A 51,328-nucleotide genomic window follows, 5' to 3' on the forward strand; every position below is an offset into this window, starting at 1 on the left:
AAAATAAGCGTCATTTTATCAATTTAACATATGAAGAGGGTGTGCTTCGTTGCACACAGCTTCGTCATTCTATAAATACCACTAATAACTCCGCCAATCCTCTTCACCGGGATGGACGAGAGAGGCACGAATAACATACACAAAAGCACATACGAACAGACCGGCAACGATACTCATCCTGATCACTCCATCCTTAAGGTTATGGATCGTTGTTTTCCTATTTTAACATACTATTTACAAAAATACAGCAATAAATGTAACCGTTTTCTTTGATTTTTTTGTACTCTTTGTCCATCCCCGACATAGGTATATTAGTACAACACCAAAGGAGGGGCCTCTATGTCGCTATACCGTCGTTACTCGCTTCCTCTGCTCATCCTTACACTGCTATTCCTGTTTATGCTTATGGCTGTATACCCGCAATCTTCTCTGAATGCCGGGCTTCGGGGGCTTGCCATCTGGTGGGACGTGCTGTTTCCGTCTTTATTCCCGTTTTTCGTTATTTCCGAGCTTCTCCTCGGTTTCGGAATTGTTCATTTCATAGGTGCGCTGTTGGATCCGCTGATGCAGCCTCTATTCCGTGTACCTGGCTGTGGGGGTTTTGTCGCTGCGGTCAGCTGTGCATCCGGTTACCCGATTGGAGCTAAACTAACAGCCAAGCTGTGGGAGCAAAAATGGATCACACGCATTGAAGGAGAGCGTTTGGTCGCGTTTACTACTTCCTCTGATCCGATATTTTTGATCGGTGCGGTTTCCGTTGGCTTCTTCCATCAACCAGAAATTGCACTCGTACTAGGCGCGGCCCATTATGGTGGCGTGCTCATCATCGGGCTGCTTATGCGCTTCCACGGTTCCCGTTCAGGGGAAACAGGTACTCGCAGCGACCGCCAACCTACTCAAAAAGCCTGGTCGAAGTCCAAGAATACAAAAGCAGCAGATCGCAATAGGCAGCCTGGACCCCTACGCCAAGCATTATATGCCATGCATACAGCTCGTTTGGAAGATGGTCGCCCATTGGGTGAGTTACTTCGTCAGGCGATTACTTCCTCCCTACGCCTTATTATTGTCGTAGGAGGGCTAGTTGTATTCTTCTGCGTCATTTTAGAAGCTTTGACGAACTCCGGTTTAATGAGCGGGCTTCATCTGCTTACAGCAAGCCTATTGACTGCATGTGGTCTTCCTCCTACGTTAACGGAGTCCATTGTGGGTGGTATTTTCGAAGTCACTTTAGGAGCGCAAGCCGCAGGTAAAGCCACGGCAGCGGCGTTACCATTCAAGGTAGCCGCAGCCGCTTTTGTTCTCTCCTGGGGCGGGCTGTCGGTTCATGCGCAGGTTGCAAGTATTTTAAATATGACGGATCTTCGTTATTTGCCATTTTTGTTGGCCCGGGCTGCGCACGGCATCATCTCAGCACTGCTAGCTCTCGTGTTATGGCGGCCTCTTATGGGACAGGGAAGTTCTCCAGTCTTTTCTCCGATATACGACATCGCGTGGTCTCCTGGCTTCTCGTCCGTCATGTTGTTGCAAAGTCTGCTGTTTCTTGCCTTTATACTGGCTGGAATGCTTAGTCTCTCATGGTTGAGTGTGGGTACAAGTCGCTTATATGTACGTTTGAGAAGAACACACAGGCAATGAACGATTGTGTTCTTGCTCATAATTGATTATGATCGATATATACCCATGACAAAGGAGCTTTTCATCTTGAGATATTATGTTCTGGATCGCGGGGATCAGCACTCCATGGACTTGAGTCAGCAATTTCACCGTCTTGCCCAAGAAAAGAATTTCAAGCTGGATGCCGAATCGCCGGAAATCGTCGTGTCTATTGGAGGCGATGGTACGATGCTTCATGCGTTTCATACCTTCATCGACCGCATTCCGGATATTGCCTTTGTTGGTGTACATACCGGTCATCTAGGCTTTTACGCTGATTGGCGTGCGGACGAGCTGGAGGAGCTAATCCACCTGATGAGCCAAAGCGGATCTGAAGGACCGCTTAACCCGAGAATCGTTAAGTATCCACTGATTGAGTTGGAAATTCACAAGAAGTCAGGCAATGCTTCTTTTATTGCCTTGAATGAATTTACATTAAAAGGGGTGGATGGCACTGTCGTTGCCCAAGTAGATATTAACGATATCACCTTTGAAATGTTTCGCGGTGATGGTATATGTGTTTCTACCCCCTCAGGAACGACCGCCTATAATAAAGCACTTGGCGGAGCTATGGTTCATCCCACCATTGAAGCATTGCAATTGACTGAGATCGCTTCCATTAATAACCGCGTGTATCGGACACTGGGATCGCCATTGCTACTGCCAAAACACCATCATTGTGATATTTTTTCACGGAAAGATCAGCGTCTCTTATTGACAGTAGATCACCTCAACTTTCCTGTAGATGACTTAATTTCTGTTCGATGTCAGGTCGCAAGTCAGAAGATCAGCTTCGCTCGTTACCGTCCTTTCCCATTTTGGGATCGAGTACGCAACGCTTTTCTTAATTAGAATCTATAAAAGAGCCGACTTTGGCTCTTTTTTTACAAACAAAACGGTTCCTGAAAATTCAGGAACCGTTTTGTTGTGGAGCTGTAAATGTTTTATTCTTTTTACTACCCTCAGCTCTTTCGGCTTTAGCAGCTGGCTGGGTCTGACGCTGGCCCTCAGGTTCACGAGAGACACGAACTTGCCGTCCCTCCCGATTTTCCTTTGATTGACGCTCATAGCGTGGTCCACGCGATTCCTTTTTATCGAAACTCCCTTGCTGATTGCGCTGTCTACGTGGTTCCCGGGCTTGCTGCCCTTCACCCGGATTGCGTCCATCCTTTGCTTCACGTGGTTCTCTTGGCTGGCGCGAATCGCGTGCTTCACGTGGCTCACGCTGCCGATTTCCTTCACGTCCTTCTCTGGATGGACGACTTTCGCGAGCTTCACGCGGCTGTCGCTCACGTACTTCCTGGGCATCCTTCGATTCCCGACGTTGCAACTCGCGTGGTTCCCGGGATTCTCGAGGCTGCTCCACTCGCGATTCCTCCGTAGCTGTGGAATCCTGCTGTGATTGCGGCCACTCCTGTTCTCCAGCTGTATGTTGCAATACTTCTTGCTGCTCTTCGGGTTCTAGCGTTCCTGCTTGTTCCCTTTGAGCATCTACCAACTGCTGAATATCTGGAGCAATGATTTCATCATTGACCCCGTTTTTATTAACCACTTCACGACTTTTTTGCAACACAAAATAGGCACAGCCAAAATTGCAGTATTCATTAATGTAATCGTCCAGTATCACTATAGATGTATCCTTATTTGCTTTGGGATGACCGTCTCGATAAAAGCCCTTCAGACGTAGCTGATTGTAACCCCAATCACCAATAATGTAATCATAGCGATCCAGCACTTCACTATACCGATCACGAAACGCTTCGGGATTCCACCCGTTCTTGTGATCCTGCAACAATTCATAGTTTTTACCACCGATTTGAAACAAGCTATTCTGACCGCCTTTCCCGGATCAAGCCTGCGAAAGGGCGCCTTCTTCCTTATGCTGAGCGGCTGACTTCACCTGCTCATGCGCTTGGTAGGAGCTGCGGACCAACGGTCCGGATTCGACGTGGCTGAATCCCCGCTGTAATCCCTCTTCCTTTAACTTCGCAAAATCTTCCGGTGGATAATATTTTTGCACATATAAATGTTTCTCGGACGGCTGCAAATATTGACCAATTGTCATAATGTCACAATCGACTTTACGCAGATCATCCATGGTTTGTAAGATCTCGTCCCACTCTTCCCCGACACCTAGCATGATGCTTGATTTCGTTGGAATAGCCGGATTTAATTGCTTCGCACGTTGAAGCAGCTCCAGAGAGCGACGGTATTTCGCTTTAGCCCGAACTTTGTCGGACATTCGCTCCACCGTTTCAATATTATGATTCAGAATATCTGGCTTGGCATCCATGACGATTCGTAGCGATTCAATATCGCCCATAAAATCGGGAATCAATACTTCTACACTGCAAAAAGGTAACCGGCGGCGAATCGCACGAACCGTTTCTGCAAATATAGTAGCACCTCCATCTTTCAAATCGTCGCGAGCCACACTGGTTACGACACAGTGCTTCAAATTCATGTTTTCAGCCGCTTCAGCGACGCGTTCAGGCTCCTGCAAGTCCAGTTCCGTAGGCATTCCCGTATTTACTGCGCAAAAACGACACGCACGCGTACAAGTATCACCCAAAATCATAAATGTAGCTGTCCTATTGGCCCAGCATTCATATATATTAGGGCATCGTGCCTCCTCACATACGGTATGTAATGTCTTGGAACGCATCATGCTCTTGATTTCCTGATAGTTATCGCCTGTCGTAAGTTTAATACGAATCCAGTCGGGCTTAGCTTCCTTCACTTTTCTAGACAATGGCATAGACCTTCTTTCTGATAAGCTTAAGCTGTCATTGCCATACATTATAACATGAAAGCCATGGAAAAACCTCCATTCATTGTTCCCTTTTTGATATGACATTGATGCCGGAAAAAGTAAACTCTTTACATGGATAAAAGCGGCGGATATGGCTCAATCTAAACAAAAGCACCCTATTCACGCTATTGAATACGGGGCCTAGAATTTACCGGGCGATTAAGCCCTTCTATAGGAGGTCGGTTCACGTGCCTTACCCTACGCGGACAGCCCGAGCTGTTCGTTTGTTATCGCTGCTGTTATGCGCTACTACACTGACAACGGCCTGTCCGCTTCCTGCCCATGCCTTTGCCAATCACTTACAGTCCTCGTCCGCCAGAAGCAGCCTGACCGCAAATGTAGATGCTTCACATGCTCAGTCTTCGTCGTATACGTCCAGGCTGGCTCTATATCATTCCATCGAAGCCCTGACTGGAGTTCCTTGGTACAGGCTGGCCGCCATCGACCAGTATGAACGCACACTTACAGTGGCCCATCCCAGGGATCGCAAGCATGCGGAACGGATCATAGGTATTTTCATCACGGGACCAGTCTGGTCCGGCCTGATGAACCCTGATTCGGAGGATCAAAATCCGCGTTCCATTGAACTATTTTCCGGGCTGGGACAAGACGGTTCGGGTGATGGAATCGCTGACCGTAATAATGACAAGGATCTGCTATTCAGCATCGCATCTTATCTCGGAAAGTATGGAAACAACGAGGATGAATTTGGTATTGCCGTTTGGGAATATTACCATAACAGCCGCGCAGTTCAAAGAGTTCAGCAGTTTGCCAAGCTGTATCGGACGTATGGCAAGCTGGATCTGGTCAGTCAAGCCTTCCCTCTTCCTTTAGGCAGCATTTATAGCTACCGCAGCACATGGGGAAGCCGTCGCAGCTGGGGCGGTTACCGTATACATGAAGGAACTGATCTGTTTGCTGGCTATGGAGTTCCAGTTCGCAGTACCTGCTACGGTGTAGTTGAAATGAAGGGCTGGAATCCCTTCGGCGGATGGCGAATCGGAATCCGAGATCTCAACAACCGCTATCACTACTATGCGCATCTTTCCGGCTTTGACAAAACCGTCCACAACGGAGACATCGTTACACCCGGTCAGACGGTTGGCTGGGTCGGAAGCTCGGGCTATGGAAAACCCGGTACTCAAGGTAAGTTTCCACCGCATCTGCACTATGGTATATATCGGGACAATGGTTGGGCAGATTGGTCCTTTGACCCGTATCCGTTATTAAGACAGTGGGAGCAGACCGAACGCAAAGCGCTCAAAACAGGAAAAACAAAAGGGACCTCCTCATAGGGTCCCTTTTGTTTTTCCTGAGCAACTCACGTCACTCCCCTCCGCTCTATGGCGTTGGGGACTGGCTAGAGGTGTTTTGGTCTTCCTGTACCTCTGGAACACTTACTGTGCTGGGATCTACAGCGCCGCTACTCTCTATGGAATGGGGAGGCAACGCCAACTGCGGAGCGGCTGCACCATTTTTACCCACTGGTTTCCCCTGATTGTCATAGTAGTACATCGGAACGTTGCCTACCACTAATAAATAAGAAACCGGAATTTCCGTCTCCACAATCTGAGGTTGCATCTCAAACGGTATAACCACGGACACTTCCGTCGTAATCCGAATGTACACTTCCACCAAGATCATGTTTATGCCCGCATCCTGTTGACGGGTATTTAAATCCACCTTGATTGCTCCATGCGGCTCCACCTTTAGGGGGACCGTTGGTCCATAAGCTGCCAACAGTGGACTGCCCAATGCCTGACCAATCGGAACACTCTCATCAAAATGGCTCATGCTGTCCATCGTTGCCTTGACTGCTTTGAGCGTGTCTGACGTAATTCTCATATGCTCTGCATAATTCAGAACAAAGCCGGAGGTTCTTCCTTGTGCATCCGTTCTCCATTCGATCAAATTATCAGCCGTCTTCCCCTGCTCTACCTGTGCTGTAATTGCTGAATTAATAGCCTCCGTCGCCATTTGTTTGACCCGTACTTTTGCCAGGTGCATCATAGGCGGCTTCAAATGCTGCTCCACATAAGCAGCCACCTGTATGATTCCCACCAGCAGCGCCAGTACCACAATCAAAAATACTCTACGTCTACCGCGTCGCCTTCTGTTGGGCGCGCTGTGCCATTGCGGTCTTCTCATCATCCGATCCCCCCGCAGCGTTGGACTTACCCTACAAGGATATGCAACGGAGGGACGAAAAAGAAGCCGCCCGTCCGGCAGCTTCTCTAGATGGAATACATATACAATTGCAAATTTCAGGTGCACTTATTATTTGAAAATGTGGTCAATCTTTTCGATATCAGCCTGACTCAATTGGACATTTAGCGTCTTCAAATTCGCCAGCACCTGCTCCGGCCCCTTCGCCCCTGGAATGAGGGCATCAATCGAATCGCGGGTCAAATACCATGCGAGCACAACATGAGCAACCTCTGCATTCAACGCATTGGCAATCTCCCTTACCTGCTCCACTTTGTCCAAATTACGAGCAAATGCATCTCCCTGAAACAGTGGATTTTTTGCTCTGATGTCCGTGAAGGTCATGTCTTTCGTATACTTACCACCCAGCAATCCTGAGGCTAGCGGGAAATAAGGCACAAACGAAATGCCATTTTCCTTGGTATAAGGCAGCAGATCCTTCTCAGCTTCCCGTTGAAACAAATTATATTGGGATTGGAGCACATCTACATAACCGTCGCTATTCGCATCCTTAAGTTGTTCAATGGAAAAGTTAGATACGCCAATAGCCTTGATTTTGCCTTCGTCCTTAAGCTTCTTCAATTCTCCAACTGCTTCTGCCTTCGGCGTTGCTTCGTCCGGGAAATGGATATAAAACAGATCGATATAATCGGTCTGCAATCTTTTCAGGCTGGATTCAACGGATTCACGTAAAAAAGCAGGCGAGTTGTCAAAAACGACCTCTCCGTTCACAAATTTGTGTGCACCCTTCGTGGCAATAACAGCTTTATCACGCTGACCACGCTCTTTCAATACCTCACCAATCAACCGTTCCGAGTGCTCAGGTCCATAAATAAAAGCCGTATCCAGAAAATTGATGCCGTTGTCCAAAGCTGTGCGAACGACTTCTTTACCCGTTTCATCATTCAAACCGGAAAAGAGATTATGTCCTCCCACCTTATTTGCACCCAAACCAATTGGTTTTACATATAGATCTGTTTTGCCAATACGCACTTGCTCTGCCAATTCACGTCATCTCCTTTTCGAAAGTTACTTCCATTTTAATATTAAATTCCAAAAAAATCAAAGTGCGTACCTGGCAGTTGTTCTCATCCTTTAATCCCCGTCAAGGCAATCCCTTCCATAAAATACTTCTGTCCTATGGCAAACAGAATAATAGCAGGCAAGACTACAATTAAAGATGCGGCCATCAAAACGCCCCATTGAGCCGAATATATTCCCTGAAATTGCTGCAGCCCAATCGCCAACGTAAATTTGCTCTCATCATTAAGGTAAACCAGCGGCCCCATAAAATCATTCCATGTATTCAAAAACGTAAACAATCCAATGACCAAAATCGCCGACCTCGACAAAGGCAAAATAATACGGGTGAAAATCGTAAAATGATTGCCTCCATCCACAAATACAGCTTCATCCAGTTCTCGCGGTAGCGTCATGTAGAATTGTCTTAGCAAAAAAATATTAAAAACGCCTCCACCAAAAAACGAAGGTAATACCAATGGAACGTACGAATTAACCATGCCTAATGCCTGCCAACCAATAAATGACGGAATCAGCGTGACTGCAAACGGCAGCATCATGCTGCTTAATAACAAGGCAAATACCTTATCTCTTCCCTTCCATCTCATTCGCGCAAAGCTATAGGCAGAAATGGTACTCGACAGAAGTACACCCGCCAAAGTACCCGCAACGACGATAAATGTATTCACAAAATAGCGCCCAAAGGATAACTCTTCAAACGGCTGTAAAAAATTCTCGAATACAAAAGGCTCTGGAATCCATTTCGGCGGGATCAAAAAAATCTGACTTAAATCCATCATAGAGCTTCGCACTAGCCAGTAAAAAGGAAACATACAAAACAGTGAGCCCACTATGAGAACTGCGTAGAGCAAAACCCTGCTCCAACTCCAACCGCGTTTTTTCATGTTCATGCCCCCCCGCCTTCGTAATACACCCATTTTCGGGCCGTCTTGAACAGAAAGGCAGTGAATACCAAAACGACAATAAAGAGCACCCAAGCAATAGCACAGGCATAACCCATATTCGAAAAAGTAAATGCCTCGCGGAACAAATAAAAGGTATAAAACAAGCTGGAGTTATTGGGTCCACCCTGAGTCATGACGTAAGGTTGAACAAACACTTGAAACCCACCGATGAAGCCCATAATCGTATTAAAAAAAATAGTGGGCGATGTCAATGGAATTGTAATATACATAAGCTTATGAAGAGCGTTTCCACCGTCAATTTCAATGGCTTCATAATAATGTCTAGGGATATCTTGCAAGCCTGCCAGAAAAATAATCATGGTTCCTCCAACGGTCCACAAACTCATTAAAACCAGAGTAGGAACTACTGACCCTTCGCTATATATCCACTGACTTTCAGGCAAATGCAGCGCACGCAATACCACATTTAGCAAACCAAGATCCGGATCAAACAGCCACATCCAGATCATAGACGATGCTATGAGTGGCACAATGGTAGGGAGATAGAAAACAGTTCTGAAAAAAGCCAGACCTTTTACCTTTTGATTAAGTAATATTGCCAAAAAGAAAGCTACAATAATTTGCAAGGGCACACTCAGAAACACATAATAAAACGTAACCCCGAGTGATTTATAAAAAAATTGATCCGTACCGTCAAATAAGTGGACGTAATTATCCAGACCGATAAAATGGGCCTGTGAAGCAACCTTGTAATCGGTAAGACTGAACCAGAGACTAGCGATCATCGGTCCCAGAACAAAAATGACAAAGCCGAGAATAGCAGGGGCGGCAAAAAGCCACCCCAACCAATTTTCCTTCTTACGAATAGAAGATAATGATTGCATTCTATCCCTCTCTTTCTGTCAAAACACTCACCCTATTCTTTTGGATACGTCCCTTTAAATTCCGCGTTAGCCTTTACGGAAACCTCCTTGAATGCTTGCTCCACCGTTTTCTTGCCCAGCCATACCTGATCCAGCGCCGGGTTAATGATAGCATTGATTTTTTCCGAGTTTTTCAGATAATAGTCGTAAGAATTGACACCGTTATGCAACGTTTGGTTCATGACAGCATCACGGTAACCATCGGCATGACCTGGTTTGACATCAGCCCATTTGCTAATCAAGTCTGGTTCGGTGTACCACTTTTTCATGACAGGCATCCACAATCCGCTGGAATGCATGTCAAGTCCGCTTTCAGCATCCAGCAAGAATTTATAAAACATCCATGCTTCTTTAGGATGTTTGGTTTTGGCAGAAATCACTTCCGGTTCGCCAAACAGGATCGTTTTGCTGCTCTTCAGCTTGGGTAACACGCCTACACCAAAATTCACCTTCGATTCTCCAAGATCCAATTGAACCCACTGTCCATCCAAATCCATCGCTACACGCTTACTTTGTAGTGCTACGGCCGGGGAAGGTATATTTTTGGACTGCGTTGGCGACGGTGCCACATGATAAACGTTGATCAGATCAGCCATTTTCTGAACAGCTTCAATCACATCAGGGCTCTCAAGATTAAGCGAGTCCCCTTTGTCTGAAATGACACTTGCGTTATTGGAAGGCACAAGCAAATGCCACATCCATGTATCAAACCGAACTCCATACTGTTTAATGTTACTTGCATCGAAATTGGGACTGAGCGCATTATTTCCCGCTTTATCAATGGTCAGCTTTTGTGCTGTCTCTAAAAACTGCTCCCATGTCCAAGCCTCCTCAGCCTTTACTGGCGGCAAAGCAACACCAGCCTCATCAAACAAATCTTTATTGTAATAAAGCGCGAAAGCTTCCTCAGTTACCTTGATCCCAGCCACTTTGTCCTTATCCCAATAGATGACTGAATTAGGAATAAGACTTTCCTTCGTTAGCTCCTTATCCTCCTTCAAAAATTCATTTAAATTATATAGTTTGCCTTGTTCAGCCCATTGCAGAGCCTGTGCTTTATAAATGGGAAATACATCGGGTGCCTGATTGGCGGCAAACATCGTCGTTAATTTGGTTACGTAATCCCCGGGGATATGCATATAGTTAATTTTGATCCACGGATATTTCTCTGTAAATTTTTTAGCGATTTCCTGCTGAACCTTCTTTTCATTGGTGCTACCCCAACTGGCATAGGTCAGTGTCACTTGCTCGTGACCCTGCAAATCAACTGGTTTGCTGCTGCTCTCATTTGAACTACAGGCTGACATAAGCCCAACGATCAAGCACATGCAGACGATCCATAATTTTCGTTTTAACAAGAGTAACGCCCCCAAACCGTTTATTTTTTTATCTTTTCGTTTGTTGCTTCGTCACTAAACTCATTTTAGCAAACGCTTACATTTTTAAAAGTCGTACTCTCATTGGATTGGTGTCATTTGATTAGATCTATGAATTTCTCCGATGCGAATCAGGACGAATGTCCCTTTACCTGCTGGCGAGTGGAGCGTAACGCCATAATCCATTCCATATAATAGCCGTACTCTTCTGTCTACATTTTTAATGCCCGTTGATCTGATTTCTCCAGCTTGAATTCGGCGTATATGATCTTCTTGAATTCCTAATCCATTATCCTCCACTTTAAAACACACCAATTGCTTCTCGATCCAGGCTGTGATCCTAATCAGACCCCCTGATTCCATTTCGGCGAAGCCGTGAATAATTGAATTCTCCACAAAAGGCTGCAAGAAAAGTTTGGGAACCTCCACCTGAAGCAAAATGGGATCAATATCATATTCCACCGTGAACTTGTCCTCAAAGCGATTCTGCATAATATAAATGTATTTTTCCAGCCAATTCAGATCGGTTTCCAAACTCCATGTATCGTTTTTATTTCGAGTAGTAATTTGCAGCATTTCCGCCAGACTAATGATCAATTGGCCTAGTTCCTGCTGTTTATGCTCTAAGGCGATCCAATACATGGTCGTTAAGGTGTTATACAAAAAATGGGGATTCAGCTGTAAATTAAGTGCCATTAACTCCGACTCTTTGGCTCGTAGACGTGACTTGTAATTTTCCTCGATTAAATCTTTAATTTTTTCATTCATTTGATTAAACCGAATCACCAGGTCTCCCAATTCATCATAGCCACGCACAGGAATTCGAATATCAAAATGTCCCTTCTCCATTACTTTCATCGCCTGTTTCATATCTGTGATGGGCTTACTGATGTAAACAGACAGTAAATATGCAAGAATAACAGCAACGAGCATCATAAAACCTAAAAAAAACACCGTGTAGGTGCGAATCGTTGACAGATGTCCCAATACATCTTCCATGGGAATGGCTATATAAGATACCCAGCCCGTCGTCTTCATCGCTTCGTAAACCAGTAATATGCTTTGACCTTTAACGTTTACCATTTTCATCCCTTGTTCCGAAGTAATGGCATCCTTAAGCCAATCCGCCACGGGCTCCCCCACTTGTTGCTGTCCATTCGAACTCATGACCATCCCATTTTTATCATGAATCATGCCATAGGATAGATGTGCAAATCCGCTGCGGGCTGCATAGTCTTCAAAGCCCCCTTTTAACAAGTCAGGACGAAAATTCAATATAAGTATAGGTTTTTCCTTTCCCTCCGGAAGCGTATGAAAGGTTCCTGCATCATCTAATGCAGTCAAATGGAGCTGCTTTACCACAGCAAATAAAGAACTAAACTCATAGGAGCCTCGTTTTAAATCCTGCTGATGGAATGTATCGGCATACGAATAAGCGGGAATCCATTGGGTAGCCCCTTCTGCTTCCACCGCCGTTGTTGCCAACGGAGAAGAATAGAACGGCTGAACGGGAATATACATCCGATCAGTGCTTCCATATGCATAATTTTGCGTCATAATTTGGGAAGCATACACTTCCTCCATATTGCCAAAGTATCTGTACAAAATTTTTGTAATGCTGCGATCAGCTCGTAACAGCGATGAAGAATCCGTAGTATCCACGTTCATAATGGTCTGAAGAAGATCATGGTCGATCGGAATCATATCTACGGTTTTTTGAATAGCTGTCAGCTTGTTATCCAGCAGCTGGTTATTACTACGCAGAACGCTTGTAACGCTATCTGTTACATTTGTAGTAATATTCCGTGCGCTCGTTTCAAAGTAAACGAAACCTAGGATCAAAACGATAAAACCAGACAACAAAAAATAGGACAGCATCAATTTCGTACGAAAGCTACTGTCCAAAAATTTTTGATACATATATTTAACTTGGCGCATCGTATCTTCCTTTCACCTAACAATCAGTTGAATTTCCTACGAAATTCTTCCGGCGTGTGCATTACGTTTTTTTTGAACACTTTAAAAAAGTATTTGATATCTTTATAACCAACCTGTCTACTAATTTCTGCGACCTTGGCGTCTGTATGCAGCAGTAAGTGCTGAGCCTTTTGCATTCTGAGCTTCACCATATATTCCGTGAACGAGAGCCCAAAATAATTTTTGAACAGAATGCTAAAATAGGACGCATTATAGTGGAAGCGCCGGGCCACGATCTCCAGACTTAGGTCTTCATGTAGATGTGCATCTAGAAATTCCTTGCACTTGTTCATAATGGGTTCGCCTTTGGAGCCGCTATGAAGCTCAAGAATCAGCTCTTTTAACCATGTTGCAACACCATCCTCAAGATTCCGAAGATAGGTTGCCCCTTCGACAGCTTTGTTCAAACGTTCCGAGAAACGTGAGTAGACTTCCTCACTCCACCCTATATTTAACCGTTGTAAACTAACCAACAGAAGGTGTACCAATTTAGCTTTAAGCGCTTCAGGTGCAGGATACCCTTGTGTCACTTGTCCAATGAAATTTTTCACCTGACCCAATAGCTGATCGGGCTCTCCATTAGAGATAGAGCTTTCAATGAATTTAAAAAAGGCCCTTTGTTCGTGTGCGCTCATTTCCTGTACTGGCTGCTCATCATCTGAAACGACAAGGTTCAAACATCTGATGTGAGGTGTATAAAAACGCATGGAGATCAGGCCAACGGCCTTTTCGTGAGATTGGTTTATTTGCATTTCATCAAAATCAAAAGGCTGACCCCAAGCAAACCAGATTGAAATCGCTTGCTGTTGCTCCAACTTTTTCAGTCCAGCTTGAAGGGCGCTTTTGGCCTCCTTGCTTTCAGCCCTATCCTTCCAATTCACTACTGCAACCACATGGTCTTTACGGGATTCGAGTGGAAACACGACAGAAGACGCCCAAGGTCGCAATATTTCAACAACCGTATTACGGAGCTGAGAATCCCACATATGTATATCCTCCGGGTGGGCCGCCGATGCTCCCAACGCGAGAACTTCTCCTACCCCACGCCATCCAAAGTGACTCTTTAATAGGATTTTCTCATTAGGCTGTAATTTGTCTGTCACGCATTTGCTAAACAAATGCTCCACAAATGCAGGCATACTCTGCTCGATCTGATTCAACGCTGTTTGATTCCCAATCAGTGCTTCCTGCTCCTCTACAATGATCTTCTCCATATGTTGAATCACTTCAATGAGCTGCTGCGATTGCACCGGTTTCACCAAATAATCATTCGCCCCGTACCTCACCGCCTGCTGTGCATAGCTAAATTCCTGGTAGACTGTCACTAAAATAACTTTGGTCTCATGCTGACCAGATGTTCTCAATTGTTGAAGATATTCAAGTCCATTCATGATCGGCATTTGAATATCTGTAAAAACGATTTGGATCGGTTTGGATAACGAAATGGTCAGAGCATCTTTCCCGTTCTTGGCTTCCCATACCTCGTATTCGGGACGTAGATCCCTGACCATGGCAGCCAAACCTCGACGCTGTCTAGTTTCATCATCCACAACAAGTACTCCCAGCGGGATCGAATTCACTGACTCCCCTCCTGTTCGTTTTCATACACGCATTTTTTTTCAGTATAACACTTACAGGTGGGAGCCGATCCTATTTTCTTTTTCGCTTCATACCGCGGATAGTCGTTTTCGTTGCCTGATCCACCCGATATGATTCCGTGATTTTTTGCAGTGCTTTGTTGAAGGTAAAATCATCCAATGTATTATGACTTAAATACGCCATTGTTACCTCGGGCAGCTTGATATAACAGATCGATATCGCCCATGCTACTGCCATTTGTACATAATAATCCTCACGATGGGTCTGATCCAGTAAAGTAAATACCCGGTTCATATACTGTTCCTCAATATAAAAATTTAGAAGCATAACCACACCAAACCGAATTTCATATTCTTTCTTGGAGAATAGATAGGGCTGAATAAACTCCCATACCCGTTCTTTATGATGTTTCGTGATTTTCAATCCGGCACAAAAGCTGTCACATACGGACCAATTATCAATTTTAGGAACAAACTTGGCGGTATAACTCAAAACTTCCTCTATATCTGTTTTTACAGAACCAATCACCATACCTTGCAGCATTACTTCTTCGAAGTGTTCACTTTCAGCGGTCTCCAGGTAGAGACGCCAATCTCCTTTGGCAATATTTTGAGCTAGCTTACGCAGCACTGGCAGACGTACACCCAGCACATTATTAATCGTCGGAAGCAATGCAGCCGTAAATTTCTGAAAATCCGCATCCACATATGACAGTATCTGTTCTCTGATTGTTTTCTCCATCGTTTCCACTCCCTGATTCTTAACGAAATGAAATACTCCACAAATAAATAGAGGCCACCGAACCATAAGGCGAATAAACTCGGCGGTACTCCTCAAATTGCTGCTTGGTCAATGTATCTAGATGGTACAACTTCATCATTCCCCGTCGAATAGCCATATCGCCCCAACTGACGACATCTGGACGCTCCATACAATTAATCAGCATCATTTCAGCCGTCCAAGGTCCTATCCCTTGCAGCGAGGACAATTTCTGGATCACCTGTGCATCGGAAAGCTCATATAATTCCTGTAAATCCAACAGGCCCTGCTCGATCGTTTGGGCTATATTTAGGATACATGTGGCCTTTTTCATGGTGATGCCACAGCTTTGAATATCTAAAGCCGTCTGAACGGCTATATTTTGTGGAGTGATCACGCCTAACTTTTCCTGCATCCTTGCCCATATGGTCTGAACCGCCTTGGCCGATATAAGCTGTCCCACAATCGCATGAACGAGCGCCGCGAACAGGTCGGGAATGATGATCCGTTCTACCTTGCCCATTTGCGTCATCGCTGCACCAAGTACGGTGTCTACGTTTTTTAGATAATTGATTTCCTTTTCTCCATAATCAAAGTTTTTGGTCATTACGGTTTGCATTCGTTCTCCCGCTGCCCCCTTATATGCTCACTCTTGATTCAATGGCATGGACTGCTTTTACATCAGGGTTCGAATCCTTCTTTGCTCACATAGAGCTGCTCTTTCGGGAAAACATGGAGAAAACGTTCATAAACCGCCTTATAGGCAGCAGGATGATACCATTCTTCCAGCCCCAATGACTCGTACAACGCACCAATTTTTAAGCTACGCGTTCGTCTTCCCCCACTGCCGTCTCCCATAAAATAATCATCAATACAGACACGGTTGACCAGAGGCAACAGCTTATCTGCAAAATGTTCACTGCTTGGAAGCATCGGAGCAATCGTAGCTTGCGTCGGTACACCTGCCTCCCTTAAAAGATGCAGCGTTTGGAGACGAGCCTGGATGGGAGGAGCCTCCGGGGTAAAATGTTTGCGTATATCTTCTCGATCTGTTTCTACAGTCATACTCACACGAACACGATTCCCCAATCGAAGCAGTAAATCGGTATCCCGCTGTACCAGTGGACTGCGCGTCTGTAAAAAGAGAAAATCAGGTGGATCCTCCACCATCACCTCCAGCAGAGACCGGGTCACCTCTTCCTTGTACTCGGCAGGCTGATAAGGATCTGTGCTTGACGACATAAAAATCGTGACTTTACCTTTGGACTTGGCTCTGCGAAGCTCCTTACGAAGAATATCTGCCGCCTGTTTTTTAATATCAACCCATGTCCCCCAAGCTTCCTTCCGAAATGTGGAGACTGGCAATTGGCGTACATAGCAATACGAGCAACCAAAGGTACAACCTGTATACGGGTTCAACGAGTGTGTATACCCTGACAAAAAACCTGTCCCTTTATTCAAAAGAGTCTTGGGGGATTTGTAATACTCATTTTTCATACTGAACCGATGCCACACTTTCCTTTTCGAGCTGCAAAAGCTTCACCTTCATGTCCAACCCACCCCGATATCCGGTCATAGCTCCATTTTTACCAATGACCCGATGACAAGGGACGGTGACCAAAATCGGATTAGCACCGATGGCAGCCCCCACCGCACGAACAGAGGCTGGCTTTTGAATAGCGTTGGCAATGTCTGAATAGGATACTGTTTCCCCATACGGAATATCACACAACGCATTCCAAACCGCCATCTGGAACGCAGTCCCATGAAAGTCAAAGGGCAATGTAAATTGGGTCCGCTCCCCTTGGAGATATTCAATCAGCTCCTTGGCATAGGGCTGTAAAGCAGCATCCTCTTCAACTAAAGGACTGCCGGGAAATCGCCTTCCCGCCCATGAAAACAATTCCTCTACAGGTTGATTGGGCGAACCTACATAACATAGTCCTTCCGATGTAGCTGCAATATATAAATTCCAATCCTCATGTGTCAACAATGACCAATAGATCGTTTTATTTATTTGCTGTGCCATGCTGTGTACCTCCATTTTGTGTTGCTTTCGATTTGAGTTGGCGATATTGCAATGGGGTGTAGCCTGTATTCTTTTTAAATAACGTAATAAAGTAAGGTGCATTGGACAGACCTACGTTCTCCCCCACTTCCGCAACAGATATATCTGAGCAAATGAGCAGCTTCTTCGCTTGTTCCAACCTGGTCTGCTGTATATATTCCATTGGAGTTAGATGCATAATCCGCTTGAAGGTACGATGTAAATGATACGGACTTCCATGACTTATCTCAGCCAGGATGTGCAATGTTAAGTCCTTCATATAGTTAGAATTCACGTATTCTGTAACCAGTGCGACCCATTCATGATCAGGCAATCGTTGTCCTGTCGGTTTACATCTTTTGCATGGACGAAAATGCTGGGCCAATGCCTGCTCTGCTGTTTTAAATATACGGATGTTCTCTCTTTTGGGAGGTCTGGATTTGCAGGAGGGGCGACAAAATATTCCCGTTGTCTTCACAGCGTACAAAAATACCCCATCATATGACTTGTCGTTTTCTACAATAGCTCTCCACTTGTCGTCAGTTATGGATAAATCGGATGTGCTCATTCAAATCACCTCTCTTGTGCAATGTGGCCTCCCCACATATCTATGGCAGAATTTTTCTAAATCCGTCTGTCTAAATTATAGACTAAATAGTGAACATATGTACCCCTCTTGGAATGTAAAGGCAAGATAACGAAAAAAAGATGACTCCCCGCGGAGCCACCTTTGATCTTACTTATCTATCTTATTTAGGCTTGCAGCTTGCTCGGTTTGGCGGTAATCGTCAACTCATCTGAAGGAGGCTGATATTCCTTTGACCAATACTCGGCATTTGAAATACCTGCCTTCTCCGGGTCAAACACCGGGTCCAGCCCTTGCCTCTGCTGCTGTTCGTAATCCTTAAGCACAAGAAGAGCAGGCTTGGCTAACAGAATCATAGCAATCAGATTCACCCAAAGCATAATACCGACCCCCATATCCCCCAGTGTCCACGCCAACGCCGATTCCTTGACGACCGTTCCATAGAACGTCGAACCCAGGATAACCAGCTTTAGAACGAACATGGGCCATTTGGCTTTACGGTCGGCAACCAGGTAGGCCATATTCGTTTCTGCGATGTAATAATAGGCGATAATGGTCGTAAAAGCGAAAAAGAACAAGGTAATGGACAGCAGACTCGACCCAAAACCCGGAAATACCGATTCAATAGCAGCTTGTGTATATTGGGTTCCCTCTTCAACACCCGGGAGATGCTGCACAATAAAATCGCCACCAGGTCCCTTCACGTTGTACATACCTGTGAATAAGACCATAAAAGCCGTAGACGTACAGACTAAAAAGGTATCCACATACACGGAAAATGCCTGAACTAGCCCCTGTTTTGCGGGATGAGACACTTCCGCGGCTGCTGCCGGATGCGCACCTGAGCCTTGTCCGGCTTCGTTGGAGTAAATGCCCCGTTTTACGCCCCAGGCAATCGCCGTCCCTGCCATACCGCCGAACACAGAATCCACGCCAAAGGCACTGCGAAAAATCAGCGAAAATACATCGGGAAGCGCAGTAATATTCGTCATCATAATATAAAAAGAGACAAGGATGTAGCCAAGTGCCATAAACGGTATGACAACCTGAGCCACATTGGCAATCCTTTTTACACCTCCAAAAATGATAAGCGCCAGCAACACGACTACTACTATCCCGGAAACCTTCATATCCATGGCAAACGAGCTATGAAAAGCTACGGCAATAGAGTTCGATTGAGTTCCCGGCATCAGTAAACACATCGCTACCAACGCAGCAACCGCAAAAATGACGGCAAACCATTTAAAGCCTGTCCCTTTTTCAATATAAAAGGCCGGGCCGCCTCGGTACTGACCATCGCGCTTTACCTTATATACCTGAGCCAGTGTGGATTCAACAAACGCAGTAGCCGATCCGATAAAAGCCATGACCCACATCCAAAATATCGCCCCGGGTCCACCCATACCGACTGCCAATGCAATCCCAGCAATATTTCCCGTCCCTACACGCCCCGATAGCGCCATCGTAAAGGCCTGAAAGGAGGATACACCTGCCTCGGAACTTTTCCCTTTAAATACTAGGCGGATCATCTCTTTGAAATGCCTGATTTGTAGGAAGCGAGTCATGATCGAAAATAATAGCCCCACACCCAAACAGACATATACCACAGGATTGCTCCAAATGACGCCGTTTACTGCCTCTGCCCACTGCTCTAACATTCCTTGTATTTCCCCCTGATCAATCAATTGATTTTCCAGTCTATGTTTTCAGAAAATTTGCATAATTACAAAAAATTATAGATTAGTTTTTACCCCCGTACAAGTTAATTTAATTGACATATTGTCAATTACAAGTGGGCTTACCAGCTACATAAAATGACGACAAAAAAGCTCTGATGATCCGAGAATATGGATCATCAGAGCCTTGTCCTTAAGACATTTAGGCAATGCTTTCTTTCTCATTCAGAGCACTAGACAGTTTCAACAGTGGGGCCTGCTCCGTTACCTCTCCTTGAGCGATTGGAAGGACTTCAGTATATTCGGAAGAATTCGTAATGATAACTGGCGTAATCGTAGGATAACCCTCTGCCCTGATTTGCTCAACATCAAACTCAAGCAGTAGATCCCCAGCTTTTACCTCGTCGCCTTCTTTGATATGGGAAGTAAAATATTTACCGTCCAGCTTGACTGTATCTACTCCAACATGAATCAAAACTTCTGCGCCATGATGCGAAACAACTGCAAGCGCATGTTTTTTCTTGAACGCCACGGTGATGGTTCCATCGAACGGGGCCACGACTCTGCCCGTTGTCGGTTGGATGGCGATCCCTTTGCCCATAGCTTCCGAAGCAAATGCAGGATCGGGAACCTCCGACAAAGCGACCACAGTTCCTTCAATTGGGCTGAGTACCTCTTCATTAGAAACAACAACTGTAGAGGTCGATTCTTTAGCCGAATTGTTAGTAGTTTCCTCTTCTTCAACTGGATCTTCAAAACCTAAAATATAAGTCAAGATGGCCGACACCAGGAATGAAACGGTAATCCCTAAAATCAATCCCGGGAATCCTTGTCCACCAGGGCCGTAAAAGATCGGCAAGGTCAGCAACCCAGGTGCGCCAGAGGCAAATGCTTGCGTTCCCGCTTGACCGATAATGGCACCACCGGCGGCGCCGCCGATAATACCTGCAATAAACGGACGTTTCAGTGGCAACGTAACCCCATAAACTGCTGGCTCCGTGATGCCGAATAAAGCGGTAAGTGTAGCGGAACCCGCCAGCGTTTTCAGCTTTTTATTTTTCGTTTTCAGCATAACACCGAACGCTGCGCCGGTTTGAGCAAAGACGGAAGCCGAAGCAGCGGGCTTAATGCCATCCCGGCCGTTGACAGCAATGTTATTAATAAATACAGGTATAAGCCCCCAGTGAACACCGAAAATAACGAGCAACTGCCAGCAAGCACCAAGGATTGCTCCAGCCAGCAACGGACTAAAGCTAAATGCAGCAACGAGTGCAGTAGCGATCGCGTTGCCCACATATACCCCGACTGGACCAAACACGATCAGGGTTAGAGGTAGCATAATTACGAGTAGAATCAAAGGTGTAATAAAGTTTTTGACGCTCTCATGGATCACTCGATTGCACCATTTTTCCAGCTTACTCATGACGATGACGGCTAAAATGATCGGAATAACGGTAGATGAATAACTCATCATAACAATAGGAATACCGAAAAAGTCCGTAGGTGTACCTTCCGTTTTTAGCGTGACAATGGTCGGGTAAAGCAACCCTCCGGCAATAGTCAGGGCAACGAAGATATTACCACCGAATTTCCGTGCTGTTGTAACCGCTAACAAGAGCGGGAGGAAATAAAACAAGCTGTCGGCCGCAGCATACAAAATCATATAGGTAGTGTCTTTCGGTAGCAACCAGCCGAGGTTGCTCGCAATCAGCAGCAGACCTTTCAGAATACCGGACCCCGCCATAACTCCGAGCAACGGTGCAAAAATGCTGGAAATTACGTCGATTACGGCGCCAAATCCTTTGTTGCCTTTAGCTGAATGATCTTCTTTTCCAGTTTCATTCAAAATATTGGATACTTTGCCGATTGCATTATATACCTCTGGTACTTTGTTGCCGACTACAACCTGGAACTGACCACCGCTTTGCTTTACCGTGATAATTCCATCGGTTTTTTCCAGCTTTCCCTTGTCTGCTTTTGCCTCATCTTTTAGCACAAAACGCAGGCGAGTGGCGCAGTGAACGAGTGATATTACATTTTTTTCGCCACCTACCAGGTGTACAATTTCCTTAGCCAGTTTTTCATTACTCATGATGGACACCTCCATGTTCTAAGGGGCTTTTTACATATTTAGGCACACAAAAAACCTAAGCCTTGAAAAATGGTGGGCACTTTATTCCCGCAATTTTTCATGACTTAGGTTTTGCCTGCATAACCAGTAACAATCCCAGTTAAAACTTATTAAATTCCTGTTACTATCATAATATAATTAATCTACCATATTTGTCAACAAAAACTTTTAATCATATATTTTTGATCCTTTTTCGTCGAAAAAGTTCGACTTATCTATTCACCACCCGTTCAATATGCACGGTCAGATATAGCTTTTCTTCATTAGTCAATTCGTGGTTGTATTCTTTTTGCACAAAAGCACCAATTTTCTCTGTGCAAGCAGCTGCTTCCTTGTGCTTTTCCTTAATCATGTCATACAAATGATCATAGTTATTTTCGTAGTGATTTCCCTTAAATACGCGCTGAGCGAAAAATTTCAGATGCGTAATAAAGCGGAAATAGCTCAGAGAGTCCTCGTCAAAATCGACCTTAAAGTGATATTTTGCAATATTGATAATTTGCTGGATAAACTTCGTGATACTCATGGTCGTAATGACTTCCTCGTTCATTTCAGCATTCACGATGTGAATCGCAATATAAGCTGCTTCGTCCACAGGCAGTTCAATACCGAGCCTTTGTTTGATTTGCTCCAACGTTTTCAGACCAATTGCGAATTCTTCTTTATACAGCTGCTTGACTTCCCACAATAACGCGTTTTTGATTTCCAATCCTTCCCGGTATCTTTCAACAGCGAAATTGATATGATCGGTCAGCGAAACATAAATATTTTCGTTCAGCTTTCTGTTCAGATTATGCTTGGCATCATTAATGACTTCCTCCACAATCACGATCAAATCAAGCGGTACCTCACGCAACAACATTTTAAAGTTATCGGACGTCTGCTTGTTTTTCAGGGCAAATACCTTCTGAATTCTGGTTTCGTCTACTTTGTCTCCAGGCTTTTTCTTAAAAGCAATCCCCCGACCCATTACCACGAGTTCGGTACCGTCCGTCTGGTAGACGCTGATTACATTGTTGTTGATGACCTTTGCTATGTTCATCTCGATCCCCCGTTCCATATGCCAGCAAGAGCCACACTTGCTCCATCCTCTTTATTGTAAACAGAAAAAAAACCGAAGCACGCCAAATAAACAAGACTGTAACATCTTCTTATTTGTGGCTTAGGTTTTGCCTGCTACGCAGTAACAATCCTAAAAATGATGGAATTGCGTCAAGTATAGCCCGAAGAGGAACGATTGTCAACGCTTTCAATGAAGAAACGAAGATCGGAAATCCCCGTGGGCCCGGGACGTCCGATCCTATTTTCTTGTGGTACGATTAATCGCCCAGATTTTCGCCGTCGGAATGAATTACGTTTTTGTACCAATGGAAGCTTTTCTTTTTAATACGTTTCAACGAACCGTTGCCTTCGTTGTCACGGTCCACATAAATATAACCGTAGCGTTTTTTCATCTCTCCTGAGGAGGCGCTGACAATGTCAATAGGTCCCCAACTTGTGTAACCGATAATTTCGACTCCGTCTTGAAGAGCCTCACCCATTTCGGCAATATGCCGCTTGAGATAGTCGATCCGGTAATCGTCGTTAACTTCTCCTTCAGGCGAAACCACATCATTGGCACCAAAACCGTTTTCCACTACGAACAGGGGCTTTTGGTAACGGTCATGCAATTGGTTGGCTGTGATGCGGAATCCTTTTGGATCGATCGTCCAGCCCCATTCGGACTTGTCCAGATATGGATTGGCCACAGAGCCAAATACATTACCACTGGTCATGTTCTTGACGATTTCCGGGTCTGTGCTGGTCGTCCGGCTTGAATAATAGCTGAATCCGATATAGTCAACGGTATGATCTTTCAGAATGGCTGCGTCGCCTGATTCCATCTCAATGTTTAATCCATGATCCTTGAAGAAGCGCTTCGCATAACCAGGATATTCGCCGCGTGACTGTACATCAATGAAGAAGTAGGACTCGCGGTCTTTTTCCATGCCCTGATACACATCTTCGGGATTACACGTATACGGATAGAAGCTGCCGGCAGCAAGCATACAACCAATCTTGGCATCCGGGATAATCTCGTGACACGCTTTTACAGCCAGCGCGCTTGCCACAAGCTGATGATGTGCAGCCTGATACTGAATCTGTTTAACGTTTTCACCTTCTTGAAAAACAAGACCGGCGCCGAGAAACGGCAAATGGAGAAGCATGTTAATCTCGTTGAATGTCATCCAGTATTTCACTTTATCCTTGTAGCGGGTGAATACTGTTTTAGCATAGGTTTCAAACAGGCCTACCAGCTTCCGGCTCCGCCAGCTTCCATATTTCTCGACCAGATCCACTGGCACGTCAAAATGAGCGAGGGTAACGACTGGCTGAATGCCATGTTTATGCAACTCGTCGAACAAGTCATCGTAGAATTGCAAACCTGCTTCATTTGGAGTAGCGTCTTCTCCTGTTGGAAAAATACGAGCCCAGGCAATGGAAACACGCAGCGCCTTAAATCCCATTTCTGCAAATAGCGCGATATCCTCGCGATAGTGGTGATAGAAATCAATGGCTTCGTGGGAAGGATAGAATTCGCTTTCAAGTGGAGTCAGCGAGGGAACATTCCCTTTCATTATGCTTCTTCTCTTCTCTCCGGTAGGCAGCAGATCCACCAGACTCAATCCTTTACCGTCTTCCAAATAAGCGCCCTCGGCCTGATTGGCAGCAAGAGCACCGCCCCATAAAAAGTCTTTAGGAAAAATAAAGCTGGTCATAAACGTTCTCCTTCCAAATGTGTGATAAAGGGGTTCCTAGAGGGTGGGTGATGGATATAAAAAAAACCCAAACCAGCCTGTATACACTTGCAGTGTAAACAAGCCAATTCAGGTTATGCCCTATCGGTAACATCCCATGAAAAGGTTATACGTATTTGATTGAAACTCTAACAAAGATTTGGGAACCTGTCAAATTCATTTGATATAATAACACGCAATTAACAAACCAACAACATTATTTCAATCGCCTATTGGGTAATGAAAAGAACCATGAAAGAGACCTCAGATAAACGACTTTACGAAAGATACCTGGCTGTTCGCCTTCGTCTGGAAGGGCACATGTTTTCGGAGATCGGTGATCTACTCAATCGCTAATTTAAAATATTTTGTTGCAAGAAATTTAGAAAATCCCTTTGCATAGAGCCAAGAGGTATAATTTTTTTGATTATCTTGAACCTCCAATGCTGTCCTTTACTGTTAAATGACCATATTGCAGAAGACAGATATATGGAATGATATTTTTGTTCTTGTAAATCAGCTACTTCAAATTCAACTTTTTGTACTACTTTAGTGGAAAATAGATTCAGGAAAAGGATAATAATTTTATCATTATTTAGGAGTAATATAGCTCGACTTGTCCAAGCCGAAAGGCTTTGAGGAGTTGAATAGCAGATAAGCATGTTAGGTTCTCTATGCGATTCAGTTAGCTTATCAATAGTTTTTTTGTTAATGAATATCATAATCAAATACCTTTCTATTTGTTACTATATAAACCGCAATTAAGATCATAACCTAACCAGTAGCCGACCAATTGTTTCTAGCGGTTGTTCATTGATTCGTTTCATAAACCGGCCGGCATGAACTTAATCTTATAAAACCTCTAAAAAAACACGTTATTCGCCACATTGGATTTAAGCCATAGCCCCTCGACTGGATCAGGTTGGGACTATAGGGCGGAAGAAAGGCCAGGTGCAGGCGTGGATGTTCCTAGTCTCAATTGACAATATAAATAGTCCCATTTGATGTTATAAACCACACCAGCAGCCCCGTGTTCATTCTCTTAGTTTCGTTGTCTCATCGCCTCAAATAATAGCACCGTAGAAGCCATCGCTGCGTTCAGTGATTCCGCTTGCCCCTGCATCGGAATGAATACCGACTCATCCACCATGCGCGCGGTAGCAACAGAAATACCTTGGCCTTCGTTTCCGATCACAAGCCAAGTGGAAGCACGCAAATCTATGGTATAGCATGACAAGCTCGCATCCAGTGAGGTGCTGAGCAAGCGGGCACCTTTACTTTTGGCCTGCGGTAAAAGCTCCTCCAGACTGCCTTCAATCACTGGCAGGTGAAACAACGATCCCATCGTGGAGCGGATCGTTTTGGGATTGTACAGGTCGGCGCAGCCATGACCCAATATTACGCCTGCGGCTCCAGCAGCGTCCGCGCTGCGGATGATGGTGCCTACATTGCCGGGGTCCTGTACCCCGTCCAGCACCATCACCAGTGCATCCGGCTGCTCCAGCAATACCGGGAATGCGCTGCGCTCCTCCTTACGCACGATGGCAAAGACCGACTGTGGCGTCTTCGTATCGGTGCATTTTGCAATGACCGCCGCTGACACGGGAACCCATTCCACCGGCTGGTCGGCTGGATCCAGGCCATTCAGCTCGGCGGGAATGCCCTTGTCCAAATCATAGGCGACGGTTTCGACAGCCGCGTCCGAACGCAGCGCTTCCTGCACCAGATGAATACCCTCGACAATATATTTATGCTGCCGTGTGCGATGCTTTTTCTCCAGCAGTTGCGCCCACTCTTTTACACGCGCATTATTCGGTGAAATGATTTCCATTCGTTTAACCTTCCGTTTCTTTGTCCGTTTCTTAAAATAAATGATGCATCACTTGTACTTGAACATCAGCCTTCATTAGGCTGCGAATGCCAGCTCCAGCTTGGTCAGATCATCCTTGTGGCCCACAATGACAAGTACATCACCCGGCTCTAGACGATCTTCGGCATAAGGTGAAATGTTCATTTCCTGATTTCTACGAATCGCCATCACATTGCAGCCGAAGCGTGCACGTATGTCTAGCTCTTTCAGGTTTTTGCCAATCATGGAATCGGCGGCTCTCATCTCCAAAATACTGTAGTCCTTGGACAGCTCGATATAATCCAAAATGTTGGGAGATGTCAAATGATGAGCTACCCGTAACCCCATATCCCGTTCAGGATAAACGACTTTATCCGCACCTATTTTTTGCAGCACTTTCCCGTGCAATTCATTTTGTGCCTTGACCACAAGAGCTGGTACGCCCATGTCCTTGAGAATCAATGTCGTCAGAATACTGGCCTGTATATCTTCGCCAATCGCAACTACGATTACGTCAAAATTACGGATACCCAGCGCTCGCAGCGCTTCCTCATCCGTCGAGTCGGCAGATACCGCATGCGTCACAATATTCGACATTTCCTGTGTACGCTGCTCGTCCGAGTCAATAGCCAGCACATCAAAACCCATCTCACTCAGCGCACTGGCAACACTGGAACCAAAACGGCCCATACCAATGACCGCATACTGTTTTTTTGCCATTCCTTCTTTACCTCCCGATCACCATACTGTCCGTCATAGTATAGCATATCATGCTACAAACATAAATTTTGACATACTTATGCCAAATGCTTCTCCATGTATACTGGACAACAGCCCAAGCCATAATACATTCGACCACTACTACAACATACGGGAGGTACACATGCCCATTACAATGGATTTACGACAAGCAATTGTTCACAAAGTACACGGCAAATCAGAAGCTGATCTTACGGACATGATTATTGGGTCAGTGGACGGACCGGAGGCCGCTTTGCCTGGATTGGGTGTCATTCTTGAAATTGCTTGGAAGCATATGAGTCCAAACCAGCAGCACGATTTCGTCCATTTGGCACATGAACAAATCGATAAAATCAAACCCGTACCTTTAACCTAGCTCTAGCTATTTAACTTTTTGTTCCGATTTAATTGTGCTCATTATTTTACCCGTATTCTAAAATGAGAATAGTCCACTCGCATTAACATCGAGTGGACTATTCGTTGTATACACTAAATGACTGAGATCTAACGGTTCTGCATACTCAATCTTATGGAGCCATTTCCAAAAACTTAGCTGTCGGGTTTTTCTCCATAGCCGTACGCATGGCATACTCGTTTTCGAACAAGGCAACATAATTGCCCTTCTTATCCTTTACCAGCGTAGAGTTAATACGGAACTTGCTCGGATCAATCTGATCATCCACAATCCAACGTGCAAATTGGAATGGCATACGCTGAAGCTGTACATCAACGCCATATTCACCCTTCATGCGGTACTCAAATACTTCAAATTGCAGTTGACCGACAACACCTAGTAGCGTATCGTCAAAGCTTACCGTACGGAACACCTGAATCATACCTTCCTCGGTCAACTGGTCAATACCCTTCAGATACTGCTTGTGCTTCAAGGCATTTTTCACCGTTACCTTGGCAAAAATCTCAGGCGAAAAGGTCGGCAATTCATCAAACACAACCTCGCTACCTTGGCTGAGTGAATCACCAATACGGAAAATACCCGGGTCAAACAATCCTATAATATCGCCAGGAAAAGCCTCCTCGACAATATCACGGTCCTGTGCCAGGAACTGCTGTGGCTGAGACAGCTTAATCTCCTTGCCCATCCGTACATGCTTAACACTCATCCCGCGTTGAAACTTACCGGAGACAATACGCAAAAATGCAATACGGTCACGGTGAGCCGGGTTCATGTTCGCTTGAATTTTAAATACATAGCCGGTAAACTTTTCGTTTGTTGGCTCAATTTCCCCAGCTGTACTACGGCGCGGCTCCGGTTTAGGAGCAAGCTGAAGGAAGTTTTCCAAAAATGTTTGTACACCAAAATTATTAATCGCACTGCCGAAGAATACAGGTGTTAATTCTCCACGCTGTACTTTTTCCATGTCAAAAGGATCACCCGCGACGTCAAGCAACTCCAAGTCTTGGCATAATTGGTCATGCAAATATTCGCCCGCCATCTCACGAATGATTGGATCATTGTAATCTTCCACTTTTTGTACTTTGATCGTGGAATGGTCATCTCCCTGAAACAGCTCGACCTGATTTTTGACACGGTCATAGACACCACACAGCTCGCGTCCTGTACCAATCGGCCAATTCATAGGCACCGAACGGATGCCAAGCACCTGCTCCAGCTCCTCCATCAAATCAAAAGGACTGCGTCCCTCACGATCCAGTTTGTTAATGAAGGTGAAAATCGGAATTCCACGCTTCGCACAAACTTGAAACAGCTTAATCGTTTGCGCTTCCACACCTTTCGCTACGTCAATCAGCATGACTGCACTATCTGCTGCTGTTAATGTACGATACGTGTCTTCACTGAAATCCTGGTGACCTGGGGTGTCCAGAATATTGATGCGGTGACCATTATAATCAAATTGCATTACTGAGGATGTTACAGAGATCCCCCGCTGTTTTTCAATCTCCATCCAGTCACTCGTGGCGTGTTTGCTTGCTTTACGCGCTTTAACTGAACCAGCAAGACGAATCGCGCCCCCGAACAGCAGCAGCTTTTCCGTCAGTGTCGTTTTACCCGCATCCGGGTGAGAAATAATCGCAAACGTACGCCGTTTGTCGACTTCCTGTTGAAGTATATCTGTTGTTTTACTCATTTCACATATCCCTTCATGATCAAATCCATTGCATTACTGCTCAAGCTATTCATAAAAAGGCCATGACGCACGCCTGTTTTCATAAGTTCATCGGCTCTATGGGCTATATTGCCATTAGCTCCAGTATTCGGCGCACTCCGTTACCATATTCATTATAAATACGATCAATTTACATGTTTTAGCCTGCCTTTAACTTATAATCAGTTGCAAACCGAAAACCTGAGACTAAGCTATTATAGCACACTCCGAACGCAAAGCATCCCCTTACGTCCTGAACAGGACATAGGGGGATGCAGGACAAATCGGGATTACTGAACGCCGCCTACTCGCCAGATGACATTATCTTCATCCTGACCGCTAACCGGCCACCACTTGAAGCCATCCTGCTCCAATAGCTTGTGAGCACCTTCCGGTCCCCATGAGCCTGCAGCATAGGTTTCCAGCGTATCTGGGGTCTGCTGCCATGCCTTGGCGATTCGATCGACGAATCCCCATGCCGTGGCAACCTCATCCCAACGCGTGAAGTACGTCGAATCACCCTCAATCGCATCCATCAGCAATCGTTCATAAGCCTCCGGTGAGTTGATACCCACCATACAGCTTTGGCAAAAATCCATAGCCAGCGGTTCAATATCTGATTCGGAACCAGGTTTCTTGGCATTAATTTTAATGTAAATGCCCTCCATTGGATTGACCCGAATCACGAGCAAGTTCGGTTCTAGCTTATGCTTTTGACCGAGATACACGTTCGTTGGCATGCTCTTAAATTCCACAACAATCTCCGTTGTTTTTACAGGGAGACGTTTGCCCGTACGAATATAGAACGGTACGCCAGCCCAACGGAAATTATCAACAAACACGCGTGAAGCAAAATAAGTCTCTGTGTTCGACTGTGGATCTACCTTGTCTTCTTGGCGATACCCCGTCAACTGCTGGCCGCGATAACTGCCTTCGGTGTATTGGCCACGTACCACATTGGTTTTCACATCCTCAGACGTTTCAAAAGGGCGCAGCGAACGCAGCACTTTTACCTTTTCATCACGGATATCCTCAGGCAACAAACGACTAGGTGGTTCCATCGCAATCATCGTTAGCATTTGCAACATATGGTTCTGTCCCATATCCCGCAAGGCGCCGGAATGATCGTAGTAACCTCCGCGTTCCTCCACCCCTACCGTTTCACTAAGCGTAATTTGCACATTGGCAATATGCTTATTATTCCACAGTGGTTCAAAGAAGGCGTTCGCGAAGCGGATCACCTCAATATTTTGTACCATTTCCTTACCAAGATAGTGATCAATCCGATAAATTTCTTCTTCGGCAAATACTTCTCGTATTTCAACGTTCAATTCTTGTGCAGATTCGAGGTTATAACCGAATGGCTTCTCAATTACTAGGCGATTCCAGCCTTTTCCATCCATCATGCCGCCATCTTTCAAGCTCTTCGACACGCTTCCGAATAATTCAGGAGCCAAGGCCAAATAAAACAACCGATTTCCCGGTATGTTAAACTTGCTTTCTATAGACTCCGTCTGCTGTCTCAGCTCATGGAACCCTTCGACATTGTTGATATCCAGCGATTTATATTCAAAATGCTCGGCAAATGCCTGCCATTCTTGATCATTTTCTGCTTTGTAGCGACTAAACTCCTGTATGGAAGCATACAGGTCATTACGGAATTCTTCCTCTGTGCGCGGACGCCTTGCTACACCAATAACGGCAAAATCTTCAGCAAGCTTGCCTTCGCGGTACAAGCTGTAAATAGCAGGAAAAAGCTTGCGACGAGCCAAATCGCCCGTAGCGCCAAAAATAAACAGAACTGCGCCTTGCGTCACAACAGATTCTTTAGCAGGTATGTCAGCCATGAAGTACCTCATTCTTCCCATGTCAAGATTCCGCAATCCACAATCCCCGAAATCCGCATGTAGTATTGTGTATATTTATACAAGATCATACTTGATTTTCGAAAAACATGGAACTAAAGATTTGATGATATTTTATCATATCCTACATGGATAAGCTATCCGATGAATCATAAATTTACCTTATAAGTCAGTATTCAATCGTGATGAGCGGGAAACCGAGCGTTATACGTGTATTCTGCTGCTCCCTATCTTCATGTACAGCCATCTGCATCTGGACCTGATGCTCACCGCTTTGAATCATTAACGGCAGCTCTGGAGCTTCATAGGATATAGCCACAGTAGTCGCATCCGTATATCTTTCTTTGGCCTGCATGGAGATGTTCTCTGCTAAGCTCGCCTCTGTCAGTTTCAACAGTTGATCTTTGGATGCCTTTGTATGCAGCGAACGCTGAAGGGCTGTGTTCCACTGCGCTTGAATCCCCATAGATTTTAATTGCTCAGCACAAAGCTTATGAAGCTGAATCAACCGCTCACGTCCTGCATTATTACTCTCCAGTTGAACAACTACATACCATTGTCCAGTTTGACGTTCCATCACATTTAAGCGGATTCTTAGATCCTCACTATGACGAACAGAACGATAAACCGTGTGTCCATTTTCTACGAGTTTGTTTACTGTGGGTATATTCAGCTGATCGGCTATCTGTGCCGCCACATCTGCCGGCTCTTCATGGTTAGAAATCCAATCGCCTTGCCACTTCACAACTAGCTTATCCAACGTACCCGGGGCCTGGTCCGAGATGTTTAACAATGAACGTAAAGCCGTTTCTGCTTCGCGGGAATCATATCGGTTTGTCTGAAGGGTTCCGTAGCGCCAGCCAGCCAGTACCAGCACCGTTCCTAATACCAAAATTGCAATAATCCCTTTTTTAATCAGCTCTGCTTTTAACATTATCGTTCCCCCCCGCTCCACAACCATCCGATTCCCACACCTACGCTCTGTTTACTTTCTTTTTCGGCTGGTTTGAAATCTATGAATCTATCAATAGCATTCCCGTTGTCAAAGGTTTTATACACACAGCTACGGCAAAGCCCTTATAAAATATTCATCTGCCTACTGGGTGTTCGACCATACATCGTAGGCACCGTAAGAATAGACTATGATCACAATGCATCTTACACCAAAAGAGGTGAAATCATGTTTCCGATTTATCCTGTAAATGAAGCCAATGTGGCACCTCATGGTGGACGTCTGGTCTGTGCCGTTATGCGTGATGGTACACGACACATCGGCATCTTAAGTGGGTGTAGCAAAGGCAAGCTGATGTTGAACGGATATCCACCCTCCTTTCCTGGCAGTCTCTACGCCGGGAGCTACAGTAACAAAGGAAAACAATCCCCAAAAAAGAATTCCTCTAAAAAGAAAAAAAGGAATCCTAAAAACAAAGCTCGTACCTCTGCCAAACTAAATGCCTTAATTAAGCCGCCTAACGAACCTCTGAGTCCATCCTTTCCTTATGACACAGGCGGATTTGCTGGAAATGGCTATAGTAGTTATGGAAATGGCAGAGCAGGCTATCGCGGTGGGTACGGCGGATATGGATACGGGGCAGGGCTTGCACTAGATCTGGCTTTAATCGCCTTTTTATTCCTCCTGATCTAAACACCTTGTTATGTAACACAAAAAACCGGAGGACTATTGTCGTCTCCGGTTTTTTGTATTCGTTTATTCTACATTCTACTCTGCTAATCCGTTCTTATAGGCATAGATCGCCGCCTGTGTACGGTCTTCCACTCCTAATTTAGCGAGAAGGTTCGTGACATGGAATTTTACCGTCTTAATCCCGATAATCAGCTCATCTGCGATATCCTGATTAGACTTCCCTTGTGCCAACAGGCGAAGCACCTCCATCTCACGATCAGTCAGTTCCGTATGCGCGGGTGCCTCAGCCTGTGGCTGGCGAAATCGATTCATCATCTTGGAGGCCACCTGTGACTCTAGTACGGACTGTCCGCGTGCAGCTGCACGGATCGCATCCGCTATCTCGGAAGCACGAGACGTTTTGAGCAAATAGCTGAATGCCCCTGCCTCAATGACCGGATACATTTTCTCATCGTCCAAATAACTCGTCAGCACAATCACCTTTGTCTCTGGAAGCAGACGAGTTACTTGGCGTGTCGTTTCGATGCCATCCATGCCATCCATGACCAGATCCATCAAAATGACATTTGGCTTGTATTCGGAAGCCAACCGTATGCCTTCTTCTCCGCTTCCGGCCTCGCCGACCACTTCAATACCTTCTTCCGTCCCCAGCACCGCCGCAAGACCAATCCGTACCATTTCATGGTCGTCTACCAGCAGTACGCTAATCGGTAATTCCGTTTCCATGATCATCGTTCCTTCCGCTTTCATCATTAATAACTGGCACGGACACCTCGATCCGTGTTCCTTTTCCTGGTGCCGTTATATATTGAATAGCTCCCCCAATTTCACTGACCCGCTCCTGCATTGTGGATAATCCATATGAAGTCTGCTTTTTCTCATCCAGTTCAAAACCAATACCGTTATCCCGAATCGTCAGCCTGATGGAATCCGGGCGTTGCACGATACGAATTTCCATGCGGGTTGCTTTGGCATGACGCAATGTATTAGACATCGCTTCCTGAACAATACGAAACAAGTGGTTCTCAATGCCTTTAACCAACTGTACTCCGCTTTCAATCTCAAAATCAATCTCCATCGGTACCTTTGCCTGCAACTCCTGTACCAAATCACGCAAACCCTGCTCAAGCCGTTTTCCTTCCAGATAGACAGGCCGCAGATGAAGTAGTAACGCCCGCATTTCGGATTGTGCCACGGAAGACATTTCTTCAATTAGCGCAACTTGACGCTGCGCTTTATCAAAATCCTTATCCAGCGTCCTCCCCACAGCCGTCGCCGTCATTGAAATAGCAAATAATTGCTGTGATACAGCGTCATGCAACTCTCTGGCCAGCCGCTGCCGCTCCTCCACAATCGCAGTCATCCGTGCCTGTTCTGCCAACTGAGCATTATCCGTGGATAAGCGTTGTAAAGACGTAACTTGTTCCTGCCATTTACGCCCGATCCGTTCCAGCTGCTCTCCCAGCCTGCCAAGCTCATCATGCCCTAGGGGCGGCAACTCACGTGCAGGAGTTCCCTTTTCCCACATCAGCAACGTCTCTCTCAACATTTCCAATCTGCTTTTAAAGCGGTAGCTCTCATAAAATCCGTACATTGCCCCTGTACCAATTAACACCAGTATAACGGCTCCTGCAACTTTCAATATCATGCCCCAGGTTGGGAACGACTTCACATATCCATATGTATACAGCATATAAAAGACAACTACGCCCACAACAACACACAGGAGGATACCTTCACCCATACTGCGGGTTACCATGTTGGACGTTTTTTTATGATTCATCCCGGCTCCTCCTGATTCAATAAAATCGGACGCGGACATCGCCCGCCAAGTACGAAACGACAAACTTCACTTTATACTCACTCTGCTCAAAATGAGGAGACTTCCAAACCAGTCGATTGAGCATCCCCGCCTCATGATCCCGGTCAAACTGAATCTGTCCGAACAATACGAGCATCTCCACCTCTACACCGTAATTATCCGGTAACGTGATGTCAATGTCACCGAAGATCCCTTGTAGAAATATGACGGACTCACGTTCCTCTGGGAGAGCCAACGTCAGGTCAGCATCCACGTCCCCAACCACATGCCATATGCTTGTGCTGCGCAGACTCCAAGGCACTTCATCCCATTTATGATTGGATATAAAATTGTGCTTGAATATGGAGCTTTGACCTTTATGCAGCTTCCTTGAACGTGAATAAAATACAGCTAATGATGCTAGTGTAACTACCACAAACAGGAACAAATGATCCAGCACTAACAGTCCAGCACCAATCGCGAGCATCGTGTAACCTTTTTTGATTTTGGAATTACGGATCTTATATATTCCGGCCAACATTAGGATCAGTGCAACCACGGAGAGGAACCCAATCCACTGACCGAATAAAATGATAATCCCGATGCCAATTCCTGCCAGTGCCAAGGCTGATTTTTTTCTCTCCATGCTGCACCCCCTTTATGTTTATACAGGACGGAAAAGCCATAGTGGCGCGACATTCCGCCATATGGCTTTCCCGGACCATACAGATTGAGCACGATCATCGACCAATGTCCATTCCATACAGCATATCATAATGTCTTGTTTCCGAGTAGTCAGTCCTTCTTCATATCGACTGGTTTAGCACCTGTCTGAATTTTGGACTTAAGCTGTTGAAGCTGCTCATCCACTTTAAACTGTTTTTCAGCCTCAGCTGGATTAATATATGCTTCTCCTGGAGCTTGACGGTAAGGAGCACGCAGTACGTCAGCTTCAGCTTCCATTTGCATGATTTTTTCTTCCATACGGTGGAAGCCCAATGAAGCAGACCCACTTTCAATCGTGTGCAAACTATTGATTTGAGACATTTGCTTTTTGGCTTTCGCCATTTGAGCACGGGATACCAACTCATTGCGCTTGTTGCGCATTTTATAGAATTCATCTTTCATGTCGTGAAGCTGTTGTACCAATTCTTTTGCTTGAAGCTCAGCTTGTGTATGCAAGTCGCGGTATTCGTCCTGCTTCTGCACAAAATAAATCTTCTCTCCCAACAGCTTGCGCGCTACTTCTTCCTGACCATTTCGTAATGCGGATTCGGCTTGCTTCTCACGCTCATTGGATACACGTACCGCTTCCTCCAAACGCTGTTTCATACGTCGTTCATTCGCCATTTGCTTGGCAACCGTTACCTCAGCCTCGTGAATTTCCGCCTCCATATCGCGCAAATATTGATTCAACATAATAATCGGATCTTCCACTTTATCCAACACTTCATTCACCGATGCTCTTGTCATATCCTTCATTCTTTTAAAGATCCCCATTATTTACGATCTCCCTTCTCGAATTGCTCTACTTTTTTGCGTAACTCTGCCAATTCTTTTTTCATTGCCTTTTTCTCAATATCTTCCATCATGGAATCCAAGTCGTTGTTCTGACCTGTGTTAAATTTGGATGAGTTGCGGGCATCTTGACCAAAAAACGGGTTCGAATTGCCGTATGCGCCGCCCTGATTGTAACCAGTTCCCTGCCCATACTGCGATCTTGTATTGTTACTGCCATAATAGCGCGGGTCCTGTTGATTATAGGGTCCGCTGTCAGGGCCAAATCCTCCATCGAAAGGAGATCTCGGCTCCTTGGAGATAACCAGTGCCGCAATCACATAAATCATAAATGTGGTTCCTGCTGTAATAAAGAAACTGATCACAACCAGAATACGAATCCATGTTGAGTCCATTCCTGTTGCGTCAGAAAGACCGCCACATACACCTGTTATTACTCTATCCCGGCTTGATCTGTAAATTCGGGTCATTATCAATTTACTCCTTCCCGCTGTTGTTCAGCTTGCTTTTCAGTCTCTCCCACTCTTGTTCAAGCAACGATCCACCGCCTTGGGCATCCTGTGCATGGTCGCCCTCACCCCGACGTAAATCACGCAGACTCATCGTTTCTGCTTCCATATCGGCTACCCGGTCTTCCAAGCGGTTGAACATTCGGGGAACATTTCGTCCACCGTATGTACCAGCCCGTTCGTTCATTTGCTGCTGGAGTCTCAACGTCTGTACACGTGCCGCATAATACTGACGCTTGCTGTGTACCGTTTGATATTCTGTCTTTAACGTATCTAGCTGTTGTTCTAGCTCACGTAGTGATTCACGGCTCTGCTCCCACAGTTCTCTATACTGCTCTTCTTTTTCTGCATATAGCATTTTCTCCTGAAGGGCCAGCTTCGCGATATGTTCTTCATCAGCCTTCAAAGCCAGTAGCGCCTGTTCCTCCCGTTTGGTCTGCATGGACAATGCATGATCCAACTGCTGCTTCATCTGTCTTGTGTGCATCGCATACTGTTGATGGAGTTTTTCCGCTTCGGCAATTTCCTGGCGGGTATTATACAAGAACTGGTCAATTAGTTGCACCGGGTCTTGGCTTTGTTCCAAATGCTCATTGAAGGTCGCTACCGTGATATCTCGCATTCTTCGAAAAACACTCATTTGCGTCTGCTCCTTTCACAATTCGTATTGCCATAATTTATCACTTCGTTGCTACAATCTTTTTTCATTCGTCAAACTGCTAAATCAGTAACGTCTTCTGCGGTCACTCAGCAGGGAAACACCAAATATGATCAACCCGATTGCCAGTAGCGGTCCCAGAAGCCAGGACAGTTTGCCAAGCAAAATCAGTACCCCGAGTACAAGTACGATCCAGCCGAAGAGCGCATTTCCTTTTTTCACACCGTAGTAGCCTAGCATGACCATAGCTATCGGAATTAAGTAACCAATCAGATGTCCTAAAAAGTGACCGAAAAACGGAGTAAACTTACCGAGCAGCATAATCGAACCCAACACGATCAGTACAATGGCTAACCCATTCCCTTTGTTAACTCTCATCATCTCTCACCGCCTTTCACTGTGTCTTGCTTATGTTCTTATTGTACGCTGACTTAGCGTTCGACAAAACGGACTCCAGACGGTTTTTGAACCTAGACCTAAGTCGGGGATGAATATAGACCTGCGGCTATCACCCTCTATGCTGTTCTGCTGCACGGGCTATCGAGTGTTGCTCACCCGCTTGCTTGGAGCGTAGTGACAGGACAAGACAAGCCAGTAACGCTATAGCTGCAACCATATAAGGCAGGTTAATATGAACATCGAACAACAGTCCTGCAATTAACGGTCCAATCACATTACCCAAGCTTGTATAGGACGAGTTCATGCCTGCCACAAAGCCTTGCTCATCTCCGGCCTGCCGCGATAGAGAAGTGCTTACTGCTGGACGAAGGATATCCATAGCCAGAAAAATGATAAAGGTCGTCAGCATAATCATCACATACTGTTCAGCAAATAGGGTTAGAAAAATGAAAACGCCCCCAATAGCCAAACAGAGGTGAATTACTTTTTTCTCTCCAAAACGATTAATGATCCATCCAAATATAGTTGCTTGGACAACTGCTCCCATAATGGAGCCTGTCGTTATAATGATGGCAATATCCATTGGTGTAAAACCATATTTATGGTCAACAAACAGTCCAAACACTGTTTCAAAGTTCGCTAACCCAAAAGCAACGACAAATACAATGAGTAAACCCATGAAATATGGAGATTGATATGACTTGGCAAATTGCTGCAAAAGATTTTCTTTTTGACGTGGAAGCTCTCTATTAAATTGTTGCTTTTCCTTGCTTAAAGACTCAGGCAGCACTAACAGAGACAAGATAGCCGCTATTCCCGCAGCTCCTGCTGCCGCAAAGAAGGGAATGCGTATTCCATATGTGGCAAGCAAACCGCCAATCCCTGGTCCTATTATGAAGCCTGTGTTGATCGCTGCATTGATCATTCCCATTCCCTTGCCTCTTTCCTCAAACGAGGTCACGTCAGCTACATAGGCCATAATAGAAGGAGTAAGCAATGCTGCCCCTGCTCCACCCATGATTCGTGCTATGAACAGGGTAGGAATGGAATTTGCCAGTCCAAAAACAAGCTCTGATAACATGAAGATGAACATCCCAGAAACAATCAACTTTTTACGTCCATAACGATCAGACAACTTTCCTGACAATGGTGATAACAAAAGCTGTGTCAACGCAAAAGCTGCAACCATCAGCCCCATCGAGGAACCATTCATCCCTAGCTCACTTATAAACTTAGGTAACACAGGGACAACTAAGCCAATCCCCATGAATGCCAAAAAAATGTTAAGCATCAATAACAGCATTGCTCCTCGATTTCTTGTGAGTATAGACATATTTCCACCCTTCCTTTTCCGTATCTCTTTATTTAATATTAGATAAACTTTATTATTTTTCAAAAACAATTGAAACTAAAATTGTTTTCTTAGTTTTCATATACAAAAATGGCCTCTTCAAATATGCAGCATATTGTTGAGGCTATTTTTTTATTTTTCGACCAATCCGAACAACAGAATATCTACAATAGAATAAGTTGCTTCCTCTACCGTCACACTGTTATCCAGAAAGAAACGCTGATCAAGCGTTAAATTTACAGATTCAATAATAAGCTTCATGATCAGAGCCTCATTTTTGTTCACTATTATTCCTTCTCGAATGCCTTCCTGAATTAATCTTCTAATCGGAGACCAGTCATTTAAATCGGCATGTACCCTTTTCCATTGCTCAGGATAATACTTTTTCATCTGGTCCAATATTCTTAAATCGTAAAACTTATAATACAGAGGCATGACCCTAATCGACTGCTTAATCTTGTCTAACAAAGATAACTCATTATTTTCGATAATTTGCTCAGTTTTACGAATCATATCATCATTAGTACGCTCAATAAGTGTTTCTAAAATAAGCGTCTTAGACGAAAAATGTTCATACAACGTACGCTTACTAATGGCGAGTCTTTTCGCAAGATCATCCATCGTAAATTTCAAACCATTTTCATGAACTTCCTCTACAAAAGCCTCCAAAATTCTTTCCTGCATATTCGTCCTCATTTCTTTCGCGCTCAGTAAACTAGAAAAGTTTTTTCAGTACCATCATCTTACGATAAGATCAAAGCGCTGGTCAAATCCATGTTAACCTTGTTGCCAAAATCATGAATATATAATAAAAAGGATGATAAAATGCCTTTAAGCATTTTATCACCCTTTTGTGTATACCGGCGAGAGGACTCGAACCTCCACGGTTTCCCACTCGATACCGAATACAATCTTGATAATACCTTGTTTAATGAAGGAAAATAAGCGCTGCTCGTCGATTTCGACCCGCAAGGTAATCTGTCGATGTACTTTGGTATTGAGCAGCGGGATCAACTTCCGTAGCTATGGTCTGCGACAGGACTAACTCAGTTGCTCAGTATCAAGGAATTTAGAATACTTGTACAACTTCTTTAATATCATCAATTTCCTCAAGAATTGCGCGCTCAATAGCAACCTTTAACGTAATCGTAGCACTTGGGCAACCATTGCAAGCTCCCAAAAATCTTAATTTTGCTATACCGTTCTCAACTTCGACCAGTTCAGCATCTCCACCGTCACGCAGTAAGAAAGGACGTAGTTTGAGAAGAACTTCCGATACTTCATCGAATAAAACTCCATTTTCATCCATTATGTCAACTCCTCCCATTTTTTATCAACCGTCAATTCAGACCTTTTTTCACCCTAGATCGTCTGAGTGATCCTTTGCTTTTTGCCTAAGAGTGACCTCTTGATCCGAAAGTTCCCTTATAAGCGTATGAATAGAGTCTAAAGGTATCATCACACCACAACTTGCGCTCAATCCTGACAGCATATTGAAGCAGAACTGAAGTTTTCGTATCTCTCGGGTAATTTGAGCTAGTTCTGAATCGTCCGAATTATTTTTCTTCATTACTAGCACCTCTTTAAAGAATGATAAAGGTTTGATCTATTAAATTAATGAATCAACCGATGCTTCCTTCCATCTCAAATTGAATCAACCGATTCATTTCAACGGCATATTCCATTGGCAATTCTTTGGTAAACGGTTCAATAAAGCCCATTACAATCATTTGTGTAGCATCTTGTTCTGTAAGCCCGCGGCTCATTAAGTAAAACAATTGTTCCTCGGACACTTTGGATACTGTTGCCTCGTGCTCCAAAGTAATCTGATCGTTTTTAATTTCATTGTACGGAATCGTATCTGATGTTGACATGTTGTCCAATATCAACGTATCGCACTTAATATTGGACTTGGACCCTGCGGAATCGCGGCTGAAGCTGGACAACCCTCGGTAGTTTACTTTTCCGCCCTGCTTGCTGATGGATTTGGATATAATCGTAGATGTTGTCTCGGGAGCAAGGTGAATTACCTTCGCGCCAGCATCTTGATGCTGATCTTTACCGGCTACGGCAATAGACAGGATGGACCCCTTGGCTCCCCGTCCTTTCAATAATACTGCCGGATACTTCATTGTTACCTTGGAGCCGATGTTGCCGTCCACCCATTCCATTGTGGCATTTTCTTCTGCCACAGCCCTTTGGGTTACCAAGTTGTAGATATTAGGAGCCCAATTCTGAATGGTCGTGTAACGGACACGGGAATCTTTCCGGCAAATAATTTCAATAACTCCACTATGCAGAGAACTGGTACTATAAATAGGTGCTGTACATCCTTCAACATAATGGACAAAGCTGCCCTCTTCGGCAATAATTAATGTCCGCTCGAATTGACCCATATTTTCAGAATTAATACGGAAATAACCTTGTATAGGAACCTCGCACTGAACACCCTTCGGAATGTATACAAAGCTACCGCCTGACCAAACTGCACTATTAAGCGCCGCAAATTTATTGTCGGCAGGAGGGATGATCGTCCCAAAATGTTGCTTAAACACTTCGGGGTATTGCTTTAATGCACTATCCGTATCAAGGAAAATAACGCCCTGATCCTCCAGTTCTTTCCGCATGCTGTGATAAACTACTTCCGACTCATATTGAGCGGATACGCCCGCCAGGAACTTTTGCTCCGCTTCAGGGATTCCCAGCTTGTCAAAGGTTGCTTTGATCTCGGAAGGAACCTCCTCCCAGGTCTTTCCCTGTTTTTCAGAAGGGCGAACGTAATACTGGATGTCATCAAGATTTAGCCCGGTCAAATCCGCTCCCCATTCAGGCATCGGCATTTTGTAGAATTGATTCAAAGCTTTCAACCGAAAATTGAGCATCCACTCCGGCTCTTCCTTGATCCGGGAAATTTCCCGGACAATCTCTTCCGTCAGACCTTTTCCAGATTGAAAAATAGACTGGTGCTTGTCGCGAAACCCATATTTATATTCGCCCATATCTGGTGCTTTTTTAGCCATTAGTATCACTCCTTTTTAACCTTTCAAGATTCATTTTGATTTGCTATGATCTGCCGAGCTTGCTTTCCACTAAATCTTTTAGGCGACTGCGAACACCTTCCAGCGGGATCTCCGAAATGACAGGAGCGAGAAATCCAAAAATAACAAGATGTTCGGCTTCACTCCGTGATATCCCGCGCGACATCAGATAATAGATTTGCTCTGCATTTACTTGCCCCACGGATGCAGCATGACCCGCGGTTACATCATCCTCATCTATCAGCAGGATCGGATTGGCATCGCCGCGAGCTTTAGGACTTAGCATAAGCACGCGTTCTGTTTGCTGACCATCACAATGGGTTGCACCTTTTTCAATCTTTGTAATGCCGTTGATAATGGCCGTAGCTTCTTCAAGCATGACTGCACGCGTAATCATCTGGCTTACCGAGCTTCTGCCAAAATGCTGAGCTTGAGTTGTATAGCTCGATTTTCGATTGCCCGTGCCAATAGCAATCACCTTATTGTCGGAGACCGCCCCGTTGCCTTGTAGCAAAGTCTTGGTATCGCTGGCGGTATAACCATTGTTCATCTCACCGATAATCCATTCCACACCCCCATCAGCAAGAACGACCGCCCGTCGCTGGGTGAAATCTGTTGTAGTTGCAGCAAGCTGATGAACCGAAGCTACTTGCACCTTTGAGCCCGCCCCCGCGAAGACCTCCGTCACACCGTTATGCAATACCTTGACATCATCACCACTTGATACACAATTATCCACATAAGTGATCTTGCTGTTGCTCCCTGCCACAATTAAGACGTGAGGAGCAAAACACACACCGCTTGTATCGTTAAGAAAGATCGCTTGAATAGGTGCTTCAACCTCTACACCGTCTGGGACATATAGAAAAACGCCACCACTCCATAAGGCACTGTGTGCAGCAGATAAACGATGTTCTTCTGGCTTTACTGCCTGAAAGAGATAACGTTGAACCAGCTCCTCATGCTCTTTTGCCGCAGTATGCAGATCCGTTAAAATGACTCCCTGGGCGGCTAAGCTCTCGGACAATTTCGTATACACTACATCCGAGTTGAACTGAACGATTAGTCCACCTTTCACCGGAGAAGCAACCAAACCTCGAACAACCTCCGGCGCTTCCTCCAAACTAGACCACGCATTCTCAGCCTTGTAATCTCCACTTTCGTAGATATCCCATTTTTCGAGATTGATTTTCTCCACTTTAGGCAACTCCAGCGTCCCTGCCAGTTCGAGTGCGTGAACGCGGCGTTCAATCAGCCAACGAGGTTCATCCTTAGCGCTTGACCATGCGCGTAAATCGTCCACATTCATTGAAACTCTAGCTTGTATATCCACGTGCTGTTCCTCCTTTCCGGCTTTTAAGCTTCCCTTACCGTCTCATCCGTAATCCCAAGTTCCTCCTTCACCCAATCGTACCCTTCAGCCTCCAAACGGTGGGCAAGCTCCGGACCGCCAGATTTAACTATCCGGCCTTGCATCATGACATGCACAAAATCCGGGGTAATATAATTCAACAGTCGTTGATAATGGGTGATGATTAAAAAGCCTCTATCCGGGCTGCGCATCTCATTTACGCCATTGGCCACAATACGCAGTGCATCAATATCAAGCCCTGAGTCCACTTCATCCAGGATCACAAACTTGGGTTCAAGTAGCATCATTTGCAAAATCTCATTCCGCTTTTTTTCACCGCCAGAGAATCCCTCATTCAAATAACGATGCACAAATTCCGGGTTCATCTCCAGCCCCTTCATTTTGCTCTCCATTTCACGGATAAAACGGATTAAGGATATCTCATCGCCTTCTTCACGCCGTGCATTGATGGCACTTCTGAGAAAGTCCGAGTTGGTCACGCCAGCAATTTCACTTGGGTATTGCATAGCGAGGAACAAGCCTGCCTGGGCACGCTCATCCACCTCCATCTCCAGAAGGTCTTCATTGTCCAATCTCACCTTACCGCCAGTAACCTCATATTTGGGATGGCCCATTAAAGCTGAAGCCAATGTACTTTTTCCCGTCCCATTAGGCCCCATAATCGCATGAATCTCTCCGCCATGAATCTCCAGTGTGAGCCCTTTTAAAATTTCTTTCCCTTCAATCTTGGATCTTAATTCCTCAATCTTTAATGTCGTCATTTATCGTCAACTTCCCTTCGGAGTATTCTTCGGCACGCGCTACCAAATCACTCATAAATTTTCCAATAGTCTGCAGCTCAACCTCTGAATAGGATTCAATGAATTGGTAAAACCTTTCTTCTTTTTCTTTGTGCAGTTCTTTATGCAAATGATAAACGTGTCTTCCCTTATCCGTTAAACTAAAGTAAATCTCCTTACGATTGCTGTTCAGTTGACTTCTCATAATGAAGCCCATTTCCAGCAGCTTTGCACTAATTTTAGTAATGCTAGCTTTGGACAACCCCATCTTCTCCACAATCCCGGTATGATTTATCGGTTCATAATCACCAATGCAATCAATAACGTGTACACTAGTAATATTGTTGGAGAGCATGTCAATCTGGTACTTTCTGGCCTGTTGCCGAAACGAGTTAAATTCTTGTTCAGTATACAGCTCATTCAGATGTAGCATTTTAATATATTGCTCGTAAAGATGACCTTTAAAATGATTTTGAAACTCCAATTTCCCAATCTCCCCTCTCTTGTAGTAGTTGCAGACCAAGTTCAGTGTCACAATTAGATTATTTTTTGTTCACTAGTGAACAAAATTATATTAACACAATTGATATTGATTATCAATATCAATTGTGTTAAATGTGACGCAATTTTGGAGGCGCTTTTCATGGGTTTGTTGTCATTGTCATCGGCCTCATGCTGTGTTTTGACTAGGGCACGTCCCGGAAATGGTTTTGCCTACCTCTGATCAATTCGGCAGCACCCGGATGGATATGGTAACCGAAGCCAAGTCCAATACCGTTGCCTATGAACGTCATGGTACACCTGCCACAGACCGGGGTCGCTACCGTAAAAAGAGGACAAAGGTGGTGCTTGGCCGAGCTGTTTTAAAGCCGTACCGCAGCGTTTGAGTACGCTATCGTGAGCATGTATGGCAATGAATAATCCGTCAGTTACCTGTGTCTGGATATGTTATGGGCCAAAGAGTATACCAAAAACTGTGGTTTTTGCTGGTGAATCCGAACAGGCGATGCTCCATTCTAGCCAGCACCGATCTGACACTGGAGGCGACCTAGATCATCGAACTTTATACCGCCCGGTTCAAAATCAAATGCACCTTCTGGGCGCTAAAGCAATCCATCGGCGGATTCAGCTACCACTTTTGTAGCAAATCCATTCCGAAGCTCAACCGGTATTTGAAAAAGGATCGGGTTCACCCTCTGGAGTTGTTGGAAGAGGAGAAAGCGCAACGGGACATCCGCCTAACTGTAAAGATAAGAATGGTAAACGATAACCAAAATGGATCCCTACGGGGCTTAAGATAAAAGGAACCAAGAAAAGAGCCTAAATCTTGCTTCAGGAAGCCAGGAAGAATTATCATATGGAAGGACAAGCACTCGCGGTTGAAAACGAAGATATGCTGTAAGAGTAAAAGCGGCTACTCCATCCGGTAATAGCAAAAGGCTGTTCGCAGACTTTATGCTTCAATGGCTAGAGATGATGAAAAACAGTATCGGGCTTATCTCCTATATCTCCTATTCCGACACTGTAAAAGGCCGCGTAGATCCTTTTTCCGAGAGAAAGGGATGTATTTTAACTATAGAGGATTTTCAGACCTTGTATACCCATGAAATGAATGTGCAAGGTGTCAGCGCCAATACCGTTATTCATTACCACGCGAACATTTGCAGAGCCCTTCAGTATGCCGTGAAAATAAAGCTGATTGTGGCGAATCTCCCTGACTTAGTTGAAAGCCCAAAAAAGAACAATTACGTCGTGAGCTTCTACAATGCCGAGGAGCTGAATCAACTCCTCGCAGTAATCCGAGGCGAAAGAATTGAGCTTTCGTTATCCTGGCTGCCTTTTATGGGCTAAGCCGAAGCGAGGTCGTAGGATTAAAATGGTCGGCTATTGATTTATTGAATTGGACTATTAATATTAAACATACCGCCACATCGGGCAATTTGAATGGTAGATATATTGAAATTGAAAAGGACCGAACCAAGAATAAAGCCAGTCGCCGTATACTGCCACTGGTGGACACGTTCTATGAGCTTCTGATTCGTATGAAGGAATAACAGGAATCCTATCGCTTATCTTCTGACAATTCTTATTGTCTTGAATACCTGGAGTATATTTATGTAGATGTATTAGGGGTAAGCATGAAAGAAGTTCAGGAATGGTTAGGCCACAGCGATTATGCAACAACGGCAAATATTTATTCGCATTTCGAATACAACTCAAAGGTGTCTTCAGCTCAAGCAATGAGTGGGGTACTAAAGCTCAAATAAAAAAAGCCCACTAGAGATTATCTCTAATGAACTCTTTTAGTTAATACCGGCGAGAGGACTCGAACCTCCACGGTTTCCCACTCGATTTTGAGTCGAGCGCGTCTGCCATTCCGCCACGCCGGCATATTCAATTATGGAGGCGCCACCCAGATTTGAACTGGGGAATAAAGCTTTTGCAGAGCTTTGCCTTACCACTTGGCTATGGCGCCAGAGTGTAACAAAGCGGACGACGGGAATCGAACCCGCGACCCTCGCCTTGGCAAGGCGATGCTCTACCGCTGAGCCACGTCCGCATAAAGATGGCTGGGGATATAGGATTTGAACCTATGCATGACGGAGTCAAAGTCCGTTGCCTTACCGCTTGGCTAATCCCCAATAAGTAAAGGGCGGCCGATGGGGCTTGAACCCACGAATGCCGGAGTCACAGTCCGGTGCGTTAACCACTTCGCCACGACCGCCGCAAGTAATGAATAATTGGCAGGGGCAGCAGGAATTGAACCCACACCAACGGTTTTGGAGACCGTTGTTCTACCTTTAAACTATGCCCCTATAAAACTGGTGGAGGATGATGGATTCGAACCACCGAACCCGTAAGGGAGCAGATTTACAGTCTGATGCGTTTGGCCACTTCGCTAATCCTCCAAAAATGGTGCCGGCGAGAGGACTTGAACCCCCAACCTACTGATTACAAGTCAGTTGCTCTACCAGTTGAGCTACACCGGCACATAAAATATTCAATTAAAAGTGGCTCGGGACGGAATCGAACCGCCGACACGAGGATTTTCAGTCCTCTGCTCTACCGACTGAGCTACCGAGCCTTATTATAAGGCTCTTCATTAAACGTTGTATTACTAATGGCGGAACTGACGGGATTCGAACCCGCGATCTCCTGCGTGACAGGCAGGCATGTTAGGCCTCTACACCACAGTTCCATAATAAATTTTAATTGGTTGCGGGGGCAGGATTTGAACCTGCGACCTTCGGGTTATGAGCCCGACGAGCTACCGAACTGCTCCACCCCGCGACAATAATAAATATTTAATTTTCAAATGGTGGAGGCTGAGGGGCTCGAACCCCCGACCCTCTGCTTGTAAGGCAGATGCTCTCCCAGCTGAGCTAAGCCTCCACAATTAAGCACTTCTCATATTATACCATAATGAACTTTTTATTGCAAGTTCTTTTATGATATTTTTATGACCCGTAGGGGATTCGAACCCCTGTTACCTCCGTGAAAGGGAGGTGTCTTAACCCCTTGACCAACGGGCCATGCAATAAAATAATTATGGCGGAGAGAGAGGGATTCGAACCCTCGAGACGCTTTTGGCGCCTACACGATTTCCAATCGTGCTCCTTCGGCCAACTCGGACACCTCTCCATATGGCTCCCCGAACAGGACTCGAACCTGTGACAACTCGATTAACAGTCGAGTGCTCTACCAACTGAGCTATCAGGGAATATTAAGCAATTGTTTCAAGGTTACACCCTGAAAACTGGATCCGAAACTCATTTGCGTTTTATTTTTAGGATAAGCCCTCGACCGATTAGTATTGGTCAGCTCCATGCATTACTGCACTTCCACCCCCAACCTATCTACCTCGTCGTCTTCAAGGGGTCTTACTAATTGGGAAATCTCATCTTGAGGGGGGCTTCACGCTTAGATGCTTTCAGCGCTTATCCCTTCCGTACATAGCTACCCAGCGGTGCTCCTGGCGGAACAACTGGTACACCAGCGGTACGTCCATCCCGGTCCTCTCGTACTAAGGACAGCTCCTCTCAAATTTCCTACGCCCACGACAGATAGGGACCGAACTGTCTCACGACGTTCTGAACCCAGCTCGCGTACCGCTTTAATGGGCGAACAGCCCAACCCTTGGGACCTACTTCAGCCCCAGGATGCGATGAGCCGACATCGAGGTGCCAAACCTCCCCGTCGATGTGGACTCTTGGGGGAGATAAGCCTGTTATCCCCAGGGTAGCTTTTATCCGTTGAGCGATGGCCCTTCCATGCGGTACCACCGGATCACTAAGCCCGACTTTCGTCCCTGCTCGACTTGTAGGTCTCGCAGTCAAGCTCCCTTCTGCCTTTGCACTCTTCGAATGATTTCCAACCATTCTGAGGGAACCTTGGGGCGCCTCCGTTACTCTTTAGGAGGCGACCGCCCCAGTCAAACTGCCCACCTGACACTGTCCTCGCACCGGATCACGGTACCAAGTTAGAACCTAGATACGATCAGGGTGGTATCCCAAGGATGCCTCCTCTCAAGCTGGCGCTCAAGATTCAACGGCTCCCACCTATCCTGTACAGATCGTACCCAAATTCAATATCAAGCTGCAGTAAAGCTCCATGGGGTCTTTCCGTCTTGTCGCGGGTAACCTGCATCTTCACAGGTATTAAAATTTCACCGGATCTCTCGTTGAGACAGCGCCCAAGTCGTTACGCCATTCGTGCGGGTCAGAATTTACCTGACAAGGAATTTCGCTACCTTAGGACCGTTATAGTTACGGCCGCCGTTTACTGGGGCTTCGGTTCATAGCTTCGCCCGAAGGCTTACCACTCCCCTTAACCTTCCAGCACCGGGCAGGCGTCAGCCCGTATACTTCGCCTTGCGGCTTCGCACAGACCTGTGTTTTTGCTAAACAGTCGCTTGGGCCTTTTCACTGCGGCCCCCTCGGGCTATTCACCCTACCGAGGCACCCCTTCTCCCGAAGTTACGGGGTCATTTTGCCGAGTTCCTTAACGAGAGTTCTTCCGCGCGCCTTAGAATTCTCTTCTCGCCTACCTGTGTCGGTTTGCGGTACGGGCACCTTCTCCTGGCTAGAGGCTTTTCTTGGCAGTCTGAGATCATGACCTTCGCTACTACAATTTTCGCTCCCCATCACAGCCCAGCCTTACGATGTGCGGATTTGCCTACACACCAGCCTCACTGCTTAGACGGACATCCATCAGTCCGCGTCACTACCCTACTGCGTCACCCCATCGCTCATAACGGATTACGGTGGTACAGGAATTTCGACCTGTTGTCCTTCGACTACGCCTATCGGCCTCGCCTTAGGTCCCGACTTACCCTGAGCGGACGAACCTTCCTCAGGAACCCTTAGGCTTTCGGCGGATCTGATTCTCACAGATCTTTTCGTTACTCATACCGGCATTCTCACTTGAATGCAGTCCAGCGCTCCTTACGGTACACCTTCAACCCGCATTCAACGCTCCCCTACCCCTGATGCAAGCATCAAGCCATAGCTTCGGTGGTGTGTTTAGCCCCGTTACATTTTCGGCGCAGAGTCACTCGACCAGTGAGCTATTACGCACTCTTTCAATGGTGGCTGCTTCTAAGCCAACATCCTGGTTGTCTGTGCAACTCCACATCCTTTCCCACTTAACACACACTTGGGGACCTTAGCTGATGGTCTGGGCTGTTTCCCTTTCGACAATGGATCTTAGCACTCACTGTCTGACTCCCGGAACTAAATCTATGGCATTCGGAGTTTGACTGAGCTTGGTAACCCTTGCGGGCCCCGCACCCAATCAGTGCTCTACCTCCACGATTCTTTTTTCCGAGGCTAGCCCTAAAGCTATTTCGGGGAGAACCAGCTATCTCCGGGTTCGATTGGAATTTCTCCGCTACCCCCACCTCATCCCCGCATTTTTCAACATGCGTGGGTTCGGGCCTCCAGTGCGTGTTACCGCACCTTCACCCTGGACAGGGGTAGATCACCCGGTTTCGGGTCTACGTCCACGTACTCATTCGCCCTATTCAGACTCGCTTTCGCTGCGGCTTCAGCTCTTCACCTTAACCTTGCACGGGAACGTAACTCGCCGGTTCATTCTACAAAAGGCACGCCATCACCCATAGATCGGGCTCTGACTTCTTGTAAGCACACGGTTTCAGGATCTATTTCACTCCCCTTCCGGGGTGCTTTTCACCTTTCCCTCACGGTACTGCTTCACTATCGGTCGCCAGGGAGTATTTAGCCTTGGCAGATGGTCCTGCCGGATTCATACGGGGTTTCACGTGCCCCGCACTACTCGGGATCCGTCTCGGAGAGAACAAGTTTTGAACTACAGGGCTTTTACCTTCTCTGGCGGGCCTTTCCAGACCTCTTCATCTAACCGGTTCCTTTGTAACTCCATGTGAGACGTCCCACAACCCCAAGGAGCAAGCTCCTTGGTTTGGGCTAATCCGCGTTCGCTCGCCGCTACTGACGGAATCACTATTGTTTTCTCTTCCTCAGGGTACTTAGATGTTTCAGTTCCCCTGGTCTGCCTCTATTCTGCCTATGTATTCAGCAGAAAGTGACTGTCGATGAAGACAGCCGGGTTTCCCCATTCGGACATCCCCGGATCAAAGCTTGCTTACAGCTCCCCGAGGCCTTATCGTTGTTCGCCACGTCCTTCGTCGGCTCCTGGCGCCTAGGCATCCTCCGTGTGCTCTTTGTAGCTTAACCTAGACTTTTCTTTCAAAGAAAGAAAATGTCGATGTTCGATAAAGAATGATTTTTGCCAAAGGCAAAAGATCTTTCCTTACCTGCTACCTTTATTTCACTTGTTTACACAAGATCAGCTTAAAGGAATATTCTAAAACGCAATTTCGTTTCGGTATCCAGTTTTCAAGGTGCAATTCGCTTCTTCGAAGCGAAACCCGATGAATATTTCGATTCCACACGGATGTGTGAATGAAACATTCGTCAAAGCTTGAGAGTTTGAGCTCTCAAAACTGAGCAACGAGTGAGTAAGTTAAGGATATTCATTTCATTCACACGAACGTGATGAACCGAATTGAATATCCGGTCGCAGGTACATGTACCTGCTGATTTGAATGTTTCCGTTGCAGGAAACGATTCTCCATAGAAAGGAGGTGATCCAGCCGCACCTTCCGATACGGCTACCTTGTTACGACTTCACCCCAATCATCTACCCCACCTTCGGCGGCTGGCTCCCTTGC

General features: G+C 45.6%; 45 protein-coding genes, 15 tRNA genes, 2 rRNA genes and 1 pseudogene (1 of these 63 cut by a window edge). 9 read left to right on the forward strand and 54 right to left on the reverse strand.

Annotation, left to right across the window (positions count from 1 at the left end; translation table 11 throughout):
• The first annotated feature begins 339 nt into the window (after positions 1–339).
• Both ylbJ and ACUUJN_RS21660 read left to right on the forward strand, forming a co-directional pair.
• Complete coding sequence (ylbJ, locus tag ACUUJN_RS21655) at positions 340–1,635, forward strand: sporulation integral membrane protein YlbJ (protein WP_023990209.1); 1,296 nt, start codon at positions 340–342, stop codon at positions 1,633–1,635.
• A gap of 66 nt (positions 1,636–1,701) precedes the next feature.
• Positions 1,702–2,505: an NAD kinase gene (locus ACUUJN_RS21660; protein WP_013372943.1), complete on the forward strand. Its 804-nt coding sequence runs from the start codon at positions 1,702–1,704 to the stop codon at positions 2,503–2,505.
• Positions 2,506–2,563: 58 nt separating this feature from the next.
• Here the strand turns inward: ACUUJN_RS21660 and ACUUJN_RS21665 are convergent, their stop codons facing one another.
• Both ACUUJN_RS21665 and lipA read right to left on the reverse strand, forming a co-directional pair.
• Positions 2,564–3,478 (reverse strand): YutD family protein, encoded by a 915-nt coding sequence (locus tag ACUUJN_RS21665; protein ID WP_028541418.1) that lies wholly within the window; start codon positions 3,476–3,478, stop codon positions 2,564–2,566.
• 24 nt (positions 3,479–3,502) lie between these two features.
• On the reverse strand, positions 3,503–4,405 hold the full coding sequence (lipA, locus tag ACUUJN_RS21670; protein WP_023990211.1) for a lipoyl synthase: 903 nt from the start codon (positions 4,403–4,405) through the stop codon (positions 3,503–3,505).
• Between the two features lie 248 nt (positions 4,406–4,653).
• On the opposite strand from lipA, the gene ACUUJN_RS21675 reads away from it, so the two are divergent.
• Positions 4,654–5,760: a M23 family metallopeptidase gene (locus ACUUJN_RS21675; protein ID WP_023990212.1), complete on the forward strand. Its 1,107-nt coding sequence runs from the start codon at positions 4,654–4,656 to the stop codon at positions 5,758–5,760.
• 46 nt (positions 5,761–5,806) lie between these two features.
• On the opposite strand, the gene yunB is transcribed toward ACUUJN_RS21675, so the two are convergent.
• From yunB to ACUUJN_RS21765, 18 genes and pseudogenes are all read right to left on the reverse strand, one after another.
• Complete coding sequence (yunB, locus tag ACUUJN_RS21680) at positions 5,807–6,616, reverse strand: sporulation protein YunB (protein WP_023990213.1); 810 nt, start codon at positions 6,614–6,616, stop codon at positions 5,807–5,809.
• A gap of 126 nt (positions 6,617–6,742) precedes the next feature.
• Positions 6,743–7,675 (reverse strand): aldo/keto reductase, encoded by a 933-nt coding sequence (locus ACUUJN_RS21685; RefSeq protein ID WP_023990214.1) that lies wholly within the window; start codon positions 7,673–7,675, stop codon positions 6,743–6,745.
• 83 nt (positions 7,676–7,758) lie between these two features.
• Positions 7,759–8,595 (reverse strand): carbohydrate ABC transporter permease, encoded by an 837-nt coding sequence (locus ACUUJN_RS21690; RefSeq protein WP_028541414.1) that lies wholly within the window; start codon positions 8,593–8,595, stop codon positions 7,759–7,761.
• A 2-nt stretch (positions 8,596–8,597) separates the two neighbouring features.
• The gene (locus ACUUJN_RS21695) at positions 8,598–9,500 is read right to left on the reverse strand and encodes a carbohydrate ABC transporter permease (protein WP_023990216.1); all 903 of its coding nucleotides are present in this window, start codon (positions 9,498–9,500) and stop codon (positions 8,598–8,600) included.
• A 32-nt stretch (positions 9,501–9,532) separates the two neighbouring features.
• The gene (locus ACUUJN_RS21700) at positions 9,533–10,897 is read right to left on the reverse strand and encodes an ABC transporter substrate-binding protein (protein WP_028541412.1); all 1,365 of its coding nucleotides are present in this window, start codon (positions 10,895–10,897) and stop codon (positions 9,533–9,535) included.
• A gap of 99 nt (positions 10,898–10,996) precedes the next feature.
• Positions 10,997–12,853 (reverse strand): sensor histidine kinase, encoded by a 1,857-nt coding sequence (locus ACUUJN_RS21705; protein ID WP_264454551.1) that lies wholly within the window; start codon positions 12,851–12,853, stop codon positions 10,997–10,999.
• A 23-nt stretch (positions 12,854–12,876) separates the two neighbouring features.
• Positions 12,877–14,472 (reverse strand): response regulator transcription factor, encoded by a 1,596-nt coding sequence (locus ACUUJN_RS21710; protein ID WP_264454550.1) that lies wholly within the window; start codon positions 14,470–14,472, stop codon positions 12,877–12,879.
• 70 nt (positions 14,473–14,542) lie between these two features.
• Complete coding sequence (locus tag ACUUJN_RS21715; protein WP_023990220.1) at positions 14,543–15,232, reverse strand: DNA alkylation repair protein; 690 nt, start codon at positions 15,230–15,232, stop codon at positions 14,543–14,545.
• Between the two features lie 19 nt (positions 15,233–15,251).
• On the reverse strand, positions 15,252–15,869 hold the full coding sequence (locus ACUUJN_RS21720) for a DNA-3-methyladenine glycosylase family protein (protein ID WP_023990221.1): 618 nt from the start codon (positions 15,867–15,869) through the stop codon (positions 15,252–15,254).
• Between the two features lie 62 nt (positions 15,870–15,931).
• A complete protein-coding gene (locus tag ACUUJN_RS21725; RefSeq protein ID WP_264454549.1) occupies positions 15,932–16,747 on the reverse strand; it encodes an SPL family radical SAM protein in 816 nt (271 codons plus the stop codon).
• Complete coding sequence (locus tag ACUUJN_RS21730) at positions 16,737–17,279, reverse strand: methylated-DNA--[protein]-cysteine S-methyltransferase (RefSeq protein ID WP_028541407.1); 543 nt, start codon at positions 17,277–17,279, stop codon at positions 16,737–16,739. Before ACUUJN_RS21730 ends, ACUUJN_RS21725 begins: the two co-directional genes overlap by 11 nt.
• Positions 17,260–17,865, reverse strand: a complete 606-nt coding sequence (locus ACUUJN_RS21735; RefSeq protein ID WP_076264892.1) for a bifunctional transcriptional activator/DNA repair enzyme AdaA — start codon at positions 17,863–17,865, stop codon at positions 17,260–17,262. The genes ACUUJN_RS21730 and ACUUJN_RS21735 overlap by 20 nt, the downstream gene beginning before the upstream one ends.
• A gap of 185 nt (positions 17,866–18,050) precedes the next feature.
• Positions 18,051–19,541 (reverse strand): alanine/glycine:cation symporter family protein, encoded by a 1,491-nt coding sequence (locus tag ACUUJN_RS21740; protein ID WP_340857767.1) that lies wholly within the window; start codon positions 19,539–19,541, stop codon positions 18,051–18,053.
• A 220-nt stretch (positions 19,542–19,761) separates the two neighbouring features.
• Positions 19,762–21,651, reverse strand: a complete 1,890-nt coding sequence (locus tag ACUUJN_RS21745) for a beta-glucoside-specific PTS transporter subunit IIABC (RefSeq protein ID WP_340857766.1) — start codon at positions 21,649–21,651, stop codon at positions 19,762–19,764.
• A gap of 250 nt (positions 21,652–21,901) precedes the next feature.
• Positions 21,902–22,732, reverse strand: a complete 831-nt coding sequence (licT, locus tag ACUUJN_RS21750) for a BglG family transcription antiterminator LicT (protein ID WP_023990227.1) — start codon at positions 22,730–22,732, stop codon at positions 21,902–21,904.
• Between the two features lie 277 nt (positions 22,733–23,009).
• On the reverse strand, positions 23,010–24,449 hold the full coding sequence (locus tag ACUUJN_RS21755; protein ID WP_484668921.1) for a 6-phospho-beta-glucosidase: 1,440 nt from the start codon (positions 24,447–24,449) through the stop codon (positions 23,010–23,012).
• A gap of 1,060 nt (positions 24,450–25,509) precedes the next feature.
• Positions 25,510–26,298 (reverse strand): RNA methyltransferase, encoded by a 789-nt coding sequence (locus ACUUJN_RS21760; protein WP_316244181.1) that lies wholly within the window; start codon positions 26,296–26,298, stop codon positions 25,510–25,512.
• 75 nt (positions 26,299–26,373) lie between these two features.
• Positions 26,374–27,039 (reverse strand): annotated as a pseudogene (locus ACUUJN_RS21765) (potassium channel family protein); the annotation flags it as partial.
• 160 nt (positions 27,040–27,199) lie between these two features.
• On the opposite strand from ACUUJN_RS21765, the gene ACUUJN_RS21770 reads away from it, so the two are divergent.
• Entirely contained in the window at positions 27,200–27,433 is a 234-nt protein-coding gene (locus ACUUJN_RS21770; protein WP_016819939.1) for a small acid-soluble spore protein SspI, read from the forward strand.
• 151 nt (positions 27,434–27,584) lie between these two features.
• On the opposite strand, the gene ACUUJN_RS21775 is transcribed toward ACUUJN_RS21770, so the two are convergent.
• The 3 genes from ACUUJN_RS21775 to ACUUJN_RS21785 form a co-directional block, all read right to left on the reverse strand.
• The gene (locus ACUUJN_RS21775) at positions 27,585–29,165 is read right to left on the reverse strand and encodes a peptide chain release factor 3 (protein WP_013311888.1); all 1,581 of its coding nucleotides are present in this window, start codon (positions 29,163–29,165) and stop codon (positions 27,585–27,587) included.
• Positions 29,166–29,473: 308 nt separating this feature from the next.
• Positions 29,474–31,030: a glucose-6-phosphate dehydrogenase gene (gene zwf / locus ACUUJN_RS21780; RefSeq protein WP_484668922.1), complete on the reverse strand. Its 1,557-nt coding sequence runs from the start codon at positions 31,028–31,030 to the stop codon at positions 29,474–29,476.
• Between the two features lie 187 nt (positions 31,031–31,217).
• Positions 31,218–31,982 (reverse strand): YwmB family TATA-box binding protein, encoded by a 765-nt coding sequence (locus ACUUJN_RS21785; protein ID WP_484668923.1) that lies wholly within the window; start codon positions 31,980–31,982, stop codon positions 31,218–31,220.
• A gap of 246 nt (positions 31,983–32,228) precedes the next feature.
• Between ACUUJN_RS21785 and ACUUJN_RS21790 the strand changes: the two genes are divergently transcribed.
• A complete protein-coding gene (locus ACUUJN_RS21790) occupies positions 32,229–32,693 on the forward strand; it encodes a hypothetical protein (RefSeq protein WP_484668924.1) in 465 nt (154 codons plus the stop codon).
• Between the two features lie 75 nt (positions 32,694–32,768).
• Here the strand turns inward: ACUUJN_RS21790 and ACUUJN_RS21795 are convergent, their stop codons facing one another.
• The 14 genes from ACUUJN_RS21795 to ACUUJN_RS21860 form a co-directional block, all read right to left on the reverse strand.
• On the reverse strand, positions 32,769–33,419 hold the full coding sequence (locus ACUUJN_RS21795) for a response regulator (RefSeq protein ID WP_013372995.1): 651 nt from the start codon (positions 33,417–33,419) through the stop codon (positions 32,769–32,771).
• Positions 33,397–34,476, reverse strand: coding sequence for a sensor histidine kinase (locus ACUUJN_RS21800; protein ID WP_023990236.1), 1,080 nt, complete (start codon positions 34,474–34,476; stop codon positions 33,397–33,399). Before ACUUJN_RS21800 ends, ACUUJN_RS21795 begins: the two co-directional genes overlap by 23 nt.
• Before the next feature lie 16 nt (positions 34,477–34,492).
• The gene (gene liaF, locus ACUUJN_RS21805; RefSeq protein ID WP_023990237.1) at positions 34,493–35,140 is read right to left on the reverse strand and encodes a cell wall-active antibiotics response protein LiaF; all 648 of its coding nucleotides are present in this window, start codon (positions 35,138–35,140) and stop codon (positions 34,493–34,495) included.
• 149 nt (positions 35,141–35,289) lie between these two features.
• Positions 35,290–35,994 carry a PspA/IM30 family protein gene (locus ACUUJN_RS21810; RefSeq protein ID WP_023990238.1) on the reverse strand — a complete coding sequence of 235 codons (705 nt, stop codon included), beginning with the start codon at positions 35,992–35,994 and terminating at the stop codon, positions 35,290–35,292.
• Entirely contained in the window at positions 35,994–36,482 is a 489-nt protein-coding gene (locus tag ACUUJN_RS21815) for a PspC domain-containing protein (RefSeq protein WP_023990239.1), read from the reverse strand. Before ACUUJN_RS21815 ends, ACUUJN_RS21810 begins: the two co-directional genes overlap by 1 nt.
• A gap of 7 nt (positions 36,483–36,489) precedes the next feature.
• Positions 36,490–37,161, reverse strand: coding sequence for a PspA/IM30 family protein (locus tag ACUUJN_RS21820; protein WP_484668925.1), 672 nt, complete (start codon positions 37,159–37,161; stop codon positions 36,490–36,492).
• 84 nt (positions 37,162–37,245) lie between these two features.
• On the reverse strand, positions 37,246–37,557 hold the full coding sequence (locus ACUUJN_RS21825; RefSeq protein ID WP_013311898.1) for a LiaF transmembrane domain-containing protein: 312 nt from the start codon (positions 37,555–37,557) through the stop codon (positions 37,246–37,248).
• A 130-nt stretch (positions 37,558–37,687) separates the two neighbouring features.
• Positions 37,688–38,911, reverse strand: a complete 1,224-nt coding sequence (locus tag ACUUJN_RS21830) for an MFS transporter (protein WP_023990241.1) — start codon at positions 38,909–38,911, stop codon at positions 37,688–37,690.
• Between the two features lie 150 nt (positions 38,912–39,061).
• Positions 39,062–39,613, reverse strand: a complete 552-nt coding sequence (locus ACUUJN_RS21835) for a TetR/AcrR family transcriptional regulator (RefSeq protein ID WP_340959610.1) — start codon at positions 39,611–39,613, stop codon at positions 39,062–39,064.
• A 385-nt stretch (positions 39,614–39,998) separates the two neighbouring features.
• Complete coding sequence (locus ACUUJN_RS21840) at positions 39,999–40,238, reverse strand: NifU family protein (protein WP_013373004.1); 240 nt, start codon at positions 40,236–40,238, stop codon at positions 39,999–40,001.
• A gap of 313 nt (positions 40,239–40,551) precedes the next feature.
• Positions 40,552–41,949, reverse strand: coding sequence for a Fe-S cluster assembly protein SufB (gene sufB, locus ACUUJN_RS21845; RefSeq protein ID WP_023990245.1), 1,398 nt, complete (start codon positions 41,947–41,949; stop codon positions 40,552–40,554).
• A 43-nt stretch (positions 41,950–41,992) separates the two neighbouring features.
• Positions 41,993–43,300 carry a Fe-S cluster assembly protein SufD gene (gene sufD, locus ACUUJN_RS21850; RefSeq protein WP_371263099.1) on the reverse strand — a complete coding sequence of 436 codons (1,308 nt, stop codon included), beginning with the start codon at positions 43,298–43,300 and terminating at the stop codon, positions 41,993–41,995.
• Positions 43,301–43,323: 23 nt separating this feature from the next.
• Positions 43,324–44,100 (reverse strand): Fe-S cluster assembly ATPase SufC, encoded by a 777-nt coding sequence (sufC, locus tag ACUUJN_RS21855; RefSeq protein ID WP_484668926.1) that lies wholly within the window; start codon positions 44,098–44,100, stop codon positions 43,324–43,326.
• Positions 44,081–44,602: a MarR family transcriptional regulator gene (locus ACUUJN_RS21860; protein ID WP_264454545.1), complete on the reverse strand. Its 522-nt coding sequence runs from the start codon at positions 44,600–44,602 to the stop codon at positions 44,081–44,083. The genes sufC and ACUUJN_RS21860 overlap by 20 nt, the downstream gene beginning before the upstream one ends.
• A gap of 220 nt (positions 44,603–44,822) precedes the next feature.
• Here ACUUJN_RS21860 and ACUUJN_RS21865 point away from each other — a divergent pair, with 220 nt between their 5' ends.
• The 4 genes from ACUUJN_RS21865 (at position 44,823) to ACUUJN_RS21880 (ending at position 46,385) form a co-directional block, all read left to right on the forward strand.
• Positions 44,823–45,005: a hypothetical protein gene (locus ACUUJN_RS21865; RefSeq protein WP_023990249.1), complete on the forward strand. Its 183-nt coding sequence runs from the start codon at positions 44,823–44,825 to the stop codon at positions 45,003–45,005.
• Positions 45,006–45,591: 586 nt separating this feature from the next.
• Complete coding sequence (locus ACUUJN_RS21870; protein ID WP_256026372.1) at positions 45,592–45,969, forward strand: carbonic anhydrase; 378 nt, start codon at positions 45,592–45,594, stop codon at positions 45,967–45,969.
• Between the two features lie 44 nt (positions 45,970–46,013).
• Positions 46,014–46,172, forward strand: coding sequence for a site-specific integrase (locus tag ACUUJN_RS21875; RefSeq protein ID WP_235308384.1), 159 nt, complete (start codon positions 46,014–46,016; stop codon positions 46,170–46,172).
• 84 nt (positions 46,173–46,256) lie between these two features.
• Positions 46,257–46,385 carry a recombinase gene (locus ACUUJN_RS21880; RefSeq protein ID WP_143109565.1) on the forward strand — a complete coding sequence of 43 codons (129 nt, stop codon included), beginning with the start codon at positions 46,257–46,259 and terminating at the stop codon, positions 46,383–46,385.
• A gap of 44 nt (positions 46,386–46,429) precedes the next feature.
• Here ACUUJN_RS21880 and ACUUJN_RS21885 read toward each other — a convergent pair.
• The 17 genes from ACUUJN_RS21885 to ACUUJN_RS21965 all read right to left on the reverse strand — a co-directional run.
• Positions 46,430–46,508 (reverse strand) — tRNA-Leu (locus ACUUJN_RS21885).
• Between the two features lie 11 nt (positions 46,509–46,519).
• A tRNA-Cys gene (locus ACUUJN_RS21890) sits at positions 46,520–46,594 on the reverse strand.
• Between the two features lie 12 nt (positions 46,595–46,606).
• A tRNA-Gly gene (locus ACUUJN_RS21895) sits at positions 46,607–46,678 on the reverse strand.
• A 7-nt stretch (positions 46,679–46,685) separates the two neighbouring features.
• Positions 46,686–46,760, reverse strand: a tRNA-Gln gene (locus ACUUJN_RS21900).
• 10 nt (positions 46,761–46,770) lie between these two features.
• A tRNA-His gene (locus ACUUJN_RS21905) sits at positions 46,771–46,843 on the reverse strand.
• 17 nt (positions 46,844–46,860) lie between these two features.
• Positions 46,861–46,934, reverse strand: a tRNA-Trp gene (locus tag ACUUJN_RS21910).
• A gap of 7 nt (positions 46,935–46,941) precedes the next feature.
• Positions 46,942–47,027, reverse strand: a tRNA-Tyr gene (locus tag ACUUJN_RS21915).
• A gap of 5 nt (positions 47,028–47,032) precedes the next feature.
• Positions 47,033–47,108, reverse strand: a tRNA-Thr gene (locus ACUUJN_RS21920).
• 22 nt (positions 47,109–47,130) lie between these two features.
• Positions 47,131–47,203: transfer RNA gene (locus ACUUJN_RS21925), tRNA-Phe, on the reverse strand.
• Between the two features lie 37 nt (positions 47,204–47,240).
• Positions 47,241–47,317: transfer RNA gene (locus tag ACUUJN_RS21930), tRNA-Asp, on the reverse strand.
• 15 nt (positions 47,318–47,332) lie between these two features.
• Positions 47,333–47,409: transfer RNA gene (locus tag ACUUJN_RS21935), tRNA-Met, on the reverse strand.
• 26 nt (positions 47,410–47,435) lie between these two features.
• Positions 47,436–47,511 (reverse strand) — tRNA-Val (locus tag ACUUJN_RS21940).
• A 68-nt stretch (positions 47,512–47,579) separates the two neighbouring features.
• Positions 47,580–47,651, reverse strand: a tRNA-Glu gene (locus ACUUJN_RS21945).
• 17 nt (positions 47,652–47,668) lie between these two features.
• Positions 47,669–47,760: transfer RNA gene (locus ACUUJN_RS21950), tRNA-Ser, on the reverse strand.
• 3 nt (positions 47,761–47,763) lie between these two features.
• A tRNA-Asn gene (locus ACUUJN_RS21955) sits at positions 47,764–47,839 on the reverse strand.
• A 67-nt stretch (positions 47,840–47,906) separates the two neighbouring features.
• A 23S ribosomal RNA gene (locus ACUUJN_RS21960) occupies positions 47,907–50,831 on the reverse strand.
• A gap of 403 nt (positions 50,832–51,234) precedes the next feature.
• A 16S ribosomal RNA gene (locus ACUUJN_RS21965) occupies positions 51,235–51,328 on the reverse strand; it runs 1,462 nt beyond the window's last position.
• The 16S and 23S rRNA genes sit together here with 15 tRNA genes alongside, the layout of an rRNA operon.

The sequence above is a fragment of the Paenibacillus sp. LRG-1 genome, assembly GCF_057220305.1.

Excerpts from the sequence above, each read along its gene's own strand:
- ylbJ (WP_023990209.1), top strand. The coding sequence starts at position 340 with ATGTCGCTATACCGTCGTTACTCGCTTCCTCTGCTCATCCTTACACTG.
- yunB (WP_023990213.1), bottom strand. The coding sequence starts at position 6,616 with ATGATGAGAAGACCGCAATGGCACAGCGCGCCCAACAGAAGGCGACGC.
- ACUUJN_RS21690 (WP_028541414.1), bottom strand. The coding sequence starts at position 8,595 with ATGAAAAAACGCGGTTGGAGTTGGAGCAGGGTTTTGCTCTACGCAGTT.
- ACUUJN_RS21695 (WP_023990216.1), bottom strand. The coding sequence starts at position 9,500 with ATGCAATCATTATCTTCTATTCGTAAGAAGGAAAATTGGTTGGGGTGG.
- ACUUJN_RS21705 (WP_264454551.1), bottom strand. The coding sequence starts at position 12,853 with ATGCGCCAAGTTAAATATATGTATCAAAAATTTTTGGACAGTAGCTTT.
- ACUUJN_RS21715 (WP_023990220.1), bottom strand. The coding sequence starts at position 15,232 with ATGGAGAAAACAATCAGAGAACAGATACTGTCATATGTGGATGCGGAT.
- ACUUJN_RS21720 (WP_023990221.1), bottom strand. The coding sequence starts at position 15,869 with ATGCAAACCGTAATGACCAAAAACTTTGATTATGGAGAAAAGGAAATC.
- ACUUJN_RS21725 (WP_264454549.1), bottom strand. The coding sequence starts at position 16,747 with ATGAAAAATGAGTATTACAAATCCCCCAAGACTCTTTTGAATAAAGGG.
- ACUUJN_RS21730 (WP_028541407.1), bottom strand. The coding sequence starts at position 17,279 with ATGGCACAGCAAATAAATAAAACGATCTATTGGTCATTGTTGACACAT.
- ACUUJN_RS21735 (WP_076264892.1), bottom strand. The coding sequence starts at position 17,865 with ATGAGCACATCCGATTTATCCATAACTGACGACAAGTGGAGAGCTATT.
- ACUUJN_RS21740 (WP_340857767.1), bottom strand. The coding sequence starts at position 19,541 with ATGTTAGAGCAGTGGGCAGAGGCAGTAAACGGCGTCATTTGGAGCAAT.
- ACUUJN_RS21745 (WP_340857766.1), bottom strand. The coding sequence starts at position 21,651 with ATGAGTAATGAAAAACTGGCTAAGGAAATTGTACACCTGGTAGGTGGC.
- licT (WP_023990227.1), bottom strand. The coding sequence starts at position 22,732 with ATGAACATAGCAAAGGTCATCAACAACAATGTAATCAGCGTCTACCAG.
- ACUUJN_RS21755 (WP_484668921.1), bottom strand. The coding sequence starts at position 24,449 with ATGACCAGCTTTATTTTTCCTAAAGACTTTTTATGGGGCGGTGCTCTT.
- ACUUJN_RS21760 (WP_316244181.1), bottom strand. The coding sequence starts at position 26,298 with ATGGAAATCATTTCACCGAATAATGCGCGTGTAAAAGAGTGGGCGCAA.
- ACUUJN_RS21770 (WP_016819939.1), top strand. The coding sequence starts at position 27,200 with ATGCCCATTACAATGGATTTACGACAAGCAATTGTTCACAAAGTACAC.
- ACUUJN_RS21775 (WP_013311888.1), bottom strand. The coding sequence starts at position 29,165 with ATGAGTAAAACAACAGATATACTTCAACAGGAAGTCGACAAACGGCGT.
- zwf (WP_484668922.1), bottom strand. The coding sequence starts at position 31,030 with ATGGCTGACATACCTGCTAAAGAATCTGTTGTGACGCAAGGCGCAGTT.
- ACUUJN_RS21785 (WP_484668923.1), bottom strand. The coding sequence starts at position 31,982 with ATGTTAAAAGCAGAGCTGATTAAAAAAGGGATTATTGCAATTTTGGTA.
- ACUUJN_RS21790 (WP_484668924.1), top strand. The coding sequence starts at position 32,229 with ATGTTTCCGATTTATCCTGTAAATGAAGCCAATGTGGCACCTCATGGT.
- ACUUJN_RS21795 (WP_013372995.1), bottom strand. The coding sequence starts at position 33,419 with ATGGAAACGGAATTACCGATTAGCGTACTGCTGGTAGACGACCATGAA.
- ACUUJN_RS21800 (WP_023990236.1), bottom strand. The coding sequence starts at position 34,476 with ATGAATCATAAAAAAACGTCCAACATGGTAACCCGCAGTATGGGTGAA.
- liaF (WP_023990237.1), bottom strand. The coding sequence starts at position 35,140 with ATGGAGAGAAAAAAATCAGCCTTGGCACTGGCAGGAATTGGCATCGGG.
- ACUUJN_RS21810 (WP_023990238.1), bottom strand. The coding sequence starts at position 35,994 with ATGGGGATCTTTAAAAGAATGAAGGATATGACAAGAGCATCGGTGAAT.
- ACUUJN_RS21815 (WP_023990239.1), bottom strand. The coding sequence starts at position 36,482 with ATGACCCGAATTTACAGATCAAGCCGGGATAGAGTAATAACAGGTGTA.
- ACUUJN_RS21820 (WP_484668925.1), bottom strand. The coding sequence starts at position 37,161 with ATGAGTGTTTTTCGAAGAATGCGAGATATCACGGTAGCGACCTTCAAT.
- ACUUJN_RS21825 (WP_013311898.1), bottom strand. The coding sequence starts at position 37,557 with ATGAGAGTTAACAAAGGGAATGGGTTAGCCATTGTACTGATCGTGTTG.
- ACUUJN_RS21830 (WP_023990241.1), bottom strand. The coding sequence starts at position 38,911 with ATGTCTATACTCACAAGAAATCGAGGAGCAATGCTGTTATTGATGCTT.
- ACUUJN_RS21835 (WP_340959610.1), bottom strand. The coding sequence starts at position 39,613 with ATGCAGGAAAGAATTTTGGAGGCTTTTGTAGAGGAAGTTCATGAAAAT.
- ACUUJN_RS21840 (WP_013373004.1), bottom strand. The coding sequence starts at position 40,238 with ATGGATGAAAATGGAGTTTTATTCGATGAAGTATCGGAAGTTCTTCTC.
- sufB (WP_023990245.1), bottom strand. The coding sequence starts at position 41,949 with ATGGCTAAAAAAGCACCAGATATGGGCGAATATAAATATGGGTTTCGC.
- sufC (WP_484668926.1), bottom strand. The coding sequence starts at position 44,100 with ATGACGACATTAAAGATTGAGGAATTAAGATCCAAGATTGAAGGGAAA.
- ACUUJN_RS21865 (WP_023990249.1), top strand. The coding sequence starts at position 44,823 with ATGGTTTTGCCTACCTCTGATCAATTCGGCAGCACCCGGATGGATATG.
- ACUUJN_RS21870 (WP_256026372.1), top strand. The coding sequence starts at position 45,592 with ATGATGAAAAACAGTATCGGGCTTATCTCCTATATCTCCTATTCCGAC.
- ACUUJN_RS21880 (WP_143109565.1), top strand. The coding sequence starts at position 46,257 with ATGAAAGAAGTTCAGGAATGGTTAGGCCACAGCGATTATGCAACAACG.